Origin of the sequence: Streptomyces sp. NPDC020780, assembly GCF_044334475.1 — a bacterium.
In the GTDB taxonomy this organism is placed as follows: Bacteria; Actinomycetota; Actinomycetes; order Streptomycetales; family Streptomycetaceae; genus Streptomyces.
On the sequence record NZ_JBIRTB010000010.1, the window covers coordinates 56,681 to 114,351 of the forward strand.

Here is a 57,671-nt window from a genome sequence, read left to right on the forward strand (position 1 = left end):
GGTAGGTCACCTCGTCCGTGTGACGGGCGGCGACGCGCAGGGAGCGTGCCTCGTCCTCGACGGTGAGGCCGTAGCCGGACTTGGTCTCCAGGGTGGTGGTGCCCTGGCGGAGCGCCTCGGCGAGGTAGCGGGCGACGTTGGCGGAGAGCTCCTCGTCGGAGGCGGCGCGGGTGGCGGCCACGGTCGTGCGGATGCCGCCCGCGGAGTAGGGGCGGCCGGACATGCGCGCGTTGAACTCGTCGGTGCGGTCTCCCGCGAAGACCAGGTGGGAGTGCGAGTCGACGAAGCCGGGGATCAGGGCCCGGCCGCCCGCGTCGACGGTGTTGTCAGTGGCGGGTGCTTTGCTGGACTCACCGGTCCAGACGATGCGGTCGCCCTCGATGACGACGGCGGCGTCGCGGATCAGGCCCAGGGGGGTTCCGTTGCCGAGGGAGGGGTCGTTGGTGACCAGTACGGCGATGTCGGTGACCGCGGTCGTCGTCATCCGGGCGCTGCTTTCGTCGTGGGTGTGGGCCATGGGCCGAGGTGCGGGGCGAGTCCCCGGGCGGATCGCACGGCGCGCGGGGCGGGCGAGGCCTGGGGGGTCGGTCGGACGTGCGGGGCGGGTCGGACGTGCGGGGCGGGTCGGACGTGCGGGGTCGGTGAGGCTCGCGGGGTGGGTCGGACGCGCGCGGGGAAGGCTCGCACGGCGGGTCAGGATCGCACGGTGGGTGAGACCTCCGGGGCCGGTCAGGCCTGCAGGGCGGCGATGGCCGACGCGAGCGCTCCGGGCACGTCCTCGACCAGCGTGTGGTGACCGTCCCGGACGATGTGTCTGCCTCCTACGACGGTGTGCCGCACATCCGCCGCGGAGGCGGCGAATACGGCCGCTTCGGCTGCCAGTCGGGGCACCGGGCCCGCTGTCCTGACGGAGTCCAGTGCGACGGTCGTGAGGTCGGCCGGCGCCCCGGGTTCGAGCGTGCCCGCGTCCGGGCGTCCGAGAGCGGCGTGACCGTCGGCGGAGGCCGCCCTGAGCAGGGCGGCCGCGGTCCAGTGGCCCCGGGCGTGGGTGCGGAGCCGTTCGTTGAGCTCCATCGCCCGGGCCTCCTCGAAGAGGTCGATCACCGCGTGGCTGTCGCTGCCCAGCGACAGCGGGGAACCCGCCCGCTGGAGGGCGGCGGCGGGGCCGATGCCGTCGGCGAGGTCGCGTTCCGTGGTGGGGCACATGCAGGTGCCGGTCCGGGAGGAGCCCAGCAGCTCGATGTCCTCGGCCGTGAGGTGCGTGTTGTGGATGCCTGTGGTGTGCGGCCCGAGGACCCCGTGGTCCGCGAGGAGCCGGGTCGGGGTGCGCCCGTGCGCGGCGAGACAGGCGTCGTTCTCCGCGGTCTGTTCGGACAGGTGCACGTGGAGCGGGGCGTCACGCTCCTGCGCCCATCGCGTGACGGTGGCCAGCTCCCCGGCCGGGACGGCGCGCACGGAGTGGATGGCAGCGCCGATCAGCGCCTGCCCGTCGGCCTTGAGGAGGGAGGCGCGCTCGGCCCAGGCTTCGGCGGTGGTGTCGGAGAAGCGGAGCTGGTGCCGGTCGGGCTTCCGGCCGAAGCCTGCGGCGAGATAGGCGGTGTCGAGCAGCGTGATGCGGATGCCCGCTTCGGCCGCCGCCGCGATCAGCGCCTCCCCCATCGCGTTCGGATTGTCGTACGGGGTGCCGCCCGGCGCGTGGTGGAGGTAGTGGAATTCACCGACGCAGGTGATGCCGGCCAGCGCCATCTCGGCGTACGTCGCACGGGCCAGGTCGAAGTACGAGTCGGGGGTGAGCCGGGAGGCGGTCCGGTACATCAGGTCACGCCATGTCCAGAAGGTCCCCGAACCGACCTGGACGGTGGAGCGCAGAGCCCGGTGGAAGGCGTGCGAGTGGGTGTTGGCCAGCCCGGGAACGGTCAGGCCGCGCAGGACGGTCGCGCCGGGCGGCGGCGTCCGGGCGCCCGTCCGCACACCGGCGATGCGGCCTCCGGCCACGTCCAGGGCGACATCCGGTTCGACATGGGTGCCGAGCCAGGCGTGGGACATCCAGTAGGTGGCGGTGACCGGCGTGCCCGTCGGTCGGGTTGTCAGCTGCACGCGAGACCTTCCAGTACGTCGGCGAGTGCCATCACCCCGGCCACGCAGTCGTCCTCACGGGCGTGTTCGGCCGGCGAGTGCGAGATCCCGGTCGGGTTCCGTACGAACAGCATGGCGGTCGGCACGGAAGCGGACAAAATACCCGCATCGTGTCCTGCCCCCGTCCCCAGCACGGGCACGTCGCGCCCCGTGCCGTCCGGACCCCGCTTCCCCAGCACCCGGCGGATCTCGTCCCGCAGGGCGTGCTGGAACTCCACGACGGGCGTGAAGGACTCGCGTACGACGTCGAGGTCGATCCCGGCCCGCTCCGCGTGTTCCCGGGCGACCCGCTCGATCCCTCCGACGACGGCGTCGAGGGTGGCCTGGTCGGCGGCGCGCGAGTCGAGCCAGCCCCGTACGAGGGAGGGGATGGCGTTGACCCCGTTGGGCTCGACAGCGATCTTCCCGAAGGTCGCCAGACCCCCGGCGAGTTCCGCCTCGCGCCGGGCCGCGAGCACGGTCTCGGCGTACGTGAGCATCGGGTCGCGGCGGTCGGCGAGGCGGGTGGTCCCCGCGTGGTTGGCCTCCCCCCGGAAGTCGAACCTCCAGCGGCCGTGCGGCCAGATGGCCGAGGCGACGCCGATCGGGTGCCCGTCGAGGTCCAGGGCCCGCCCCTGCTCCACGTGGAGTTCGACGAAGGCGCCGATGCGGGCGAGCCGTTCGGGGTCGGGGCCGATGGCGTCCGGGTCGTGTCCGGCCGCCTCCATGGCCCGGGGCAGCGGGACGCCGTCCCCGTCCCGGAGCAGGTGTGCCTTCGCGGGAGTCAGCTGTCCGGCGGAGAGCCGGGAGCCGACGCAGGCGAGCCCGAAGCGGGCCCCTTCCTCGTCACCGAAGTTGGTGATGGCGAAGGGCTTCACGAACTCCACTCCCCTGCGGCGGAGTTCGTCGAAGGCGGCGAAGGAGGAGACCACACCGAGAGGTCCGTCGAAGGCTCCGCCGTCCGGTACGGAGTCCAGGTGCGAGCCGGTGACGACGGCGTCCCCGGCCAGCGGGTCGCCGGACCAGGCCCACTGGTTGCCGTTGCGGTCGGTCTCCAGGACGAGGCCCCGGGACTCCGCCTGGGCACGGAACCACGCACGGCAGTCCAGGTCGGCCCCGGTCCAGGCGTACCGCCGGTAGCCGCCGCTGTCGGCGTGGCGCCCGATGGGCGCGAGTGAGCGCCACATCGAGTCGAACGACTGCGGTTCGGAGCGCGGGCGGGAGGGCTCCGCCGTCTCGTACGGTCCGGGCCCGGCGCCGGGCGCCCCGTCGGCCGTCTCCGCCGCGGTCCCCCGGCAGGGCTCCGTGCCGTGCGGCCGGCCGCCGACGGTGCCGGTCACCGGCTGTCACCCTCCGCCATGGGAACCCGTACGCCCTTGTCCGAGGCGATGGACCCGGCGATGTCGTACCCCGCGTCGACATGCCGGATGACGCCCATGCCCGGGTCGTTCGTGAGGACCCGCCGGATCTTCTCGCCGGCCAGCTTCGTGCCGTCGGCGACGGTGACCTGCCCCGCGTGGATGGAGCGCCCCATCCCCACACCGCCGCCGTGGTGCAGGGACACCCAGGACGCCCCCGACGCCACGTTGACCATGGCGTTCAGCAGCGGCCAGTCCGCGATGGCGTCCGAGCCGTCGAGCATGGCCTCGGTCTCGCGGTACGGCGAGGCGACGGACCCGCAGTCCAGGTGGTCGCGCCCGATGGCCAGCGGTGCGGCGAGTTCACCGCTCGCCACCATGTCGTTGAACCGCTCACCTGCCCTGTCGCGCTCCCCGTACCCGAGCCAGCAGATCCGGGCGGGCAGCCCCTGGAAGTGGACCCGCTCACCGGCCATCCTGATCCAGCGGTGCAGCGACTCGTTCTCGGGGAAGAGTTCGAGCATCGCCCTGTCGGTCTTGTGGATGTCCGAGGCCTCACCCGACAGCGCGGCCCAGCGGAAGGGCCCCTTGCCCTCGCAGAAGAGCGGCCGGATGTAGGCGGGCACGAAGCCCGGGAAGTCGAACGCCCTTGCGTAACCGGCGAGCTGGGCCTCGCCCCGGATCGAGTTGCCGTAGTCGAAGACCTCCGCCCCGGCGTCCATGAAGCCGACCATGGCCTCGACGTGCGCGGCCATCGATTCGCGGGCGCGCCGCGTGAAGTCGGCGGGCTTCTCGGCCGCGTACGCCGCCATGTCGTCGAAGTCGACGCCGACCGGCAGGTAGGCGAGCGGGTCGTGGGCGCTGGTCTGGTCGGTGACGATGTCGACGGGCGCGCCCTCGGCGAGCATCCGGGGCAGCAGTTCCGCCGCGTTGCCCAGCAGGCCGATGGAGAGCGGCCGCCGCGCGTCCCGTGCCTCTACCGCCAGTTGGAGGGCGTGTTCCAGCGAGTCGGCCCGTACGTCCAGGAAGCGGTGCTCGATCCGCCGTTCGATGGCACGGGGGTCGCAGTCGACGCAGAGGGCGACCCCGTCGTTCATCGTCACGGCCAGCGGCTGGGCCCCGCCCATGCCGCCGAGGCCCGCGGTCAGCGTGATGGTGCCCGCCAGCGTTCCGCCGAACCGCTTGGCGGCGACGGCGGCGAACGTCTCGTACGTGCCCTGGAGGATGCCCTGCGTCCCGATGTAGATCCAGGAGCCGGCGGTCATCTGGCCGTACATGGTGAGCCCGAGGGCCTCCAGCCGGCGGAACTCCTCCCAGTTGGCCCAGTCGCCGACCAGGTTGGAGTTGGCGATCAGTACCCGGGGCGCCCACTCGTGCGTCTGCATGACCCCGACCGGCCGCCCGGACTGGACGAGCATCGTCTCGTCCTGCTTGAGCGTCCGCAGCGTACGGACCATCGCGTCGAACGACCGCCAGTCGCGGGCCGCCTTGCCGGTGCCGCCGTAGACGACGAGCTTGTCGGGGTGCTCGGCGACCTCGGGGTCGAGGTTGTTCTGCAGCATGCGGAGGGCGGCTTCCTGCTGCCATCCCAGGGCGCTCAGTTCCGTACCGCGCGGTGCCCGTACGGGGCGGGGTCCTGACATGGGGAATGCCTCCTCGCGACTGCGACCGTCATGACTGAAGACCGAGCACTGTGAAAGTTGTATTCACATCCTGGCGTCCTGAATACTCCTAGTCAACAGGTGGGGTGCCTTCGCCGACCGGGCGGGCCCGCGGCCGCACCCCGGGCGGAGGTCCGGCCCCGCACACCCCAGGGCCGGCTGCCGGGCTGTCGGGCCTCCGGGCTTCCGGGCGGTCGGCCGTCGAGCTGCTGGCCTGCCGGGGCGGCCGGCCGTCGAGCTGCCAGGCTTCCGGACTGCCGCGATCCCGGCCCGTCGCCGGACACCCACCTGCGCCCTTTACACGACCGCTCGCATGTACCAAAGGAAAATGCCAGAACTCCCACCCGCCGTGAGCACGTTGCGTAGCCTCTGCACTACAGCCGTACGCCACGTCGGGAGGGGAGTCCGCGGTGCCCGGAATCGACGAGTGCCTGCTCGAGGTCATGAGGCTGCCCGGTGCCCGGGGCGCCGCGGTGGTCGACTGGACGAGCGGTCTCGCCCTCGGCACCATCGGTGAATCGCCCAACGGCGACCATGAGGCGACGGCAGCGGAGACCGCCGAAGTGGCACGGATGGCGGCCGAACAGCCGGTCTTCGCAGGCGATCCGGCGGCGGGTCCGGAGACCCGCACCCCCGGGGCGATCCCGCCCCTTCCCCCCGGGTTACCCGGCCTCGCCGTGGAGGACGTCATCGTCACCACCGCACCCGGCTACCACATCCTCCGTTTCGTCGAGACGTCCTTCGACAGCAGCGTCTTCCTCCACCTCTGGCTGGACCGCGCCGAGGGCAACCTCGCCCTCGCGCGCATGCGGCTCGGTGACATCGCGGAGCGGCTGGTCCTGGCATGAGCCCGGCCGCCACCGCCCCGTCCGGCATACCCGGGCACTCCGTCCTCTCGCCCATGCTCCAGCGGCTCGCGGCTGAGCGCGCCACCGGCGCGCTCATGCGTGACCGAGGCACGCTCTACCTCGCCGACGGCCAGGTCGTCCACGCCGAGAGCCCCGCCACCCCGGGCATCGACGTCCTGCTCACCGCCGGCGGCGCCCTGCGCAGCGAAGGCTGGTGGGACGCCGTCGCCCAGGCCGGTGCCGGTCAGCGGGTCGGCCGCTACCTCGTGGACAGCGGCAGGGTGCCGGGCGGCGCGCTGGAGCTGTGCCACCTGGGAGCGCTGTACGACGCGGCGTTCTTCGCGCTGGCCCCGACACACACGCCGGCCCGGTTCCGTTACGGGGTCTCCCACTGGATCGGCCCCGTCCGCCCCGTCCCCGTGGACGCCGTGCAGCGCGAGACGCTCCGGCGCCGGGAGCTGCTGGACCGGATCTGGCCGGACCCGCTCACCGACAGCGCCCCGCTCGTCCGCGCGGCGCACCCGCTCGACGCGCCGGTCCCGCCGCGCCAGCGCCGCGTCCTCGACCTGGTCGACGGTGTGCGGACGGCCACGGACCTCGCACAGGAGCTGGGCCGTTCGGCCTTCCACATCCTGGTCGACCTGCGGCGGCTGGCAGCCGCCGGACTGGTCGAAACGGTCCGCCCGGCCGCGGCCGGGCCCGCCTCCGCGCCCGGCCGGATCGCGCTGCCCGAGGTCACGGCCGACCCCGACGTCGCCCTGTTGCGCCGGCTCAGAGACGCATTGGAGGCCCTGTGATACGCGCGCTCAGACAGCGTGCCGGGAGGAGACAGCTGATGGTGCCCGAGGCCGAAGCGCAGGAAGTCCTGGACGAGCTCCAGCGGTTACGGGCCCGGGTACCGCTCCTGGCGGGAGCCCTCGCCGCCAGTACGGACGGTCTGGTGGTGGCCCAGGACACCCCGGGCATCGAGGCGGAGGGCGTCGCCGCGCTGACCGCCGCCGCGCTCGGCGTAGCGATCCGGATGACCGACGCCACCGGCCGCGGCGGATTCCGCGAACTCCTGATCCGCGGCGGGAGCGGCTACATCGCGACGTACGCGGCGGGCTCCTCCGCCGTACTGACCCTGCTGGCCGAGGACCGCATCAACGTCGGCCGGCTGCACCTGGAGGGCCGCAGGTCCGGTGCGCGCATCGGCGAGGTGGTGGACGCCGCGCTCGAACGCGCCGACCGTCCGGCGCCTCCCGCAGGGACCCCGCAGTCCCGGACCCTCCCGCGCCGCACCACGCCGGACCCCTCGTGACACAGCACCGCACCACCCACCGGAAGACGGACCGGCCACCTGGGCCGGCCAGGGAAAGGAAAAGAGCACTCATGGCCAACACCGAAGCGTCACTGAAGGAAGCGATGACGTCGATCGAGGGCACCCTCGGCGTCGCACTCGTCGACTACACGAGCGGCATGGCTCTGGGCACCCTCGGCGGTGGCAAGGAGTTCAACCTGGAGGTCGCGGCGGCGGGCAACACCGACGTCGTACGCGCCAAGCTCCGCACCATGGAACACCTGGGCATCAAGGACGAGATCGAGGACATCCTCATCACGCTCGGCGCGCAGTACCACCTGATCCGGCTGCTCAAGACCCGCGGCAGCAACGGCCTGTTCCTCTACCTCGTACTGGACTCCGGCCGCGCCAACCTCGCGATGGCCCGTCACCAGCTGAGGAAGATCGAGGCGGAGCTGGAGGTCTGACCCGGCGGACGCCGGCTCCCTGCCGGGGACCGGAGGGTCAGGCGGCGGGCCGGACGCCGAGCAGGCCGCCGGCAGGAGGCCGGCCCGGGGGCTGCCCGGCCCTGGGCGCTCCCCCGCCGCCGGCCCCTCCCCGCCACGCTCACCGGCGACGCCGTGCCCCACCGGGCGCGGCGTCGCCCGCCATCGGTCCGGTCGTCCGGTACGCCTCCACCTGCCGGCCGGCGGGCCGGCCCCGCTCGACCCGGTCGGTCCGCACCCAGTACAGGACGTCGTCGCGGCGCTCCCGCTGCCCCAGCCGTACGGCCTTCACCCAGAGCCCGGCACCGGCCCCGGCGAGCAGGAGCCCCCCGGCGCCCGGCAGCACCCAGGCGCTGCACACGGCCAGCAGGAAGGCGGCCGGCAACCACCACCGGTTCCGCCGGCGCCAGGTACGCACGGTCACGGCGCGGTCCTGCAGGAAGTCACCGCGCCCCGCTCGCGTGGCCGCCCGGGCGAGCTCCGCGTACCGCCCCGTCCGCACGGTGCTCACCGCGGCCGCGGTGACCAGGAACAGCGCCGCGCCGGCCAGCAGCCCGACGCGCCGGCCGGTCAGCCCCGGGACGAACGCGCCGACCGCCGCCGCCAGCAGACCGGGCCACCACAGCGGCGCGGCCCCGGCCCTCACGATCACGGCCACCCTCGCCAACGACTGCGCTCCGCGCCCCACGTCCATACCCCTTCCGCAGCTCCCTGTGGACCTTCTGGGCGCGGAGATTAATGGGTCCGGATGAGTGGTGTCTGAGAATCGGCGGACGATCCGTCCGGCTGACCGGGACGGGCGCTCAGCCGGTTCCCTACTCGACGAACAGACCCCTCGCGACCGCTTTCGCGTCGAACTCCTCCAGCCGGGCCTGCGCCTCGGGCAGCCCGTCGCACATGGCTTCCAGCAGCACCCGCCCCAGCAGCATCGGCGCGCACGCGGTGTCGAAGGCGAGCCCGGTCCCCACAGCGGCCGGAATCAGCAGGTCGCTGTAAGCGGCCACGGGGGCGAACGCCGAGTCGGCCACGGTCACGACCGTCAGCCCCTGCTCGCGTGCGTAGGCCAGGGCGTCCACGACCTCGCGGGGATGGCGCGGCAGCGCGAAGCACAGCAGCACACTCGCTCCGGCGCGGCGGGCCGCGTCGATCCGGTCGTGGACCATGCTGCCGCCCTCGTCGAGCACCCGTACGTCCGGATGCACCTTGGCGGCGAAGTACCCGAAGCCCCGTGCCTGCGAGGACGCGGCCCGCAGCCCCAGCACGAGCAGGGGCCGCGATGCGGCGAGCAGCCGTCCCGCCCGTTCCACCGGCGCCGGGTCGGCCAGCAGGTCGGCCAGGTGCCGCAGGTTCTCGATCTCGGCCCGCACGGCCTGCTGGTACTCGTTGAGGCCCTCGCCCCCGCCCTCGTCCGCGCCCACGCCGTTCGCCGCCCCGTCCGGTGCGACCTCCCGCAGGTGCCTGCGGAGAGCCGGATACCCGTCGAAGCCGAGTGCCACGGCGAACCGGGTGACCGAGGGCTGGCTCACCCCGGCCAGCTCGGCGAGCTCCACGCTGGACAGGAACGGGGCGTCGGCGGCCCGCCGCACCATGGAGTGCGCGATCCGCCGCTGGGTGGGCGTGAGCCGGCGCCCTTCGAAGAGCCCCTGCAACCGCGCGGCCGGGCTGCTCCCGCTCATGCTGTCCCCTCCAGAGATCCGGCGCGCCGGACCGGCACCGCCGAATCCATTCAGCCAGCACGCAGGCTGAATGTCCATATACAGCCGGACCTGCTCGCAGTGCGGGACGGCTTCCGGCCACCCGGCAGACGGTCGATCCGCTGCTGGGCGGCCGGGAGCCGGGCGTCAGGAGCCGGCGTGGCCCGCATCCGCTGAATGCCACGCCCCCAGGCCGTCCTCGGCCCCTCTTCCACCGGAGCGCCGAGCCGCGCGGAGCGGCGTCAGGTCTCGTCGTGCCGGCGGCGGGCGAGGGCGTCGGCGGCCGAGCGGCGACGCTTGTCATGGACGTCCACGAGGGTTGTCGGCGCCCTTTCCGACGTGGAGGCGTTCGGCGACGGCGATCAGGGCGAGCGTCGCCGCGATCACTGCACCGGCCGTCATCACGGGCGTAACGAAGTCAGGGACGGCCGCCGCGTACGCACCACCCGACGTGAGGCGGCAGTCGAGGGCCGGTGGCAGGTAGGACACGCTGTACCCGCTCACTTGCCCGTACAGCGAAGGGTTCGCTTCCTGGCAGGCCAGTGCGGTGCCGCTCTCGTCGAGGAAGAGCGACACCAGACCCCAGGCGTAGGCGACTGCGGCGAGGGCTCCGGCAAGCGCGGCGCCGCCGCCTGCCACGGCCCCACGGCCGCCCCTGCCGATCGCCGGGAAGCCGTATCCGACGAGACCGAAGGCGGTCACAGCGGCGACGACGACGCCGAGCAGCAGGGGCAGGGCGGCGGGATACTGGGACGTCATGGTGACCACCTCACCCGACGGTGAGCTGTCGGACAAGGTTGTTGTACTCCGAGATGTGGTAGAGCCCCCTCCGCTTGGCGGCGTCGATCTCGACCTGGACGCCCCAGCCCTGGTAGCGGCGGATGATCTCGAAGATCTCGCCCTCGGTGCAGGCCAGGCTCATGGGACGCAGGGTGGTCTCGCCGGCCGGCGGGTTCTTGCCGCCCGGTTTGCCTGCGGCGCCCCACAGGTGGATCAGCGGCACGGTCCGCATGGTGAAGGCGTTGTCCTTGTTGACCACCTGGCCCCGTTGTTCGGTTGACGGCAGGCTGCCCCCAGGGCGAACACGGGGGTCAGCCCCCATGACCCGGGCGCCCCGGCTCCGTACCGTGACACGCATGGAAGCAGCCCGTGACCCCGAGCTCAGGCGAGAGCTCGACGCCACCCTCCAGGCCCGCGGCGAGCTGGGCCCCGAGTTCGAGAGCGCACTCGTCGACTCGTTCCTGGAGAAGGTCGAGCAGCGGCTCGACAGCAGGCTCGACCGGCAGGTGCGCAGGCACGTCGCCGAGCAGCGGACGAGCGCCGTGCGCGCCGCCGCGCGGCCCGAAGGAGCGGGAGGGAGCTTCGGAGAGCGATTCGGCTTCGTGGTCGTCTCACTGGTGCTGGCCGTCCCACTGTCGGCGATCGGCGCCGCCCACGCGGGGACGGGCGGACTCGTCGTGGCCTGGCTGGGCGTCGTCGGCGTCAACGCCGTACACGCCGCCCGCGCGTGGCCCCGGCTCCGCACCGGGCCCGGTGCGGCCGGCCGACAGGACTGAGAACGCCGCAAGGACGGGGCCCGGAGACCGGGGGACGTGAGACCGGGGCGAGAAGCCGGGAAACGGCAGACGGGAGACCCAGAGCCCCCAGGCAGGAAGCCGGGAACCAGGAACCGGAGGACGGGAGACCGGGAGCTCCGGGCGGCGAGTTGTCGTGGGGACCGCCGCACCCCCGGTCACCCGGGGGGCGGGACGACGGCGGTCCCCACGAGGGACGCGGTCCCGGGTCAGGGCCGGGTGTCGCGTCCGGGCGACGGTGGAGGTCCGGGAGCCGCTCCGTAGTCCGTGTCGCCGTACTCGGTGCCGGCGGGTTTCCCTGCCGGCACCGATCACTCTGCCGCAGCCGTGTTAAGCCGGTGCTGCGCGTACGTGTCGCGCTCGTACCGTTTTCGCGAAGCCCGGAAACCGGGGCGTCACTGCTTGGGGGTGGCGTCCTTGGCGAGGAAGGCCAGCAGGTCCTGCCTGCTCACTACCCCCTTGGGCTTGCCCTCGACGAGGACGATCGCCGCATCGGCCCCGTCCGTACCACTGAGCACGGCCATCAGGTCCTCGACCGGTTCGCCCGAGCCGACCTGCGGCAGCGGGGCCGACATGTGCTTCTCCAGAGCGTCGGAGAGCGAGGCGCGCTGGGTGAACAGGGCATCCAGGAGCTCCCGCTCGACGACGGAGCCGATGACCTCCGCGGCCATCACGTCCGGGTGCCCGGCGCCCGGCTTCACGATCGGCATCTGGGAGACGCCGTACTCGCGCAGTACCTCGATGGCCTCGCCGACCGTCTCCTCCGGGTGCATGTGGACGAGCGAGGGGAGCGGGCCCTCCTTGAAGTCGAGGACGGCGCCGACCCGTGCGGACGGGCCGGTGTCCTCCAGGAAGCCGTAGTCGGCCATCCACTCGTCGTTGAAGATCTTGCTCATGTATCCGCGGCCGCTGTCCGGCAGCAGGACGACCACCACGTCGTCGGGGCCGAGCCGCTTGGCCACCTCCAGCGCGGCGACCACCGCCATGCCGCAGGATCCGCCGACGAGCAGCCCCTCCTCCTTGGCGAGGCGGCGCGTCATCCGGAACGAGTCCTTGTCGGATACGGCGACGATCTCGTCGGTGACCGTACGGTCGTAGGCGCTCGGCCAGAAGTCCTCACCGACGCCCTCCACGAGGTACGGCCGGCCGGATCCTCCGGAGTAGACGGAGCCCTCCGGGTCGGCACCGATGACCTGCACGCGGTTCTCGCTGATCTCCTTGAGATAGCGGCCGGTACCCGTGATCGTGCCGCCGGTGCCGACACCCGCGACGAAGTGCGTGATCCGCCCGTCCGTCTGCTCCCAGAGCTCCGGGCCCGTGGTCTCGTAGTGGGAGCGCGGATTGTTCGGGTTGGAGTACTGGTCGGGCTTCCAGGCCCCCGGCGTCTCACGGACCAGGCGGTCCGAGACGTTGTAGTACGAGTCCGGGTGCTCGGGGTCGACGGCCGTCGGGCAGACGACGACCTCGGCGCCGTAGGCACGCAGCACGTTGATCTTGTCCGTGGACACCTTGTCCGGGCAGACGAAGATGCACTTGTAGCCCTTCTGCTGGGCGACGATGGCCAGGCCGACGCCCGTGTTGCCGCTGGTCGGCTCGACGATCGTGCCGCCGGGCTTCAGCTCGCCGCTCTGCTCGGCCGCCTCGATCATGCGCAGCGCGATGCGGTCCTTCACCGACCCGCCGGGATTGAAGTACTCGACCTTGGCCAGGACCGTCGCCTGAATGCCTGCCGACACATTGCGCAGCCTCACCAGCGGGGTGTTGCCGACAAGACTGATCATCGAATCGTGGAATTGCACCGTGTACTCCGGGATCTCCGAGATGGTCAGGCAAGACTATGCGCAGGCGCACGGGAACGGGGGGTGCGATTGGGCAATGCCCCCCGCGGGGCAGGTAGTGCTGTGTACGGCTGTACGGCATGGAGGAGGTGGACCGGACTGTGTCGAGAGCGAGGGTGGCACGGCGGATCGCGGCGGGCGCGGCCTACGGCGGCGGCAGCGTCGGGCTGATCGGCGCCGCGGCGGTGGGCCTGCTGCTGGCGGAGGTGCAGCTGGCGAAACGGCAGGTGGGCGGGGGTACGGCACCGGTTCCGCCGAGCGCGGACGGACGCTACGGGGTGGCGTTCGCCGGTCCCGCCGACCCGTTGCGCCTCGCGCTGCTCGGCGACTCGACGGCGGCCGGCCAAGGGGTGCGCAGGGCCGGCCAGACACCGGGGGCGCTGCTGGCGTCCGGGCTGGCCGCGGTGGCCGAGCGCCCGGTGGATCTGCGGAACGTGGCGTTGCCCGGGGCACGGTCCGACGATCTGGAACGCCAGGTGTCGCTGGTCCTGGCGGATCCGTCGGGGATGCCGGACGTCTGCGCGATCATGATCGGCGCGAACGACGTGACGCACCGCATGCCGGCCACGCAGTCGGTGCGCTGCCTGACCACGGCCGTACGCAGGCTGCGCACGGCCGGCGCCGAGGTGGTCGTCGGCACCTGTCCCGACCTGGGCACGATCGAGCCGGTATACCAGCCGCTGCGGTGGCTGGCCCGGCGGGTGAGCAGGCAGCTGGCGGCGGCGCAGACGATCGGCGCGGTGGAGCAGGGCGGGCGGACGGTGTCGCTGGGCGACCTGCTGGGGCCCGAGTTCGAGGCGAACCCGCGGGAGCTGTTCGGCCCCGACAACTACCACCCCTCGGCCGAGGGCTATGCGACGGCGGCGATGGCGATGCTGCCGACGCTGTGCGCGGCCCTGGGCCTGTGGCCCGAGTCCGACCATCTGGACGGCTCGCGGCGCGAGGACATCCTGCCGGTGGCCAAGGCGGCGTCCCAGGCGGCCCGCGAGGCCGGTACGGAGGTCACGGCAGCGCGGGCACCGTGGGCCCTGCTCAAGCACCGGCGGCGGCGGAGGCTGCCCGCACACACCGAGCCGGTGCCGCACGAGGAGGCCGGCGAGGACCCGCCGCCCGCCTCGCCGGGGTTCCGGAGCGACGTGGCGGCCCGTGTCAGGAACGGGACGGGACGGTTCAGGAGCGGGCCCGGCGGGAACAACCCGAGCGACTGAGCGGTTGCTTAGAAAAGAGGTCGGCGTCACATCGCCTGCCGGGTGACCTCAGCTGTACGTACGGGTAACTTCCAAGTCAGTCCATGTCCAGCCTTCCTGCCTTCCAGCCCTCATGGAGCCGCGTGATGCCCGAAGCCGTGATCGTCTCTGCCGCCCGTTCGCCCATCGGCCGGGCCTTCAAGGGGTCTCTCAAGGACCTGCGCGCGGACGACCTGACCGCGACCATCATCCGGACCGCGCTGGACAAGGTCCCGGAGCTGGATCCGGAGGACATCGACGACCTGATGCTCGGCTGCGGCCTTCCGGGCGGGGAGCAGGGCAACAACCTGGGCCGCATCATCGCCGTGCAGATGGGCATGGACCACCTCCCCGGATGTACGGTCACCCGCTACTGCTCGTCCTCGCTGCAGACCAGCCGCATGGCGCTGCACGCGATCAAGGCGGGCGAGGGGGACGTCTTCATCTCCGCCGGCGTCGAGATGGTGTCCCGCTTCGTGAAGGGCAACTCCGACAGCCTGCCGGACACGCACAACCCGCTCTTCGCCGAGGCCGAGGCGCGTACCGCGGCCCGCGCCGAGGAGTCCGGAGCGAGCTGGACCGACCCGCGCGCGGAGGGCCTGGTCCCGGACGCGTACATCGCGATGGGGCAGACCGCGGAGAACCTCGCCCGGATCAAGGGCGTCACGCGTCAGGACATGGACGAGTTCGGCGTACGGTCGCAGAACCTCGCCGAGGAAGCCCTCAAGAACGGCTTCTGGGAGCGCGAGATCACCCCGGTGACGACGCCGGACGGCACGGTCGTCTCCAAGGACGACGGTCCGCGCGCGGGCGTCTCCCTGGAGGGCGTTCAGGGCCTGAAGCCGGTGTTCCGCCCCGACGGGCTGGTCACCGCGGGCAACTGCTGCCCGCTCAACGACGGCGCCGCCGCCCTCGTGATCATGTCCGACACCAAGGCGCGCGAGCTGGGTCTGACTCCCCTGGCACGGATCGTCTCGACGGGCGTGTCCGGGCTCTCCCCCGAGATCATGGGATACGGGCCGGTCGAGGCCAGCAAGCAGGCGCTGAAGCGGGCCGGGCTGACCATCGACGACATCGACCTGGCCGAGATCAACGAGGCGTTCGCCGCCCAGGTCATCCCGTCCTACCGGGACCTCGGCCTGCCGCTCGACAAGGTCAACGTCAACGGCGGCGCGATCGCCGTCGGCCACCCCTTCGGCATGACGGGCGCCCGCATCACCGGCACGCTGATCAACAGCCTGCAGTTCCACGACAAGCAGTTCGGCCTCGAGACGATGTGCGTGGGCGGCGGCCAGGGCATGGCTATGGTCATCGAGCGGCTGAGCTGAGCCGCAGCGAAGGGTAGGGGTCGCCGCAGGCGGCACCTGCCCGCAGCGGAGGCGAAGCGAACGCGACCAAGGACACCACGCGGCTGAGCTGAGCCGCAGCGAAGGCGGCCTCCGGTGGTCCCGGGAGGCGGCCGACGGCGTCAGGTGGGCCTCCCCTGTCCCGCGTGAGGGCCCGTTTGAATCGGGCTGAGCTCCGAACGTGACCGAATCTCCCCCAGGATGTGATCTGCGTCCCGGGGGAGAATCGTTTTCCCTGGTCACACCCGCCCCAGGACGGAACACCGGGCCCAAAGACCTGTCCATTTCGTGACGTAATGCACTGACAGCAGGCGCAGGCACAGGACAAGCTGATGTAAGAAGTCGGGGGGTGTCGATTGAAACCGGGAGTATGTCAGTGAGCGCCATGTCATTTGCCCTGTTGCTGACCACCGCCGCTGCCACGGCCGTCGGCGCCGCCGCTCTGCACGCTGCTCACGGGCTGCGCAAGCAGGTCACGGCCCTGCGGACGGAGCTGGCGGAGGGCCGCGACCGCCATGTTTCCGTCCCCGAGCAGCAGAACCGGAGCACCGCCACCACGGCCGAGGAGATACGCACGGCGGTGGCCGAAGCACTTGCCGAGGAGCGGGAGCGCGAGCTCGCCGAGGCCCGCGCCTTCTGGGCCGCGCAGGAGGCGCGTGACGCCGCCGACGCCCCGTCCCTGCTCGGCGGAATCGCCGGTCTCGGTGAGGACGTCCCGTTCTTCATGCCCCGCCAGGCCGACTTCGCCGGTCTCGAGGCGATGGACCTCGAAGCCACCGAGGCCCTCGAAGAGCTGGTGGAACTGACCGACCTGCCCGAGGTCGCCGAATTCGCCGAGGACTCCCCGGAGCTGGCCGCAGCCCGTCGCCGCCACCCTTCACACCCGGACTTCATTCCCACGCAGACACCGGTCGTCACCGACCATGAGCGTACCGTGAACCGGCTGGAGCGGCTCGCGGACACCGGCACCCAGCTCACCGACGTGCGCCCGGGCCCGCTGGGCACGCTGGACGTGTACGTCTTCGCCGACGGCACCACCCTCTGCATGACCCCCGGCCACCGCGAGACCGCCGAGCGGCTCGCCGAGTCGCTGCGCGCGGGCGAGCAGCCCGTGCTGCTGGGCGGGTCCGGCGTCTCCGGCGCCTACGCGCTGACGTTCTCGTGCGGGGAGGAGAACGTCTACATCCTCGCGGACCGCGTCATCGCCTCGTTCTGACACCGCCCGGCGGCGCCCGGTCAGCCGGACCCGGAGGAGAAGGCCCGCTCCGCCGCCGCCTCGACACAGCGCACGGCCTCGTCCAGTTCCTGGGACGAGGCCGTTTCCAGTGCCACGGCCAGATCGCGGCCGGCGACGGCGAGCTGGTCGCCCACCGCGAATATCCCGGCGTCCGGCATGACACGCGGCTCCCGCTCCGGCGCCTCCACGCGCTGGGCGCGCGCGGACAGTTCCCTCGCCAGGGCCAGCGCCTCGGCGCCGGCCCCGCGCTGCAGCCTGCTCTGCGGAGCGCTGCGCAGGCGGTCGGCGAATCGGTCCACAGCGGTGATCAGAGGTGTCGTATCGAGCACGCCGCGACCCTACGCGCCCCACCGGACGGTTGCCGAACGGGCCCCCGCTCGCGCAGGGTGCCGGGAAGGACCAGAACCGCGTACCGCGACCGCGTCGCAGGCGCCGAGGTCTCATGGCTTCTCCGAGGAGACCCCGCAATCGGCTCTCCCGGATTCCCGGTCGCACCGGTGATGGTCTCGCTGACCCGCTCCGCCCCGCGGAGGAGGGCCCTCTCCCCCTTCGGGGAGTGGGCCGGCCGGCGGCGGAGCGGACGCGACCTCACCTACGGCCACGCCAGGCGATCGTCCCCGCATACCACTTGGGGCGGGCGGCCCGGAAGCCGCTCCGAGCGCCTCCCGGCCCCGGGGGCAACCGAACGGCGCGGCCCGCAGGCTCAGGAGCCTGCGGGCCGCGCCGTGTGTGGTGTGCCTGCGGGGTCAGTCGTCCCCGTTGAGGATGGAGAGCAGGCGCAGCATCTCCAGGTAGATCCAGACGAGGGTCAGGGTCAGGCCGAACGCGGCCAGCCAGGACTCCTCGCGCGGGGCGCCGTAGTTGATGCCGTCCTCGACCTGCTTGAAGTCGAGGGCCAGGAAGCAGGCGCCGAGGATGATCCCGATGACTCCGAAGAGGATGCCGAGGCCGCCGCTGCGGAAGCCCAGGCCGTCACCCCCGCCGAACACGCTGAACAGCAGGTTGACCATCATCAGGAGCACGAAGCCCATGGCGGCGGCCATCACGAAGCCGTAGAACCGGCGGGTGACGCGGATCCAGCGCATCTTGTACGCGATGAGGACACCGGCGAAGACGCACATGGTGCCCATCACCGCCTGCATCACGGTGCCGGGGCTGATGTAGGTGCTGACCGTGCTGGAGATCACCCCGAGGAAGACACCCTCGAAGGCCGCATAGGCGATGATCAGCGCCGGGGACGCCTTGCGCTTGAACGACTGGATGATCGCGAAGACGAAGGCCACCAGGGCGGCGCCGACGGCGATGCCGTAGGACTTGCCGAGATTGGCCTCGTCGACCGGCAGCAGGGCCCAGGAGAGCGCGGCGGTGAGCACCACGGTGCCCAACGTCATGGCCGTACGGGTGACGACGTCGTCGATCGTCATCACGTCGGTGCGCGCCGGCGCCTGCGGGGCGCCGTACCGGGTGTCCTGCTGGGCGTAGGGATTGGTGGCGTACGGGTTGGCGGCGGCGCCCTGCGCGTACGGGTTGGCACCCGCTGCGGGGGCCCCGGCCTGCGGCGCCGCGTTGAAGCCCGCGTAGCCGTTGTCGCGGCTGAACCCCCGTCGCGAGAAGACCGGGTTGCTGCTCCTCATCTCACTCCTCCATGGCCACCCAGCGTGGCCTTCCCACAAGAGTAATGGGTAGGCAAAACAATCCGTCCACTACCGGAGGAGGATCTTTCGGAGAAGTTGACCACTGAATCACCGGGCGGCCGCCCCGGTTCCGTTCGCGCCGGCGGCAGGCAACCCTGCCACGCACACCTCGACCGCACGGATCCGGTGTGCGCCGGGCTTCGACGGCAGCTCAACCCGCACCGCGAGTTGAGTGCCCGGAGCCGGACTCGAACCGGCACGCCCCCGAGGAGGCAGCGAGGTTTAAGCTCGCCGTGTCTGCATTCCACCACCCGGGCGTGGGCGCGCGGCTCCGCGTTGGCACAAGACCCTATCGGGGGGCGTCCCTCGGGCAGCGGAACATCTGCTCGATGTTGTCTTATTTTATTGACTGTTTGATGGACCGTCAGACAGGTGACAGGCGTCAGCGCGTGCCCGGGTGGGCCGGGGGGTACGAACCCCGGCGAACGGGAATGACGGAAAGTCGCCCCACCCGTCCGGGCCAAGCGCCATGGGCGCGCCACCGTTCGCCGGCTCTTCGCCACCTCACCGGTGGTGTCGTCACCGACGCGCCCCAGGACCGGCCGGGGTCCCCGTACCTCCGGGTCCTTCAGCACGGGCCCCGCGACACGGAACACGGCGCTCTCGCCGGGCAGCAGCGTAACGAGCATGCCGTCCACCCCGGCAGCCGGGTACAGCCGGTCGGGGAGGAGCGCCAGCTCGCGCAGGCGGTCGGCGCGGTCGATCGTCCCCCGGTGACCGCCGCCCGATGCGTCACCCCGAGTGACCGGCACGTGCGCGGGCGCGGCCGACCGCCCATGTCCACGACAACGACATCAGGGCGGTCGCCGGGCTCTGTCCCTCGCCCGGCAGAGGAGCCGGGGCCTGCCGCCGGACCGTCGCCCGTCGCCCGTCGCCTGGGACGACCCCTGGCTGTCCCGGGTGGTCCGGCCGTCACCGACAGCGCTGAGCCGCGACATCCCGGCGTACGGCACCCAGGCCCCCGCACCCGGCCACCGGGTTCGAGGGCGCGGCGGCCCGGCCGCCCCACGCCCCTGAGGGCGGACGCTCTCAGGGGCGGTGTCATACCCGAGAAGTACTCCGGGGCCCCGCCGGTGCGACTCAAGAGGGTTCCCGGAACGGGTACGGGGACTGACGACCGGGCGGAGAACGACGGTGAGGATGGAGGGGTCCCCGAGCAGGCCCCGCACCACCCGAACCAGGAGTACCCCTGTGACCACCACCGCCGTTCACCGCACCACCGCGGTCGCCGCCCGCGCCACGGAGCTGTCGAAGGTCTACGGACAGGGTGAGACCCAGGTGGTCGCCCTGGACCGGGTGACCGTGGACTTCCCCCAGGGCGAGTTCACCGCGATCATGGGGCCCTCGGGCTCCGGCAAGTCGACCCTGATGCACTGCGTGGCCGGCCTCGACAGCTTCAGCAGCGGCTCCGTACGCATCGGCGAGACCGAGCTCGGCACGCTGAAGGACAAGCAGCTCACCCAGCTGCGCCGGGACAAGATCGGCTTCATCTTCCAGGCCTTCAACCTCCTGCCGACCCTGTCCGCGCTGGAGAACATCACCCTGCCGATGGACATCGCCGGCCGTAAGCCGGACGCCGCGTGGCTGCAGAAGGTCATCGACATGGTCGGCCTGGCCGACCGCCTCCATCACCGGCCCACCGAGCTCTCCGGTGGTCAGCAGCAGCGCGTCGCCGTGGCCCGCGCCCTGGCGTCCCGGCCCGAGATCATCTTCGGCGACGAGCCGACCGGGAACCTGGACTCACGCTCGGGCGCCGAGGTGCTCGGCTTCCTGCGCAACTCGGTGCGCGAACTCGGCCAGACCGTGGTGATGGTGACCCACGACCCGGTCGCCGCCTCGTACGCGGACCGCGTGCTCTTCCTCGCCGACGGGGCGGTCGTCGACCAGATGCTCCACCCCACCGCCGACGGTGTCCTCGACCGGATGAAGGCGTTCGACGCGAAGGGCCGCACCAGCTGACGGCTGCTGCCCGCCCCCGCCGCCCCCTACCGAACTCCCCCCGGGAATCCACGACATGTTCCGTACCGCTGTGCGCAACGTCCTCGCGCACAAGGCCAGACTGCTGATGACCGTGCTCGCCGTGATGCTCGGCGTCGCCTTCGTCTCCGGCACGCTGGTCTTCACCGACACCCTCGGCAACGCCTTCCGCAACCAGTCCGCCAAGAACTACGACAAGGTGGCCGTCGCCGTCACCACCTGGGCCGAGCGCGGCGACGAGAAGACCCCGGCCGTCGACGAGGCCACCCTCGCGAAGATCCGGGCCCTGGACGGCGTGGCCGAGGCCACCGGGCGGGTCTCCGGGTTCGCCGGTGTCGCCGACCCGGACGGCAAACTGATCGGCAACGGCTGGTCCAACACCGGAGCCAACTTCTCCCCCGGCGCTGACGGCAAGGACGCGCAGTACACGTTCACCGAGGGCAGCGGGCCGGCGGAGGCCGGCCAGGTCGCCCTCGACAAGGAGACCGCGCGCAAGGGCGAGTACCGCGTGGGCGGCCCGGTGCGGGTCGCCACGAACGGCCCGGTCAAGGAATACACCCTCTCCGGTGTCTTCACGACCGAGGACGGCGCCGTGAACGCGGGGGGCAGCCTGGTCCTCTTCGACACCGCGACAGCCCAGCAGCTCTACCTGCGGCCGGGACAGTTCAAGGACGTCACCGTGACCGCCGCGGCCGGCGCCTCCGACCAGCGGCTGCTGGACGCCGTGAAGCCCCTCCTCCCGGAGAGCGCCGAGGCCAAGACGGGTGCGGCCGTCGCGGACGAGGAGGCCAGGCAGACCGAGAACGGCCTCAAGAACCTCAACCAGCTGCTGCTGGCCTTCGCTGCCATCGCGCTCTTCGTCGGCGTCTTCCTGATCGCCAACACGTTCACCATGCTCATCGCCCAGCGCACCAAGGAACTCGCCCTGATGCGCGCCGTCGGCGCCTCCCGCCGGCAGGTCAAGTGGGCCGTCCTCTCCGAAGCCGGTGTGGTCGGCCTGATCGCCTCGGTGATCGGCCTGCTGCTCGGTGTCGGGCTCGCGACGGGCCTGCGCTCCGCCATGGGCGCGTTCGGAGGGAAGATCCCGGCCGGGCCCCTGGTCGTCTCCCCCACCGCCGTGGTCTCGGCGTTCGCCGTCGGCGTCCTGATCACCGTGTTCGCCGCCTGGCTGCCGGCCCGCCGCGCCGCCAAGATCCCGCCGGTCGCGGCGATGAGCAGCGTGCACGCGGTGGCCAGCACCAAGTCCCTGGTCCTGCGGAACTCGGTCGGCGGGGTACTCACCCTGCTCGGGTCCGCGGCGGTCGTCCTCGGCTCCTCCCAGGGCGCGGACGGCAAGGTGGTCATCGGTGTCGGGGCGTTCTTCGCCCTGACCGGTGTCATCGTGCTCATCCCCCTGCTCTCCCGCCCGGTGATCGCCCTGGTGCGTCCGCTGCTGCGCAAGTTCTTCGGCGTCTCCGGCAAACTCGCCGCACAGAACGCTGTCCGCAATCCGCGGCGCACCGGCGCCACCGCGTCGGCGCTGGCGATCGGCCTCACGCTGGTCACCGGGATCTCGGTGCTGGGCGTCACGCTCGGCCAGGCCGTGGACAAGGTGACGACGGACAACATCCGGGCCGACTACATGGTCTCGATGGCCAGCGGGGGCTCGCTCGACGAGTCAGCCCTCACCGCCCTGCGCAAGGCCGACGGCGTCACCGCGGCCTCTCCCCAGCGGGCCACCTGGCTCACCGTCGGTGAGGCGGGGCTCTCGGCCACCGGCGTCACCCCCGGCGACATCGAGAAGGTCTTCGCCCTGAAGACGGTCTCCGGCTCGCTCTCGTCGCTGAAGGACGGCGAGATCGCCGTCGACCGCAAGACCGCCACCTCGCACGGCTGGAAGACCGGTGACAGCGTTCCGGTGACCTTCCTGGACGACAAGAAGGAGACCCTGAAGGTCGGGGCTCTCTACGAGGGCAACGAGTTCCTCTCTCCGGTCCTGGTCCCCGAGCAGGTCATCGCACCCCACGAGGGCCTCGCCGACATCTTCCAGGTGTGGCTGACCATGGACGGCGGCGAAAACGCGGCCAACGAGCAGGCGCTGGTCGACGCGCTCGGCGACAACCCGGCGATGAGCATCATGGACCGCCAGGGCATCCGGGACACGTTCGGCGGGTTCGTGAACACCGCGATGAACATCATGTACGGGCTGCTGGCGATGGCCCTGGTCATCGCGGTCCTCGGGGTCGTCAACACCCTGGCCATGTCGGTGTTCGAGCGGCAGCAGGAGATCGGCATGCTGCGGGCGATCGGGCTGGACCGGCGCAGGGTCAAGCGCATGATCCGGCTGGAGGCCGTGGTCATCTCGCTCTTCGGAGCGGTGGTCGGCGTCGCCCTCGGCATGTTCCTCGGCTGGGCGATCGGAAAGGCCCTGTCCTCCTCCATCCCGGGGTACGCCCTCGTCATCCCGTGGGACCGGATAGCGCTCTTCCTGGTGCTGGCGGGGCTCGTGGGTGTGCTGGCGTCCCTGTGGCCGGCCCGCAGCGGAGCGAAGCTGAACATGCTGACCGCCATCAAGACCGAGTAGGGCCCGCCCCACGATTCCGGGCGGATCGGCGCGCGGCGTCGGGCACGACGGCACCGCGGGCCGGAGGGACGTCCGCGTACGGGATGTACGGGGACGTCCCGACCCTGCGGCGAGGTGCCGTAGCTGTCGTCGCGCGCCCGCCGGGAACCGCGGGACACCCCGTGGACGACAGACGTGAAGGCCGGCATCCGCACTGCGGGTGCCGGCCCTTCCGCGTCGGGGGATCAGCCGGCCGCCGAGGCCGTCCAGTCGCGGGCGCGCAGGGGCATACCCGCCGGGCCGCCCTCCTGCGGGCGCACCGCGAGGATCTGGTTGACACCGATCTTGTTGCGTTCGAAGGAGAGCGCGGAGGCGGCCATGTAGAGCCGCCAGACCCTGGCGCGTCCGGGCGAGGTGGCGCGGACCGCCTCCTTCCAGTTCTCCTCCAGGTTGGCCACCCACCGGCGCAGGGTCAGGGCGTAGTGCTCGCGGATCGCTTCGACGTCGCGCGCCTCGAAACCGGCCTCCTCCAGAGTGGCCACGGTGCGGCCCACGGGGGCGAGCTCCCCGTCCGGGAAGACGTAGGCGTCGATGAACTCGTCGACGTGGTAGGCCGATTCGTCCTTCTCGGGGCGGCGGGCGATCTGGTGGTTCAGCAGCCGGCCGCCGGGCTTCAGCAGGGCGTAGAGATCATCGGCGTACTCGCGGAAGCGGACGGAGCCGACGTGCTCCGCCATGCCGATGGAGGAGATGGCGTCGTACGGGCCGTCCCTGACGTCCCGGTAGTCCTGGACGCGGATCTCGATCCGCTCGGTGAGGCCCTCCTCGGCGATGCGCTTGCGGGCGAAGGCCGCCTGCTCGGCGGAGAGGGTGACCCCGGTGACCCGGGCGCCGTACTCGCGGGCGGCGTGGATCGCCATGGAGCCCCAGCCGCAGCCGACGTCGAGGAGGCGGTCGTCCTCCTTCAGCGCGAGCTTGCGGCAGACGAGGTCGAGCTTGTCGCGCTGGGCGTCCTCGAGCGTGCCGCCGTCCTGCCAGTAGGCGCAGGAGTAGACCATGGACGGGCCGAGGACCAGTGCGTAGAAGTCGTTGCCCACGTCGTAGTGGTGGCTGATGGCCTCCTTGTCGCGGCGCTTGGTGTGCAGTGCTCCCGAGCGGCGGCGGACCTCCTCGGCGGGCGGGTGCGGCGGCGGCCAGGGCCCGGCCAGCCGTACGAGGCCGCCGGCGAAGGCGCGGACCTTCGGGTCCCGTACCGGGTGGACGGAGTCCTTGGCGTCGGCGCCGCGCTCCCACAGGAGCGCCGCCAGATGGCCCAGGGCCTCGTAGAGGTCGCCGTCGACGTCGATCTCACCGGCCACCCAGGCGCGGGCCAGGCCGAGTTCGCCCGGCTTCCAGAGCAGCCTGCGCAGGGCGCGGCGATGGCGCAGGACGAGGGCCGGGGCGCCCGGCGGCCCTGCTTCGCTGCCGTCCCAGGCCCGGATCCGGACCGGCAGGGGTTCTCCCAGCAACTCCTCGGCGAGAGCGGTCAGCCGCGACGCGGCGTCTGCCATGGCGCACACCTCCGTGGTGGTGTTTCCCAACGTGCCTAAATTCGCATATACGCACCCGAACCGGGCCGCGACACCTCGGGGCGACGGCGAGGTACACCTGACCCAACGCCACTCGGACCAGGGGCCTTCCCGCAGCGGTGCAACAGAACGGCAAAATACCTGCATAGGCCATACAGTTGGCCCCGCCGGCGGAAACGCCGAAGGGACCGCCCGCACCACGGATGGCGGACGGTCCCTTCGGTGACGTGCGGGTGGCTAGGAGGCCTTCGCCTTCTCGCCCTCGGCCTTGGCGGCGACCGGCGCGGGGCTCGGCTTGGCGGCCTCGTAGAACTCCTCGCGCGGAGTCTCCATGGCGCCGAGCGAGACGACCTCGCGCTTGAGGAACATGGCCAGCGTCCAGTCGGCGAAGATCCGGATCTTGCGGTTCCAGGTCGGCATCGCCATGCCGTGGTAGCCACGGTGCATGTACCAGGCGAGACGGCCCTTGAGCTTGATCTTCACCTTGCCCATGACGATCATCGCGACGCCCTTGTGCAGGCCGAGACCGGCGACCGCACCCTTGTTGGCGTGGCTGTACTCCTTCTGCGGGAAGCCCCGCATGCCGGAGATGACGTTGTCACCGAGGACCTTGGCCTGCCGCAGCGCGTGCTGGGCGTTCGGCGGGCACCAGGCGTTGGGGTTGCCGGCCCGGCGGCCGACCATGTCCGGCACCTGGGCGTTGTCGCCCGCGGCCCAGATGTAGTCGGTGCCCTGCACCTGGAGCTTCTCGGAGGTGTCCACGTGACCGCGGGGGCCCAGCGGCAGGCCGAAGCGGGCCAGGGCCGGGTTCGGCTTCACGCCGGCCGTCCACACGATCGTGCTGGAGTCGACCTCGAGGCCGTTCTTCAGCACCACGTGACCGTCGACGCAGGAGTCCATCGAGGTGGAGAGGTAGATCTCCACACCGCGGCTCTCCAGGTGCTCCTTGCCGTACGCGCCCAGCTTCGGGCCGACCTCGGGAAGGATCTTGTCGGCGGCGTCGACCAGGATGAAGCGCATGTCCTCGCGCTTCACGCTCGAGTAGTACTTGGCGGCGTCGCGCGCCATGTCCTCGACCTCGCCGATGGTCTCCGCGCCGGCGAAGCCGCCGCCCACGAAGACGAAGGTCAGCGCCTTGCGGCGGACCTCCTCATCGGTCGTCGAGTCGGCCTTGTCCAGCTGCTCGAGGACGTGGTTGCGCAGCCCGATGGACTCCTCGATGCCCTTCATGCCGATGCCCTGCTCGGCGAGGCCGGGGATCGGGAAGGTGCGGGAGACCGCGCCCATCGCGATGACCAGGTAGTCGAAGGGCAGCTCGTAGGCCTCGCCGACGAGCGGCGCTACCGTGGCGACCTTGCGGTCCTGATCGATGGTCGTGACGCGACCGGTGAGCACCTCCGCCTTGGGCAGGACGCGTCGCAGTGGGACGACGACATGCCGAGGCGAGATGCTGCCGGCAGCAGCTTCGGGGAGGAAGGGCTGGTACGTCATGTACGAGCGTGGGTCGACGACCGTGACGGTCGCCTCCCCGTACCGCATCTTCTTCAGAATGCGACGAGCTGCGTACAGGCCTACGTACCCACCGCCTACAACGAGGATCCTGGGACGCTCCGTGGTGCTCATGCCATCGAGTATCCACCCCCCTCGGGGGGCAGGCTCGTGAGCCCCTTCACAAGGTCTGCGCCACCCTCTGCTACACTTCGCCGCCCACGTGACCCAGGTCATGACGCCGACGGGGAACCACCGCGTGCGCGCGGACGTTGTTCACCACCTGTGAGCTGGCCCTTGAGCCCCCGGGCGCGGCGAACCGGCCGCCCGTGACACTCCGGCGCCACACGCCCGAAACACCCGCGCACCCCCCTCCCGCGACCCCGGGAGCGACCCGGGCGGCCCCCTGACGGAAGAACTTCACCCACGGGGGCCGAATTCCTTGTGAAGAAGTTCACGAACTTCGTCGCGGCGCCCCGCGAAAGGCCCCTCCGGACCGGCCCGAAGAGGCCCCGAAAGGCTCAAAGGGGCAGGTTGCAACGCGTTTGAGCGCGCCCCTCGCAGCGCCGTGCGGCACGCGGTGATCAGGCGGCGGACCAGGCGATGCCGTCGAGGATGTCGTGCTCGCTGACGACCACCTCATGGGCTCCGGTCCGTTCCATGACCGCGAGCAGGACGAGCGCCCCGGCGGCGATCACATCGACCCGCCCGGGATGCATCGCGGGGATCGCCGCCCGCTCCTCGTGCGTCGAGGCGAGCAGCCGCGCGGTGATCTCCCGTACCTGGGTCAGCGAGACCCTGGAGTGGTGGATCGCCTCGGCGTCGTACTCCCGCAGGCCGAGCGCGATCGCGGCGACCGTGGTGACCGTGCCGGCCAGCCCGACGAGGGTCGCCGCCCCGGCGAGCGGCACCGTCTCCTGCGCCAGGTCCAGCGCGGCCTCGATGTCCGTGCGGATCGCGGTGATCCGGTCGGGCGTGGGCGGGTCGACGACCGCGCCGTCCCGCACCAGATGACGTTCCGTCATGCGCACGCAGCCGATGTCCACGGAACGGGCTGCCCGGACCTCGTCGTCGCCGACGACGAACTCCGTGGAGCCGCCGCCGATGTCCACGACGAGGTACGGCTTCTCCAGGTGGTCGCTGCCCGCGAGTTCCCTGGTGGCCCCGTCGAAGGAGAGCTGCGCCTCCTGCTCCCCGGTGGCGACCTCGGGCTCGACACCCAGGATGTCCACGACGCCCTGGACGAAGGTCTCGCTGTTCTCGGCGTCCCGGGAGGCGGAGGTGGCGACGAACCGGACCTTCTCCGCGCCGGCCTCCCTGATCACCTCCGCGTACTCGCGGCAGGCGGCGAAGGTCCGTTCCAGCGCCTCGGGGTCCAGCCGTCCGGTGCGGTCGACGCCCTGGCCGAGCCGTACGACCTTCATCCGGCGGTCGAGTTCGGTCAACGCCCCGGTGGCGGGCTCCAGATCGGCGACGAGCAGGCGGATGGAGTTGGTACCGCAGTCGACGGCGGCGACGCGGGTCACCGGCCCGCCCCCTCGCCGGGCTCGCCCGCGTCCTCGCCCTCGCCCGCGTCCCCGCCCGAGCCGGGAACCGCGCACGGCGTCACGCAGGGGCCCTTCGCCCACCACTCGGGCAGCATCGCGATCGCCTCGTCGCCCAGCGGGTTCACCCCGGGCCCCGCCGCCAGCGAGTGGCCGACCAGGACGTGCAGGCACTTCACGCGGTCCGGCATGCCGCCCGCGCTCGGGAAGCCCTCCAGGACCTCGATGGCGTCGCGGCGCGCGATGTAGTCCTCGTGCGCCGCGCGGTACGCGGCCGCCAGCTCCGGGTCCGTCGTGAGCCGCTCGGTCATCTCCTTCATGACCCCGTTGGCCTCCAGCGTGCCGATCGCGGACGCGGCACGCGGGCAGGTCAGGTAGTACGTCGTCGGGAACGGCGTGCCGTCCTCCAGACGGGGCTGCGTCTCCACCACGTCCGGGTTGCCGCACGGGCACCGGTGCGCGATGGCGCGCAGTCCGCGCGGCGGCCGGCCGAGCTGCTGCTCGAACGCGGCGATGTCCGCGGCGGTGGGCGGAGTGGATTCGGTCTGCGGAGGGGGCGTGTCCATGCCTGCCTTGAATGTCATCGGTGGGTCTGTATGTATCGGTGTGGGTACGGGTGCGGGACGGACGGGTGCGGGCGCCCGGCCCCGTACGCGGACGGGGTCACTCGCGGTCCGCGCTGTCGACGCCGTCCCAGAGGTTGGTGTGCCAGGGGCGGCCCGTCGCGCCCTGCTCCCCGCGACGGACCTCGGCCGCGTCCGGGTCGATCACCGTGTAACCGGTCTCCCCGGGCATGACGTAGTGGAGGTGCTCACGCGCCAGGCGGCGGATGTACGCGTCGTCCTTGAGCCGCGCCTTCTCGTCCCGCAGTTCCTCGGTCCGCTCGTGTGCCTCCCTCGACAGCCTCTCCTGCTCGGCGATCTGGTCGCGCTGGGAGATGTACTGCCGCATCGGGTACGCGAGCGCGACCACCAGGGAACACACGATCAGCGCCAGGAACGCCGCCCGGCCCGTGAGCCGGGAGCGGCGGGCCTGACGGCGGTTCTGGGACCGGTAGACGCGGGCCGCCGTCTGCTCGCCGAGCAACCGCAGCCTGGTCGTGGTGGAGAACCGGTCGCGGTCCTTCCCGGCCATCTCTCACGCCTCCCCGTTACGCACGTCCGTCCCCGCACACGGTACGGGACCGGGTGCGGGGACGGACGGAGGCTGGTGCGCCGAGGTCCTGCCGAGGTCTGTCAGGCCTCGAAGCGGAACCGCGGGAAGGCCGAACGACCCGCGTACACCGCCGCGTCGTCGAGGATCTCCTCGATGCGCAGCAGCTGGTTGTACTTGGCGACGCGGTCCGAGCGGGCCGGGGCGCCGGTCTTGATCTGACCGCAGTTCACCGCGACGGCGAGGTCGGCGATGGTGACGTCCTCGGTCTCGCCGGAGCGGTGGGACATCATGCACTTGAAGCCGTTGCGCTGCGCGAGTTCGACGGCGTCCAGGGTCTCGGTCAGCGAACCGATCTGGTTGACCTTCACGAGCAGGGCGTTGGCCGAGCCCTCCTCGATGCCACGGGCGAGGCGCTCGGGGTTGGTGACGAAGAGGTCGTCACCGACGATCTGCACCTTGGAGCCGAGCTTCTCGGTGATGACCTTCCAGCCGTCCCAGTCGTCCTCGTACAGCGGGTCCTCGATGGAGACCAGCGGGTACGCGGAGACGAGCTCCTCGTAGTACTCGGTCATCTCGGCGGCGGTACGGGACTTGCCCTCGAACTCGTAGACGCCGTCCTTGTAGAACTCGGAGGCGGCGACGTCCAGCGCGAGCGCGATGTCGCGGCCGGGGACGTAACCGGCCTCCTTGACGGCCTCGAGGATGAGGTCGAGGGCGGCGCGGTTGGACTCGAGGTTCGGCGCGAAGCCGCCCTCGTCGCCGAGACCGGTGGACAGGCCCTTGGTCTTGAGGACCTTCTTCAGCGTGTGGTAGATCTCCGCGCCCCAGCGCAGGGCCTCGGAGAAGGACTCGGCGCCGATGGGCGCGATCATGAACTCCTGGATGTCCACGTTGGAGTCGGCGTGCGAGCCGCCGTTCAGGATGTTCATCATCGGAACGGGCAGCAGGTGCGCGTTCGGGCCGCCGAGGTAGCGGAACAGCGGGAGGTCGGAGGCCTCGGACGCCGCGTGGGCCACGGCGAGCGAGACGCCGAGGATGGCGTTGGCGCCGAGCGAGCCCTTGTTCTCGGTGGCGTCGAGGTCGAACATCGCCTGGTCGATGAGGCGCTGCTCGGTGGCGTCGTACCCGACGAGCTCCGGGCCGATCTGCTCGATCACGGCCAGGACGGCCTTCTCGACCCCCTTGCCGTGGTAGCGGTTGGGGTCGCCGTCGCGAAGCTCGATGGCCTCGAACGCACCGGTGGAGGCGCCGGACGGAACGGCAGCACGACCCGTGCTGCCGTCGTCGAGGCCGACCTCGACCTCGACCGTGGGGTTGCCCCGGGAGTCGAGGATTTCCCTGGCTACGACGACGTCGATGGACGGCACGAGGCATCTCCTTCTGGGATATGACACTGGTTGTGCAGGGTCACTGTGGCCTTGCGACACGAGCCTAACCGGCCCGGCCCGCTCCGTCGGCCGACCGCCCGTCCCCTGGGACGAAAAAGGACCCAAGAGCCTGCATTCCGGGCAAAGGTCCAAGAAATACCGGCCAGTAGCTACAAAGGTTGAACGGTCAGCCGCGAACCCGGCAGCCCTACGAGGCCCCGGACACGCCTCCGGCCCGGCGCGCACGGGGGGGTGTGAGCGCGCCGGGCCGGACAGCACGCAGGGTGCCGCCGGGCACCCCGCGTCCCTGGGAAGGAGGAGGGCCCGGGACTACTTCAGGTGGAGCTGCTGCCCCGGGAAGATGAGGTCGGCGCTCTCGACGATGTCGTCGTTCAGCGTGAACAGCTTGTGCCAGCCGCCCTTGACGTGCTTCGCCTCGGCGATCTTGCTGAGGGTGTCGCCCGCCTTCACCTTGTACTCCCCGTCACCCTTCTTGACCTTGCCGCCCGTCGGGGTGGTGACGGTCTTCGCCGCCTCCGGGGCCTTGCGGGTCTCGCTGCGCGTGGTGGGCTGCTCGGCCTTGCGCTCCGGCGCGGCCTGCGGGGCCGTGTCGCCGTTCTTCGCGGAACCGGTGTCGACACCCGGGTCCACACCGTCGTTCGTCAGGCCGCCGGCACCGGCGCAGGCCCAGGCACCCGGGCCCTGCATGGCGAGAAGCTTCTCGGCGGTGGCTATCTGCTGCGCCTTGGAGGCCAGGTCGGCCCGGGCGGCGTACTGCGTGCCGCCGGCGGCGGCCCAGCTGGACGCCGAGAACTGCAGGCCGCCGTAGTAACCGTTGCCGGTGTTGATCGACCAGTTACCGCCGGACTCGCACTGCGCGACGGCGTCCCACGTGGCGACGGAAGCGGCTGAGGCGCCCGTCGCACCCATCAGGGGGACGGCGACGGCGGCACCGGCCACGCCGACCAGGGTGGCGACACGGACGGCCTTGGACGGGCGGCGGTGCTTGCCCTTGCTGGAAAGCAGCATGGTTCTCCTCACCGACGCCTACGAGGTGAGCTGTCGGGTTCGGGCTGTGAGTCGCCCGGTCGCCCGCTCTCGCGGCCGACTTCACCCCGAGCCGGTCCTCGCCCGTCTCTCGACGGCCGGGCCCGGCACTTACCTGGGTCCCCCGCTCCTGCCTACGGCGCTTTACGCGTCTGTCCCCTTCGTCCGACGGCAGGATTCGGCGTGACGGTCGAAGGTGCCCGCGGTGCGAGCGGTTCCGACCGTAAACACAGGCAAGCCCGACATTCAAAGATGGACATAACGACCAATCAGCCCGTACCACCCCGGGGAGATGGATGATTTCCGCAGGTCGGAGCGGATATGGGCGGACCGGGCGGGCGCGAACCGCCAGTTGAAGCAAAGAGACCCATGTCTCACTTACGCATAAGTGGACATAGGCCTCTGAACTGCCCCCGCTTTCGGGGTGTTTTCCCGTTTTCGATCAGTTGCCGGCAGCGGCTTCCGCGCCGCTCCCCGTACCCGTACCGGCGTCCGCAGGCGCGGAGTCGGAGGCGCCCTGGAGGCTCAGGTCGAGGTTCTGGCCCGGGAGGATCAGGTCGGGGTCGGAACCCAGCTCGTCCTTGTTGGCCTCGTACAGCGCCGTCCAGCCGCCGGGCAGTTCCTGCGCGTCGGCGATCGCCCAGAGGTTGTCGCCCTCGCGGACGGTGTACGAGGCGTCCGTGCCCGCCTCCGCGCCCGTGCGCGCCCCTGCGTCGCCGCGCGAGGCGTGCCGGCCGGACTCGCGGGCGCTCCCGGCGTCCGCCTCGGCGCTCGCCTCCGGGGCAGGCGTACCGCGGTGCTTGCCGCCCTTGGCGCTCTCGCCCCGCGCGGGCCCGGAGCCCTGGGAAGCCTCGGATGCCGCGGGCGAGGGGGTGGCGGAAGGCGAGGACGGGTCGGCCGAGTCGGCGTCGGCCCTGCCGCTCTTGCCCTGCTCGTCCTGCTTGCCGGTCGTGCCGCTCGGCCGGTCCTTCTCGTCCGCGGCGGTGCCGCCCTTCGCGTCCGCCTCGCCGGTACGGTCCGACGCCTCCGGCGAGGGGGCGCCCGAGGGGCTCGCGGAGTCCGACGGCTCGGCGGCCGGATCGCCGCCCGGGTCGACACCCGGCAGGGTGCCGTCCACGGCGAGCCCGGAGATCAGCGCACAACTGGGCCAGGCCTGCGGCCCCTTGGCGTCCAAAACCTTCTCGGCGACCGCGATCTGCTGCGAGCGGCTGGCGAGGTCGGCCCGCGCCGCGTACGCCGTACCACCGAAGGCCGACCAGGTGTCCTGCGAGAACTGGAGACCGCCGTACTGGCCGTTGCCCAGGTCGGCACTCCATGTGCCACCGCTCTCGCACTCGGCGACCCGGTCCCAGGTCGACGCCTCGGCGGCGTGGGCGCCGCCCGCACCGAGCAGCGGGATGGCGATGGCCGATCCCGTCACGCCCGCGGCGACGACGATGGCGGGTGCCTGACGAGGGCGACGGTGTCTGCCGTTCGCGGAGCCCATGGGATTGCCTTCCGTGTGACCGACGTGTGGCTGGTGAGTCGAACGGTGAACCTAGCCGGACTCGAACGTGTGTCACAAGTCGATGCAGCGGAGATCACGCGAACATCACAGACTTGACGGAGGGTCACTCCCGACGGACCGGTGTCCGGGATCGAACTCCACGGGAAGAGTGCGCAGTCCGCGCATGATGAGCCCTCCACGCCACCGTACGTCGGCCGCTTCCGGAGCGAGCCGCAGGTCAGGAAGGCGCCGCAGCAGGGTGGCCAGCGCCGTCCGCCCCTCCAGACGGGCCAGGGGAGCTCCCAGGCAGTAGTGGATGCCGTGCCCGTATCCGAGGTGCTGATTGTCACTCCGCGCGAGGTCCAGGGTGTCCGCATCCCGGAATCGCTCCGGGTCGCGGTCCGCGGCGGCCAGGACCACGAGCACGGGGTCCCCGACCGCGATGGCCTGACCTCCGAGGGTGACGGGCTCGGTGGCATAGCGCCAGGTCGCCATCTCGACAGGCCCGTCGTACCGCAGCAGTTCCTCGATGCCGGTGGCCAGCAGGCCCTCCTCGCCCTCGGCGAGGGAGCGCTGCAGTCGCCCGCGCTGCTCCGGGTTACGCAGCAGCGCGTAGGTACCGTTGCCGATCAGGTTGACGGTCGTCTCGAAACCGGCGAAGAGAAGGATGAACGCCATCGCCGCGGCCTCGTTCTCGGTGAGGTGCTCACCGTGGTCGCTCGCCCGGATCAGACCCGAGATCAGGTCGTCGCCGGGATTCTCCCTCTTGCGGTGGATGAGTTCGGCGAGGTAGCCGCGCATCTTCTTGACCGACCTGGCCACACCGCCGCGCGGGCCGCCGCCGTGGCGGATCATCATGCCCGCCCAGTCGCGGAAGTCGTCCTGGTCCTCCGGGGGGACGCCCAGCAGGTCGCAGATCGCGTAGATGGGGAGCGGGAAGGCGAAGTCGTGGATGAGGTCCGCCGAGCCCTCCTCGACGAAGGAGTCGATCAGCCGGTCCGTCAGCTCCTGCACGCGGGGCGCGAACTCGGCGACCCGGCGGGGGGTGAACGCCTTGGAGACGAGCCGGCGCAGCCGGGTGTGGTCCGGCGGGTCGATGTTGAGCAGGTGCGTCATCAGCTCCGCCTTGCGCTCGCCCGGGATGCCGGTCCTCCCCTTGGCCTGCGCCGACCCGGCGTGGTGCATGGGGTTCTTGGAGAGGCGGGCGTCGGCGAGGGCCTGCCTGGCATCGTCGTACCGGGTCACCAGCCAGGCCTCGACACCGCTGGGCAGCGCGGTGCGGTGAACGGGGCTGTGCTCGCGGAGCCAGGCGTAGGCGGGGTACGGGTCGGTCGCGAACTCCCAGGTGAAGAGTTCGGGGGCGCCGCCGGGGGCGGGGTGGTCGACGGGGCAGCCGGCGGGAGGCCCGGCCGGGGCGCCACCGGGGGTGCCCTCGAGGGGGCTCTCGGGGGGCGCGGCGGCGGCCGGGTTTCCTCCGGAGACGGCGGCCGGAGGACACCCGGAACCGGCGGCCGGGGGATCCGCGGGACGGTCGGCCGAGGGGTCCGCGCGGTTGTCGGCGGGGCTGTCGTTCACTCCTCGACGGTATCCGGCGCCGCCCCGTGGCCCTCCGCCGCCCGGATCGCGTCCCGGTACGCACGCGCCGCGGCCCGCAGCGCGGCCTCCGGGTCGGTGCCGTCCTGCTCGGCGCGTACGGCGAGGGTGAGGAGCCGGTAGCCGACGCCGTCGCCCTCGGGGAGCGCCACGTCCAGCCCGGCGGTGCGGACCCGGCCGGCCAGCTTCGCGGCGAGCGCCAGGCCGGGCTGGCCGAGCGGCACCCCGTCGGTGACCGAATCGCGCTGCTTCTCGATCGCCTTGGTCCGAAGCCAGTGGGCGCGCACGTCGTCCGGGGTCTCGGCGGTCTCCTCACCGAAGACGTGCGGGTGGCGGTGGATCAGCTTCTCCACGATCGTGCCGGCGACATCGTCGATCGCGAACGGTTCGTCCGGGTCCTCCTGGGCGATCCGGGCGTGGAAGACCACCTGGAGCAGTACGTCCCCGAGCTCCTCGCGCAGCTCGTCCCGGTCGCCGTCCTCGATGGCCTCGACCAGTTCGTACGCCTCCTCGATGGCGTACTTCGCGAGGCCCTCGTGCGTCTTCTGCGAGCTCCACGGGCATGCGAGCCTGATGCGGTCCATGACCTGCACCAGGTCGAGGAGCCGGGCGCCCGGCAGGTCGTAGGAGCCGGGCAGGAGCTCCAGGTCCGGCATGTGCACCCTGCCCGATCCGCCGAGCCGGGCCAGTCCGTCGGTGAGCGGCTGGTTGCCCTCACCGCCCACCAGCACCACGACCGTCCGCCCGCCCGCACAGGCGTCCACGAGCTCCTCGGCCGAGGGTGCCGCGTGCTCGACGGCGACCCCCGCCTCCCTCAGATACGGCAGCTGCGGATGGTCGGCCTCGGCGCACAGCACGCGGTCGGCGGCGTGCAGCGTCTGCCAGGCAGGCCAGGACAGCAGTCCCGGCGCGACCCGGTGGCTGGCGGTGAGCAGGACGATACGGCCCGGGGCTTCGGCGTTCACCCTTCGAACCTACCCCGGACGGAACCCGGTGCGGCGTCCCGGGTTCGGGCGCCGGAGCGCCCGAACCGGCTCTATGCCGCTACGGCCGACACCACGGGGATCAGCCGTGCCACCGCGTCCAGTTCCTTGCCGCCGCCGATCCGCGGGAAGTAGACGCGCAGAGCGCTCTCCCCCGCCTCGTCGACGAGGACGAAGGAGTGCTTCAGGAGGCCCCGCTCGACCTCGGTCCGCTTCACGTCGTCGAGCTGGAACGTCCCCACGAACCGGTCGGGTTTCGCGAAGGTCTGGTTCGCCTGGAACAGGAACAGACGCTCTCCGGTCACCGCGAGGTACATCGGCTGCGGCGCCATGGCCATCGTCATCGCACCACCGCTCAGAATCGCCGCGGCAACCCCCATCGCCAGGTTCTTCTTGAACGAGACCTCGCTCAGATTCACCAGCGCGGTCGCCTCGACCCGCTCCCCGGGACCCAGCATCTTCGCAACGGCGACCAGTAGCGCCCGACGGCGTCTCGCGTTCACAACACATCCCTGAGGTGGGCCGAAAGTACGGTGCGGCGAGCAGAGCGGAGAACTGCGCCCGAAACCGCACCCCACCAGGGCTGTGACCTCTCGGGACTGTGCACGGCTCAGCGCGCATGACCGGCCTACCTTGCCACACGGAACACCCGCCGCCGTACCACCGCGTTCCCGGCGTCAGGCGCTCGTCTCGGGCTGCTGGTCCGGGAACGTGGTGACCTGGTTGAGCCACGGGACCTTGACCGTGCTGAGCTGGACCTTCGCGTCGTCCCAGGTGCCGAAGCGCGGATTGACGTCGATGTGCAGGGCCTTCGACGCCTTGGTGAGCGCCTGCCCGACCGTCCGCACCCCCGCCGGACTCTGCAGGTCGGCGCCGAGCGCCTGCGCCAGCTTCGGGAGCTGCACCTCCTGGCGGAGGCTGTCGTCGATCTGCCCGGGAGCGACCCACCGCTGCTCGAGCATCATCGTCCGCAGGCCCTCGTCCCCGCCGGACTGCGCTGCCGCTGCCGTGCGGGTCTGCTGGATCTCCTTGCGGCTCACGCTCACTCCGGCGTCCTGCGCGGCACGGTCCAGGACCCGGCCGAAGATCAGGCTGGACAGTTTGACCCGGGTGAGCTGCCCGGAGGACTTCTCGAGCTCCGCGGACCGGGCCGAGGCCTGCTGTGCCCCGCGCACGTCCGCCGTCTGCGCCTGAACGGTGGACACCGCGATACGGTCACCGCCGACCACGGCCGCGGCGCCGGGGTGGGCCTCGCCGCCGCAGGCGGTCAGGAGCGGCGCCGCGACGAGCGTGGCGGCGGACAGGGCGAGCGCGGTGCGACGACGGCGGTGCAAAGGAGCCTCCCGGGGAGAGTTTGTGCATCAGTGCACAAAGCCTTGCGGTGATCGATGTTAGGCAGCGGACGTGATTCGGGCCACCACTTCGACCAACGATTTCCGGACCCGTCGGTGTGGGGGCCGAGGACGCGTCCCCGGTCCGTGTCGCCCTTCCCGGCCGGCCTCTCCTTCACAACGACCCGCGCAGTCCCTGGTGGTGGGTCAGTTGGCGGCGCAGTTCGGCCGGGAGCGGGTGGTGGGGGCCGTAGGCGCGCTCGGTGTCGTACAGGAGTGCCTCCAACTGGGCGCGGCCCGCCGTGTGGTCGCCGACCGCGAGCAGGAGATGGCCGATGCGGTGCCGGATGTCGTAGGCCCGGCCGTGGTCGGCGATGACGGCGCCGGAGGTGGTCTCGTAGTACGGAAGGAGGGCGCGGTACTCCGCGAGCGCGGCGGCCGGCTCCCCCAGCTGCTCCAGGCACTGGGCGGCGTCGTAGCGGAACTGCAGGGTCTGGGCGTCGGCCGCGCCCGCTTCGGCCGTACGGTCGTCGGCGAGCCGGCGCAGCTCCGGCAGGGCGCGGCGGTACTGCCCGTCGTCCATCAGCGTGGCCGCGTACTGCTTGCGCAGGACGCGGACGACCGGGGAACGCTCGCCGTGCTCCGCGGCGGCGGCCGGGAGGATGCCGCCCAGGATGTCCACGGCCTGCGTGATGCGGCCCTCGCCCAGCAGCCGCTTCACCTCGTCGACCGCCTTCACCACATCGGGCCGGGTGGGCGGCGCGGAGCTGCCGGCGGCCACGGGCGGCTGCTGGGCGCGGACCGGACCGGTGGACGGGACGGCCACCCGGTCGGGCCAAGGCGCCTGCGGCCGGAGGAACGGGCGCGTGGGGTCGAGGGGGCCGGCCGGTGCGCCCCGGGTGGGCAACAGGGGGCGCAGCGCCTCGTACACCTCCTGGGCGGAGGCCGGGCGGTGCTGCGGGTCCTTGGCGAGGAGCCGCAGGACGAGCGCCTCCAGCGGCTCGGGGACCTCGGGCCTGAGGTGGCGGACCGGGAGCGGCGGCTCGTAGAGATGGCGGTGCAGCACGCCGAGGGCCGTGGAGCCGGCGTACGGCACGTCGCCGCTGAGCAGTTCGTGCAGGAGCACGCCGAGTGCGTACAGGTCGGTGTACGGGCCGACGGCGCCGCCCATCGCCTGTTCGGGGGCCATGTAGGCGGGCGAGCCGATCGGCGACCCTGTGTGGGTCAGGCGGGTGGTGTCGGAGTCCAGGACGGAGGCGACGCCCAGGTCCAGCACGGTGACGGTGCCGTCGGGCTTGACCATCGCGTTGCGCGGCTTGAGGTCCCGGTGGACGATCGGCACCGCGTGCACGGCGGAGAGCACGGCGCACAGCTGTGCGGCGACCGCGACGGCCCAGGGCCACGGGTAGGGGTCGTGTTCGGCCAGGTGGTCGGCGAGGTCGGCGCCCTCCACGTACTGCATGACGAGGTAGAGGTCGTCGCCGTCGCTCCCCGCGTCGTGGACGGTGACCAGTCCGGGATGGTCGACCTGGGCGGTGACCCGGCACTCGCGGACGAACCGGCGGCGCAGTTCGTCCGCGGCGGCGCTGTCCGAGGGGCCGGTGACCCGGTCGGGGCGCAGGAGCTTCACCGCGACCCGGCGGTCCAGGCGCTGGTCGTACGCCGTCCACACCTGGCCCATGCCGCCCTGGCCGAGGAGGGTCGCCAGCTCGTAGCGTCCTGCGATGACGCGGCCGTTCACCGGCTGTCGCCCTCCTTGCGGAGGTAGTCACTCAGCTCGTCGAGCTCCGCACGCACCTGGTCGATGCGCTGGGGCGTCGCGGGCCGGGGCGTCGGGGACGGCGGCGCGGTGGGTGGGGGCGGCGGCGCGGGCGTCCGGGCGGGGACGGGCGGGGACGGCGGGTAGCCGTAGCCGGGGGTGGGCGCCGGGATGCCCGCGGCCGGGGCCCGTGGGGGCACGTACCCGGTGTACGGGGCGTGGCCTCCGGACCCGCCGGGCCGGCCGAAGTGCCGGATGTCGGTGTAGAGGTAATAGGTGACCGTGCCGGCCACGGTGCAGACCAGCCAGCCGAGGAACGTGAGCGCCTGCGCGTCCGTCAGCTCCTCCTGGTTGTCCGGCGTGGTGACGATGTGGACGAACATGGCCGTGTTGCACACGACCACCAGCGCCAGCAGGGCCCAGTCCCGTCCCTTACGGGTGACGAGCGCCAGCCGCAGGAGCGCCGCCCAGGACAGGAACCCGAAGCTCAGCAGGGCCAGTGCCACGAAGACCACCCGCAGCGCGATCAGTGCTGCCGGGGACGGCCGGCGTGCGGGCTGCTGCGGCGGATAGCCGTAGCCGTGCATGTGCTGCTCCTGGGAAGGCGTGGTCGAACAGGTGCAGTGAGCGTATACACCGGTACGGCAAGCCGTTCCCCGTTGTGCGCGATCGTTGTGGTTCAGGTCATTTGGGGGAGACCGTGCCGTCCGTGAGCCCGTCGTACATCCCCTGGACCAGCTGCCCGCCGAGGCGGCCCGCCGTCCGCAGTGCGTCCTCGAAGGCGGCGAGCGCCCGGAACTTCTCGCCGTACCGCTGCTGTTCGGCGAGGGGCAGCCGCGGCACCTGGAGCCGGCGGGCGTCCAGCCGTGTCGCGGTGGAGGCGTAGCTGCTGGCCTGCCGGTTGTTGGCGGTGGCGCGGAGGAACCCGGCGAGGAACCAGGGGTCGAGAGCGGCCGGATCGGGGCGCAGGACCTGGAGGTTGCGGCCGAGAGCCGCCCCGGCGGTGGCGTCGTCGACGACCCGGGTGGCCGAGCCTCCGCCCAGTACGGGCACGACGACGTCGCCGGCTTCCAGGAGGAACGGCTCGTCGTCCGGCTGGGCGGCCGTCGAGGTTGCGGGTGTGCCACTCGGGGCGGTACCGGCAAGGACATCGTGTTCGGTCAGGACGGGGGCCGCGGGGCCGCCGGATCCGGATCCGGTGCGCAGCTGCAGGGCGCCCGCGCGGGCCAGTTCGCCGACCGTGGTGAGGGGCCGGCGGGCCGGTTCGGTGGGCGCGGGGGCCGGCGGGGTGAGCCGGGCGGTCAGCCTCAGGGTCTCGTCGAGCCGTTCCCGTACGCGGGTCAGCTCGGCCGCACCTCCGCCGGTGGCGGGGGGCGGCAGGTGACGGGCGGGGGCCAGGTCCACGTCGTCGTCGAGGAGTTCGATGACGGGGACGGCGCGGCTGGTCCCGGGGCGTCCCTCCACGGGTTCACGCCGGCCGGGCGCGTCGAATGCGGTCCATGCGCCGAGCACCGCGTCGCGCACCGCTTGCCAGTCCGGCCGGTCACGGCCGGACGGGGCGGTGGTCCCTGGTGGTTCGGCGGGTCCGGCGCTGTCGACGACGAGCAGTTCGGGCGCCGGATGAGGTTCGGCGCCCGGCTTGCGCAGGACCCAGATGTGCAACGGGATGCCGTACGGGGGTGCGGCACCGGCCGGGAGGGCGATGACGGCCCGGAGCGCTCCCCGGCGCAACAGGTCGGCGCGGATACGGCGTCCGGAGCGGCGGGAGGCGGCGGCCGGCGGCATCAGCAGGACCGCGGTACCGCCCGCGCCGAGATGGGCCAGGGCGTGTTGCACCCAGGCGAGTTCGGACTCCGTGCGGGCCGGGAAGCCGTACTCCCAGCGTGGGTCGTAGGCGAGTTCGTCGTGACCCCAGTTGCGCTCGTTGAACGGCGGGTGGCAGAGCACCGTGTCCGCGGTGAGCTGGGGGAACGCGTCGGTGCGCAGGGTGTCGCCGCTGCGTACGGCGAGGCGGGGACCGTCCGTCCGGGTGCCCTCGGAGTGCAGGGCGAGGCGGAGGGCGGTGAGGGCGGCCAGGTCGGGGTCGGCCTCTTGGGCGTACAGCGCCGCGGGCCCTCCGACGGCGCGTAGCAGGGCCCCGGTCCCGGCGGCGGGGTCGAGGACCGTCCGGGAGGGCCGTTCGCCGCCGTTCCGGTCGTTCGCGGGCTCCGCGAGGGCGGCCATCAGTGCGGCGAGGCCCGGGGGGGTGAGCGTGTACTGGCGCGGGTTGGCATCGAGTTGGCGGCCGAACAGGAACTCGAAGGCCTGCCGGACGCCGCTTCCCGCGGCCAGGTCGGCGGCGGCGCGCAGGAGCGGGACGGACGGCAGGAGCGCGACCGCGGTGGGGGTCCGGACGACACCTCCGGGTCCGAAGTACGCGGTGAGCACGTCGTCCAGGGCGCCCGGCAGGACCCCTGCCATCCGGGCGTCCGATACCGCGGTGATCTCCAGCCAGGCGGTCGGCCTGTCCCTGAGGAGGAGGAGGCCGCACCCGGTGTGGATCAGTGCGGCGACGGCGCCCTCCGGATGTCCGGCCAGTTGTTGCCAGACCCGCTCGCGCAGGGGGACCTCGGCGAGTTTTCCCTGGTCGCGCAGCCACTGTTCGATCTCGGGGAGGGAGAAGGAGGGACTGGTGTCGGTGCCGCCGACCGGACGGGGGAAATCGGCGTGACGCCGGCGCCAGTTGCTGACGGCGGCCCGCCCCACCCCTGCCAGCCGGGCGATTCCCGCGGCGGTCACCTCTGTCGGGTTCTCCGGCACTGACTGTCTCCCCAGTACATCCGTCGTGAGTCGATCCGTCGTGCCGGTGAGCATACCGACTGACGGAGGCCGCTCCGGTTCACAGCCAAGCATGCCACTTTCCGCGTGAACTGTGTTGACTCGATTCACAGGCTCTGGTCTTATTGACTCGTCGCCGCAACAGGTGGCGTACAGAACCGCTCACACTCCCCGTTCTTCGCCGAAGGGCACAGCCATGTCCCAGTTCTCGCAGCCGCCGCAGCCCCAGCAGCCCTACGCCCCCGCCCAGGTGCCGGGCGAACGCCCCGCCCGCAACGGCCTCGGCATCGCCGCCCTCGTCCTCGGCATCATCGGCGCCGTCTCCGGGCTGATCCCGCTGCTCTTCTGGCTGGCCGGCGTCCTCGGCGTCATCGCCCTCGTCCTGGGTCTGGCCGGACGCGGCCGGGCGAAGCGCGGCGAGGCGACCAACAAGGGCGTGGCCACCTTCGGCGCCGTCCTGGGCCTGGTCTCGCTGGTCCTCGCGGTGGTCGGCGTGGTCATCACGTTCAAGGCCGTGGACGACGCGGTGGACGAGATCAACAAGTCCGTGTCGGGCAGTTCGGCCTCGGCGAAGCCGGGCGACGCGGACGGCACGGCGAAGGACGGCGCGAAGGGCGGGGACGCCCCCAAGGACGAAGCCCTGGAGGAGGGTGACTCGGCCGTGTACGACGACGGCCTGGAGGTCACCGTCAACGCCCCCGCCCCCTACACGCCGGACGAGTTCGCGGCCGGGCACACCAAGGGCAACACCGCCTACCTGGTCTCGGTGGTCATCGAGAACAAGGGCAAGGAGAAGTTCGACGCGACGCTCGTCACGCTGGAGGCGCGTGCTGGCAAGGGCGGCGTGGACGCGGAGCAGATCTTCGACGGCAAGGTCGGGGAAGGTTTCACCGGCACTGTCCTGCCGGGCAGGAAGATCACCGCCGAGTACGCCTTCGACGCTCCGGCCGACGCCGGGAACCTGACCGTGGAGGTCGGCCCGGGCTTCGACTGGGACGCCAGCCAGTGGGAGCTGAAGCTCTGACAGGCCGAAGGACGAGGACCGCTTCCGGATCGGCCCGGGAGCCCGCCGTGGCACCCGGCCCGCCCACCAGGGCGGCCTGGAGGCCACGGCCCCGTCCGTTCGTCCCCACGACGCCATGTGCTGTTCCCCCACCTGACCCGTGGGGTCTTCGGCCGGGGCAGGCCGGATCGGGCCGGGGGCGGAACGGTGCCGGAACCTGCGGGACCGCCCTCAGGTGCGGGCGAGAAGCACGCCCGTCGGCAGAAGGGTCAGAAGCACGCCGCCGGCCCGGTACAAGCGCGGGGCCAGGGCGGCCCTGCGCCGCAGCGGCTCGTTGACCAGCCACCGGACGATCCCGAACGCCGCCACCACCGGCACGACGATGACCAGCCAGAGCAGCATGCCGTCGTTCTCCGTCGGTTCCCGGACGGTCCAGCCGGCGTCCGCGAGCGGGCCGTTCGACAGGAAATACCACACCAGCCACAGGGGAACGACGCCCGGCACCCCGAGCAGCACGTTCACGACCACGGCCGTCAGCCGCCACGTCCACACGCGCCCCGTGTTCACGCGGCCGCCGCAGCACACTCCCCGGCCACGCACCGCCGACCGGGCGGCGGACACTCCGGCATCGCTCAACGGGCGGGTGAGTCGGTCGGGTTGCCGCCCGTAGGGAGCTTCTGACGGGGGCAGCCGGACAGCACCTCCGTCATCGCGTCCCGTTCGGCGGCGGTCACCCACAGCCCGTACTTCCTCTTGACCGCGACCTGCCCCGCCACGTACGCGCAGCGGTAGCCCTTGTTGGGCGGCAGCCACGTCGCGGTGTCCCCGTCGCCCTTGCGGCGGTTGGTGGACGAGTCGGCGGCCACCAGATTGAGCGGGTCGTTTATGTCGGCACCCGTAACTGTCTCATCGATCTCCCCGTTATGTGCGCGTACTGCTTGTCTCACACGGGGAGGGTGGCTTGCACGTGATGGAGTCAGAAGAAGCGGACGCCTGTTCCGGGGCACCAGTACTACTGCACCGGACGGCGCTCGGGGCGCCACCCATCGACCCACTTCCCTTCGACGGGGACGCGGTCCTTCGGCGAGCCGGCGCCGACGAGGGCAGACCCTTCATCCTCGGACCGGACGGCGGCTACGACCACCACCTGAACCGCTTCCTGCGCGACCTGGAGCACTGGGGCGTGCGATCGGAGAACAGCCGCACCGCCTACAGCACCGACGTCATGCTCTACTGCCGCTTCCTCCACGAGTCCCGGGGCGGCAAATCCATCTGGGAGACGGACGGTGCCGACCTCCGCGCCTACAAGGCCGTACGACTGCACGGCGATGGACCGGGCAGCATCTCGGTGGCGACCTGGAACCGTTCCATCGCCGCACTCGACAAGTGGGTGCAGTGGTCGCTGTACGAGGAGTTGTTGTCGGCCGCGCCGTTCCGGTACGTCGACAAGACCGTGGTGTCGCCGCAGGGACCGAAGCGCGTACGGGTCAACGCGGACGCCGAGCCCGAGGTACCCAGGCAGCCGATTCGGTTCCTATCGCACGAGGACTTCATGCTCTGGCGGGATGTCGGACTGCGCGGGCTGTTGCCGGACGGCTCCCCGGATGTCAGGTGGCGCGGGCGCAACAGCGAACGCAACGCTCTCTTCGCCGATCTCCTGGTCTGTACCGGCATGCGGCTGGGCGAGGCTGCGAGCCTGCTGACGACGGAACTGCCTCCGGTGACCGGCAGGCGCCTGATCGGCGACATCACCGTCTCGGCGGCCGTGGCCAAGCGCGGCAAGGCACGCACGGTGTACGTCCGCCCCCGGGTGGCCCGCGACCTGCACCACTACGTCGGCATGGAGCGTGACGAGCTGGTGCAGCGGCGGCGCGTCCGAGGCGTGTACGAAGCGGCTGCGGAGCGGCTACCAGTCCGCCAGGCGAGCCGACACGCGCTGGTGATCGAGAACGGAACGAGCTGGTCGTACTCGCGCATCGGTGCGGCGGACCGGGCACGACTCGTCCAGGTCGACGGCCGAGGAAGCACGGTCGGCCCTCTGTGTCTGTGGCTCGGTGAGAACGGTATGCCGCTACGGAGGAGTACCTGGCAGTCGGTCTTCCAGCGGGCAAACGGTCGGTGCGCGGCGTTCGGGCTCGACTTCAACGTCCACCCGCACACCCTGCGGCACACGTTCGCGGTGCACATGCTCGGCCTCCTGCTGCGACAGACTGTCCGGGCCCTCGGCATGCGCGAGGACCGCCGGTTCACCCACGCGGAAGTGAAACGCCTGCTCATCGGCAACCCTCTGCGCAAGCTCCAGCTCCTCCTCGGCCACCGCCACGAGGCGACTGTCTACACGTACCTCGACGTGCTGGACGAGGCCCAGGAAATCGTGCTCGCGGCGCTCGGCGACTGGGACGGACAGGCCGCCGCCTTCGAGCGGATCCACTCGGACGCGGAGGAGGATCGGTGAGCCCGCGCCGCGTTCGCTTCCCTGGCTCTGTCGAGTCCCCTGCCGCGGCCGAGCCGGTGCCGACGATCGGGCCCGTGATCTTCACTGTGGATCTCAACGGGAGTCCCGAAAGCATCGACCTGTCAGGGCTCCCGTGCCCACGTCTCACCCGAGCCCTGGCCGCCGCTCTCGCTGAAGTCGTCAGCGCTCCCGGCACCCTGCGTGACCGCAGTGGCGTCCGCTACGTCGTCAAACGCATCCGGGAGTTCGTCGAGTTCACAGCCGCTGCCCTCCCGAACTCCGCCGCCGACCTGCGTCTGAGCGACCTGGAGCCCGATCTCCTGGACGCGTTCGAGACACGGCTGATCGCTCAGTACGGAGAGACGAGCAAGGAGCCGTACCTCACCATGACGTACCTCGTGCGGCTGCTGAAGCTGGTGCATGAGGCGCACCCCGACGCCTTCGGGGCCGCCTTTCACGCCCGTCTGGGCTTCACGTCGACGTCGGCCCATCGGGCGTCGGAGCCGCTCGACGCGTATCCGTTCCCGGTGCTCGACGCGTTGGAGGCCGCCGCCCGGGACGACGTCGCCCGTATCCGCAACCGGATCCTGGAGGGCGAGAAGCTGGCGGCCGCGGGCCGTGACCCGCGCCAGCACGGATGGGACCGGCTGGAGAACATCCTCTGGTACATCGCCAACCAAGGCCCGCTGACCCCCGATGACGCCTCGTACAAGATCCTGCGCTCCTGGGGTGGAAGAGAGGAACTCAACGGTCGTCTCCACCTCACCGCAAGAGACCTGGTGCCTTTCCTGCTTCTGCTCGCCTGCCAGACGGGCATGGAACCCGAGTGCCTCCGACAGCTCCGCTCCGACTGTCTGGCGAGTCCGGCACGCGGCTACGTCAGCATTGCCTACGTCAAGAAGCGCGCCCCGGGTTCCACGCACAAGACAGTCAGGGTCACCGATGGCGGCTCGCTGCGCTTCCCCGGCGGCGTGATCCGGCTGGCCCTGCGTCTGACGAAACGCGCCCGTGAGCTGTTCGACAGCGACGCACTGTGGTGCGACATCGGTCGTCACGGGCAGGTCCGGGCATCCTTCGACGGTCCGCAGGGTTCGGCCGTGAGCCGGCAGTGGATGTCCGGGCATGGGCTCGACCGCCTCACCGACCGCGACGGCGGGCCGGTCGCCCTGGACCTGCGGCGGGTACGCAAGACCGTCAAGTCCCGTCAGTATCTGCGGGCTGGCGGGGTCCTTGAGGACTTCGCCTCCGGCCATACCCGGCCGGTCGCCGCGAAGCACTACGCGGACATCGGCGCGCACGAGGAGACCCACGAGCAGGCAGTGGAGGCGGGACTTGAACAGGCGCTCGGCGCGGCGCTTTCACCACCTGTAGTGCTGTCGGACGACGGCGCACGGCTTGACGACGGCCAGGCCGCACTGACCGCGCTGGAGATCGAGTCAGCCCTCTCCAGCGAGCAGGACGTATGGCTCGCCTCCTGCCGCAACTTCTTCGCCTCGCCGTTCGCGCGCAAGGCCGGGGCGGCCTGCCCTGTCCCGGTCTGGGGTTGCCTGGAGTGCCCGAACGCGGTGTTCACCAGCCGCCACCTGCCGAGTCTGCTGTCCTTCCTGGACTTTCTGGAGCGACAACGTGAGGAGTATTCCGCCGCCGAGTGGACCGCGCGGTTCGGTCTTGCGTGGGACCGTGTCGTCCACGGTGTTCGAGCCCGCTTCAGCACGCCCCAGATCGCCACGGCGCAGGCCATCGCCGAGGCCGACGGCGATCGCCTGCTGCTGCCCCCGTCGTTCCTGGAGGTCATCGCATGACTGCCGCCCCCAAGCCGCAGGCTGATGATCACGACCTGTCCTCGGCCGCGGAGTACGTGCTCCCGGAGCGGCTCACGCGGGGGCTGCCGAGCCGGGGTCCGCTTCTGTACGAGGACGTCTGGGATCTGCGGTGCGTGCTGCCCCGCACCTGGCGGACGTGGCGGCTCGACTTCACGCAGATCGGCGATCCGGTGACACGGCGCACGGCGAAGGAGTACGTCGCCTCCCGCCTCCATCGGGGCTCCCTGGGCCTCGGCCCCCATGAAGGCCACGGCAGCAGCCGCAGAGCTACGCGTCTTCATCGCCGTGATGAAGGGTCTGCGAGAGGTGGGCGCCCCTCGGTTGTCCACCGTTGGCCGCACGCACCTGGACGCCGTGCTGACGAGGTGGAAGCCCAGCCCGGACAACGCCGTCCGCAACGTCACGCTGCTCAAGCACCTGGCGGCCCACGGGCCGTTCCTGTCCCAAGACCGGCTGAACGTCCTGCCCTGGAACGGCCGCAGCGCCTACGCCGTCGTCGGCGCGCGGCGGATCAAGGGAGAGAACGCCACCCCACGCATCCCCGAGGAGGTCCTCGCTCCGCTGCTGCGAGCAGCGGTCTTCTACGTGGAGAAGGCCAGCGGCGACATCCTCACCGCCTGCGGGGAGATCGCCGCGCTCGAAGCAGCACGCAAGGGCCAGAACCGCGGCCACGGCCAGGCACGCGAACGGGTTCTGGCCTTCATCGCCGCACGCCGCGCGGCCGGTCGGGGTATCCCCGCGCTCCCTCGCGAGACCGCGCACACCGTGCCCGACGCCATCACCGTCGACGGCGTGCCGCAGAGCCCCAACCACAGCCTCATCTCCCTTCTGACCGGCTGCGGCAACGCCGCACATCTGCGACCGCTGATGTGTCAGGCCGGCGAGGAAATCGGCTACGAGGAAGGCGGCCTGGACACTCCGATGTCCGAGTGGCCGACCACCTACATGCCTTGGCGCCCACGACTCAGCCCCTTCACTCTGGCGAACGAGCTGTCCTTCCTGCGAACGGCGTGCTGGATCACCATCGCCTATCTGTCGGGGATGCGGGACGTGGAAGTTCGTGAGCTGGACCGCGACTGCGCCACTATCGAGACCGGTGCCGACGGTCGGCCCCGATACAAACTCCGCGGGCGGGTCTACAAGGGGAAGGACCGCAAGCTCAGCGGGGATGAAGCCGAGTGGATAGTCCTCGACGTCGTGCACCGGGCCGTCGCCGTTCTCAGGGAGATCAACGACGACCCCGGCCATCTTTTCGGCTACGACGGCGGTGGCCGCAACGGGTACGTGCTCCTCAGCAACATGCCCCGGCGCATCAGAGCCTTCCGCGACCACCTCAACGAGCTCTTCAGCGCGGCGGATGAGCTCTACATCCCGCTGCCGACGACGGACGAGCGCTCCCCGGCGGTGGAGGACGAGGTCGAGGAAGACGCGCCGGCGCCCACGACGCTTCCCTGGGCCTTCGACACCAGGCAGTTCCGACGCACCCTCGCCTGGCACATCGCACACCAGCCCTTCGGCGTGGTCGCGGGTGCCCGCCAGTACAAGCACGCCGCGATCACCATGTTCGAGGGATACGCGGGAACCTCCGCCTCCGGCTTCGCCGACGAGGTCGCCATCGAGGAGGCCGTCGCCAAACTCGACTACGTCGAGGACCTCTACCATGACTGGAACGAGGGCGGCCACTCCGCGGGTGGCGCCGCCCACCGCATCGAGGCCGAGTTCGACCGCATCCGCGCCGAACTCGGCGACCTGCCAGGTGTGGTGGCCAGCCCCTCCCGGCTGAGAACGCTGCTGCACCACCTGACGAAGACCCTGCACCCAGGCGTGCTGAACGACTGCTTCTACCAGGCGGAGACGGCTGTGTGTCGCAAGCGAGCCAAGCCGCTGGGACGCCCCGTCCCCATGCTCGACATGTGCATGCCCTGTCCCAACTCACGCCGTTCAGCCGTCCACGTGCCCCGCCTGGAGCGGGCGCATGACATGGCCGAGTCCGAACTGGGCGAGGCCACCGGCCTCCGACGGCTTCAGCAACTGGCCATCACCGAGCACCTGGCCACGCTCACCCGCCTGATCGCCGAAATCAACCACGAGGGCGCCCGACGATGACCGATTCCACGAACGACACCCTCCTGACCGTCCGCACGGCCTTCGCTCGCCTGACGCGGGAGAACCCCGGGCTGACCGAAATCGACCACAAGATCATGCACGCCTTCGAGCAGCTCATGCTCGGCCGCCCCGAGATCACCGACGGCCGCACGTCGGCAGTGAACATCTGCGCCGAAGCCGGCGTCTCCCGAGCCTCGTACTACCGCTCTCCCGTCGCCGCGGTGATCAAGGGGATTCTCGATTCTCTCGAGGCCAGACGGCCGGAGTCCGACGAGCTCAGGCAGGAGATCACACGCCTGAAACAGTCCGAGCGGGAACTCCGGAAGGAGAAGGCGGGTGAGATCAGGGAACTGCGTGCCACCGTCGCGGCGTACGCGAACCAGATCCAGGCCCTGGCCCTCAGGAACGTGGAGCTGGAGGCAGACACGCGGCGGCTTCAAGCTCAGCTCGACGGAGGCCGGACAGACGTGGTCAAACAACTGAGGCGATCGCAGGAACCGGCCATGTGAAAGCCTCAGTCGCGAGCGACACGCAGGACCGTGCTCAGTCGGTGTCCGTCGCGGCCAGCACCGCCAGCCGCCGGCCTTCTGGAGAGGCCGAGGCAAGGCCGATATCCCAGGCCACGCGCTCGAACCACTTGGTCTCGGCGTCGAAGGCGTACCAGGCACACTCCCGTACACGTGCCCCGACCGTCTCAGCAGGAGCACCCTCCGCGGCCCCGGCCAGGCCGGCCAGGGACTGCCACGCGGCCAGTCGGCCGTATGCGCCACGAGCACCGGAGTTGTAGGCCCCTCCCGAGGAGGCGGCTGCGAAGATCACTCGCCATACCTGGCCCGGCGGACAGGCCACGATCGAGAAGGCGGTCTTCCTCCCCGCACCCTTCAGGCACTGCAGCCCCAGTGCCAGCAACGCGCTCGGTACCGATTCGGCGTCCAGAGGAGCTGCCAGACCGAAGATTCGTGCCTCGATCCGGCCGTTCGATTCCTCTGCCCAGTTCGCCACGGCCGCGCTGATGCCCTCGGCAGCGGCTGGGGTCGTCGTCTCCTCGACTGGCGGCACGTGCGCCCCGCGTTCGACCACCACGCGACCGTTCTCCGACGGGCCGTACGGCATCGAGTGGCTGCTGCCCCGGGTGCTGTAGCTCGGCAGATCCGGCTGTCCCTCTATGTCCGACAGCGCCAACGGGAGCCAACCCAGAGGATGGTGTTTCCAGTGCGGCGATGTCGCCCACCCTGCGATCCCCGGCGTCTCCGTGACTGCGACGCCCCTGAGTACGAGCTCATGGACCAGGCAGGCACGCAGTTCCTCGGAGGCGTTGTCGGTGAACGTCTCGGTGAGTTCCTCTGCCGGGTGGCTGGAGGCCAGCAAGGATGCCGTGTAGTGGTCCAGCTTCCTGTGGGCGGCTTCCGCCGAGGAGACCAGCCGCAGCGCCTGCCTCACGTTCCCGGGGCCGGGATTGGTGGCCAGCAGCCGGAGCAGGTGGTCGAAGACGCTCCCGTACTGCCAGATCGGTCTGGGCTCGGAGCCGTACGCCCCGGCGAGCGCGATGCCGAGGTCCGCGACGAAGGCGGCGTCCCCTTGCGCCAGGCGCCGGTCGGCCACCTTCCAGACGTCGGTGACACTCTTCAAGCCCGGCAGTTCCGTCACGATCTTCTGTATGCGATCAGCCACGGCAACGGAGCTTAGGCGTCCCACAGCGCGGAAGCGACGGCTTTTCCCCAGGTCATCGGGCTCCTCTCAGTCCCCACACTGCTTGAGCATCATGTCCTTGTCCGGGGCCGTCACTGGGAGCTCATACTTCTCCGCGACCTGAGCGAACCTCACCGCGTACGAGCAGCGGACCGCCTTGTTCGGCGGCAGCCAGGATGCCGGCCCCGAGTCCCGCTTGGCGGAGTTCGTGGAGCCCGAGACCGGCAAGAGGTTCAGCACGTCGTTGGCCAGCTGCCGCCGCTTCTCCTTGCTCCAGCGCGCGGCGCCCATCTGCCAGGCGTACGACAGCGGCACCACGTGGTCTATCTGCACCTCGGTGGCCTTGGCCTTCTTCCAGGCGATGTCCTTGCCGGTGTACGGGTCGTACAGGTCCATCGACACGACAATGCAGTCGGAACCGGTACGGAACTCAATGTTCTGACCGTGGAGTTTCAGCAGATCGTTTCGTGTGTCACAGCCGTTTCGCGACAGCGGCACCCCGTCCGCCGTGTCCATCCACGCGTAGCCGAACTCGTCCCGGTCGTAACCCGTCTTCGGCCCTCTCCCCTTGGTGGTCACCTTGGAGATCAGCGCCCGCGCTGTCGCCTCGTCCTTCTCTGCCGAGATCGGGGCCAGCCCTGGTTTGGTTCCGTCAGGATCGACCAAGGGACTCGTCCCGTACCTGGCGGACATGCCGCCGCCTGATGAACCGCTCTCGCCGGAGAGCTCCCCCGTACAGCCTGCCAGGACCGCCCCGACAACCAGTACAACGCCGGCATGCAGCACGCCGCTCGTGAGACACCGCCTGGACACTCGGCCACCCCGCCCCTGAGACACATCACCGTGAGACATCTATGCCGCCAACATAAGGTCGTTCGCGAAAGCCCGGCGTTTGCCGTCGCTCCACTGCTGGGCGCCCTTCTGCCACGCGTCGGACAGGGCGACGAGGTGGTCTATGTCCACCTTGCTGCGCCCGCGTGCGAACGTGATGCGCGTCCCCGTGTACGGGTCGGGGTCCAGGACGCCGCTGAGCACCTTGCAGCCGTCGGCCGCACGGGAGACGTCGTCGAGCTGGTCGGCGAGTATGTCGTCGCGGGTCCCGCACCCGTTGTGGTCGGTGTCCGCCCAGGCGGACCCGAACTCGTCCCGGTCGTAACCGGTCTTCGGCGCCCGGCCCTTCACCGTCAGGGTGGTGACGGCCTGGGCCGCCGAGCCTGCCGGTGTCGGCGAGGACTCCAGGGGATTGCCCACCCCCTCACACGCGGTCAGGCCGAACGCGCTCGTCAGCGCCAGTGTCAGTACGGGGAGCAGGCGGGGGCGGGGACTTGCGGCGGGAGGCGTCACAGTGGACCAGGTTAGGCCCCGGGGAAATCGGCCGGGAAGAGGGAGCATCCGCCGGGCCGGGAGCCGGCCGGGAAGAGGGAGCATCCGCCGGGCGGGGAAGACGGGCATCAGCCGAACCGGCCGCGACGGCGGGCGGCCGGCAGCGCCGGACCGTCACCCCGTGCGGCGGTGGCCGGCCTGGCGGCTCCCGGCCGCCCGGGGCGTGAGCCCTCAGGGCGGCCGGGCCGCCGCCGCCCCGCCCTACGAGCCCAGGATCGTCGTGAGGAACTCCCCGGTCCAGGAAAGCAGTTCGCGTCCCACCACCGGCTTGCCGCCGATCCGCCCGGCCGTCGGACGCGGGACGAGGATCTGGTGGGCGGACTGCTTCACGACCGCCTTCGGGTGCAGCCGCTTCAGCCGCAGCTCCTGCGACTCGCGCAACTCCACCGGAGCGAAACGGATGTTCGGCCCCTGGAGCACGACCTCACCCACGCCGCAGGCCCGCGCCAGCATCCGCAGTCCCGCCACCAGCAGGAGGTTCTCCACCGGCTCGGGCAGCTTGCCGTAACGGTCGGTGAGCTCCTCCCGCACGGCTCTGATGTCATCCTCCGAGTTGGCGGAGGCGATCGCACGGTACGCCTGGAGGCGCAGCCGCTCGCCCGGGGCGTAGTCGTGCGGAACGTGGGCGTCCACCGGAAGCTCGATCTTGACCTCCAGCGGCGGCTCCTCCTCGACACCGCCGTCCACCGCCGCCCGGTAGTCGGCCACCGCCTCACCGACCATCCGGATGTACAGGTCGAAGCCGACCCCGGCGATGTGGCCGGACTGCTCGCCGCCCAGCAGGTTTCCCGCCCCGCGGATCTCCAGGTCCTTCATCGCCACGTACATGCCCGCGCCCATCTCCGTGTGCTGGGCGATCGTCGCCAGGCGCTCGTGCGCGGTCTCCGTGAGGGGCTTCTCCGGCGGGTACAGGAAGTAGGAGTACCCGCGGTCCCGGCCACGGCCGACCCGGCCGCGCAACTGGTGCAGCTGGGAGAGGCCGAAGTTGTCGCCGCGCTCCACGATGAGCGTGTTGGCGTTGGAGATGTCGATGCCGGACTCGACGATCGTGGTGGAGACCAGCACGTCGAACCTCTTCTCCCAGAAGTCGACGACGACCTGCTCCAGCTGGCTCTCCCCCATCTGCCCGTGCGCGGTGGCGATCCGTGCCTCGGGCACGATCTCGCGCAGCCGCGCCGCCGCCCGGTCGATGGACTCCACCCGGTTGTGGATGTAGAACACCTGGCCCTCACGCAGGAGTTCACGCCGGACGGCCGCGCCGATCTGCTTCTCCTCGTACGGGCCGACGAAGGTGAGGACGGGGTGGCGCTCCTCCGGGGGTGTCGTGATCGTCGACATCTCGCGGATGCCGGTCACGGCCATCTCGAGCGTGCGGGGGATCGGCGTCGCGGACATGGTGAGGACGTCCACGTTGGCGCGGAGCTTCTTGAGCTGTTCCTTGTGCTCGACGCCGAAGCGCTGCTCCTCGTCGACGATGACGAGGCCCAGGTCCTTGAACTTCGTCTCCGACGAGAACAGCCGGTGCGTGCCGATCACCAGGTCGACGGAGCCGTCGCGCAGCCCCTCCAGCGTCGCCTTGGACTCCGTGTCCGACTGGAAGCGGCTCAGCGCCCGTACGTTGACGGGGAACTGGGCGTACCGCTCGGTGAACGTGCCGTAGTGCTGCTGGACGAGGAGCGTCGTCGGGACGAGGACGGCGACCTGCTTGCCGTCCTGGACGGCCTTGAAGGCCGCGCGCACCGCGATCTCCGTCTTGCCGTAACCGACGTCGCCGCAGATCAGCCGGTCCATCGGGACGGACTTCTCCATGTCCTCCTTGACCTCGGCGATCGTGGAGAGCTGGTCGGGCGTCTCCGCGTACGGGAACGCGTCCTCCAGCTCACGCTGCCACGGGGTGTCCGGGCCGAAGGCGTGGCCCGGGGCCGCCATCCGCGCCGAGTACAGCTTGATCAGGTCGGCCGCGATCTCCTTGACGGCCTTCTTGGCGCGCTGCTTCGTCTTCGTCCAGTCGGCGCCGCCCAGCCGGTGCAGCGTGGGTGCCTCGCCGCCGACGTACTTGGTGACCTGCTCCAGCTGGTCGGTGGGGATGTAGAGGCGGTCGCCGGGCTGGCCGCGCTTGGCGGGGGCGTACTCGACGAGGAGGTACTCGCGGGTCGCGCCCTGGACGGTGCGCTGCACCATCTCGATGTACCGGCCCACGCCGTGCTGCTCGTGAACGATGTAGTCGCCCGCCTGGAGGGTCAGCGGGTCGATGGACTTGCGGCGGCGGGCCGGCATGCGGCCCAGGTCCTTGGTGGCCGTGCGCTGGCCGGTCAGGTCCGTCTCGGTCAGCACGGCGAGCTTGAGGCCCGGGTCGACGAAGCCGTGCTCCACGGCCCCGCACGAGACGTGGACGAGCGAGGGCGTGAGCTCCGCCACGTGCTGGTCCAGCCGAGCCGGGATGCCCTCGCCGCCGAGCACCTCGACGGTGCGCGAGGCGGGCCCCTGCCCCTCGGTGACGTACACCGTGCGCCATCCGTCGGCCAGCCAGCCCTTCGTGTCGGCGAGCGCCCGGGCGGTGTCGCCCCGGTACGCCTGCGAGGCACGCATCCCGAGCTTCACGGTGTCCTCGTCGAGCTCGTCGTCCGCGGCGAACGGGGAGACCGACCACCACATCATGCCCAGCTCACGGGCCCGGTCCCGGACGTCCGCGATGCCCCACAGGGAGGCCGCTCCCACGTCGATCGGGGCCTCGCCGCCGCCCGCGGTGGCCGCCCAGGACGCCTGGAGGAACTCCTGGCTGGTGGCGACGAGGTCGGCCGCCCGGGTCCGGACCCGCTCCGGGTCGCAGACCAGCGTCATCGACCCCGCCGGCAGGACGTCGAGCAGCAGTTCCATCTCGTCCACGAGGACCGGGGCCAGGGACTCCATGCCCTCGACGGCGATCCCCTCGGCGATCCTGCCGAGCAGTTCGCCCAGCTCGGGGTGGGCCTCGGCCAGGGCGGCGGCCCTCGACCGCACCTCGTCGGTGAGGAGCAGCTCACGGCAGGGCGGTGCCCACAGTCCGTGGGCGGCCACCTCCAGGGACCGCTGGTCGGCGATCTTGAAGTAGCGGATCTCCTCGACGTCGTCGCCCCAGAACTCCACCCGGAGGGGGTGCTCCTCGGTCGGCGGGAAGACGTCCAGGATGCCGCCGCGCACGGCGAACTCGCCGCGCTTCTCGACCAGCTCCACCCGCGCGTACGCGGCTGCCGCGAGGGCATCCACGACCTCGCCCAGATCGGCGGTCTGCCCGCTGCTCAGCGCCACGGGTTCCAGGTCGCCGAGCCCCTTGACCTGCGGCTGGAGCACCGATCGGATCGGCGCGACCACCACGGAGACCGGGCCGGTCTCGGGGTCGTCCTGCCGGGGGTGCGCGAGCCGGCGCAGCACGGCGAGCCGCCGGCCCACGGTGTCCGAGCGGGGTGAGAGCCGCTCGTGGGGCAGCGTCTCCCAGGAGGGGAACTCCGCGACGGTGTCGGGGGGCAGCAGGGTCCGCAGCGCCGCCGCCAGGTCCTCGGCCTCGCGGCCGGTGGCGGTGACGGCGAGCACGGTCCGCCCGGCCTCGCGGGCCAGGGCGGCCACCGCGAAGGGGCGGGCGGCGGGCGGGCCGACCAGGTCGACGTGGGCCCGGTGACCGTCCGAGGCGGCCTTCACCGCTCCGGAGAGCGCCGGGTCGGTGACGACCACATCCAGCAGACCGTGCAGGCTCATGAAGGGATTCCGTCCGGTGTGGCGAGGTGTGAGCAACGCGAAGGACCCGACACGTGGGACGGGCCGGGGGCTCCAGCGTACGACGCCGGTGTGTCACCCGCGCGAGGGAACGCCATGGCGCGCGCCGACGCGGCGGACTAGCCTTAGTCCATTACTTAGCCCGATCGTCATCCTGTGAGGCGTCCATGGAAGCAGCCCGGCAGTACAACGTGCACGAGGCCAAGACCCACTTCTCGCGGATACTGCAGCAGGTCGAGACCGGTGAGGAGGTCGTGATCAGCAGAGCCGGCGAGCCCATCGCCAAGGTCGTGCCGCTGCACGCGAAGGTTCGGCGGACCGGCCGGGGATCACTCCGAGGGCAGATCCACATCCCCGACGACTTCGACGAGTTGCCCGACGACATCGCCGAAGCGTTCGGGATGCGCTGATGCGTCTTCTGGTCGACACCCATATCGCCCTGTGGTGGCTCGAGGACTCCCCGGAGCTCGTCGACGAGGTCAAGCACCTGATCGATACGGAGCCCACGGTGTACCTGAGCGCCGCCACACCGTGGGAAATCGCCATCAAGCAGTCTGCCGGGAAACTGGGCGGGCCTGCGGACCTGGCAGAGCGGGTCCGCGACTGTCAGCTGACGCCTCTCCCCATCACAGCCGAACACGGCGTACGCGCCGGACAGCTCCCCCCGCTCCACCGGGACCCCTTCGACCGCATCATCGTCGCCCAGGCGCAGACGGAGGACCTGACCGTCGTCACGCGGGACAAGTGGATCCCCCAGTACGAGGTGCGGGTCCTGTCCGCCTGACGGCGACCGGGCCGGGACGCGGTGCGGCCCCGGGGCGTCTGGAGGAACGCCCCGGGGCCGGATCAGTCCGTCATGCTGCGGCGCGCGCCGTCACCCGTCGGTGGCGATGGCGTTCAGGACGTTCATCCGGCCGGCCCGGAAGGCCGGTACCAGCGCGGCGAACAGTCCGACGAAGGCCGAGGCGACGAACACCGTGAGGATCGTCGGCCACGGGATCTCCAGGACGCCGAGCCCCTCCAGGGCGAGCAGCTTCTGGGCCGAGGTCCCCCAGCCCATGCCCAGTCCGAGGCCGAGCAGGGCGCCGAACAGGGCGATGACGACGGACTCCAGCCGGATCATGCGGCGCAGCTGGCGGCGGGAGAGGCCTATCGCCCGCATCAGGCCGATCTCGCGGGTCCGCTCGACGACCGACAGGGCGAGGGTGTTCACGACGCCCAGCACCGCGACGATGATCGCCAGGGCGAGCAGCCCGTACACGATGTTCAGCAGCTGGCCGACCTGGTCCTTCAGGTCCTGCTTGAAGTCGGCCTGGTTCTGCACCTTGTACTGGGGGTACTCGGCCAGCGCGCCCTTGAGGGCGGCGTACGCCTCCTTCTCCTTGCCGTCCTGCGCCGAGGCGAACATGATCGTGTCCGTCGGCATGCGCTCGTCGGAGACATACGCCTGCGCGGTCGTGGTGTTGAGGTACATGGCCCCCTGGTCGACGTTCGTGTCGTCCGAGGTGATCGCGGCGACCCTCAACGCGGCCGTCCTGCCGGCCTTGAAGGCGACGGTGAGCTCGTCGCCGACCTCGATCCCATGCAGGGTGGCGTAGTCCGAGCCGACCGACATGGAGTCCTTGCCGTACGCCTTCGCCAGGTCACCGGAGACCGTCTCGCGGCGCAGGTCCTGGGGGTACGTCGGGTCGGCGGCGGTGACGTGCTCGTCCACCGTCGAACCGTCGGGATTGGTGAGCTTCGCGGCGAGGACCTTGTAGTGCGTGACGTGCTCGACGCCCGGCACCTTCTCCATGGCCTCGGCGGCCTGCGGCACGATGAGCTGGCCGGTGGACGACTGGACGATGAAGTCGGTGCCGACCGACCTGTCCAGCTCCTCGGTGGCGGAGGCGACCATGGAGGAGCCGACGACCGAGAGGCAGGCCACCAGGGCCAGGCCGATCATCAGTGCGGCGCCGGTCGCTCCGGTACGCCGGGGATTGCGCAGGGCGTTGCGCTCGGCCAGCCGGCCGACCGGGCCGAAGAACCGCAGCAGGACCGCGCTGAGCGCCCGCACCACCACACCGGCCAGCAGCGGGCCGATGACGACGAAACCGATCAGGGTGAGGACCACGCCCAGGGCCAGGAGGAGCGAGCCGTCGGCCGCCTCGTCCGCCTGCGTCGTCGCCCACAGGGCCGCGGCGCCGCCGGCGGTGAGGACCAGTCCGAGCCCGGCACGCACCCGGCCCGACGTCGCGTCCGCCGGGGTTCCGGCGTCCCGCAGGGCGGCCATCGGCGAGACCTTGCCGGCCCGGCGGGCCGGGACGTAGGCGGCGAGGACGGTCACGACCACGCCGAGCGCCAGCCCGACCACGGGGGTCGTCCACGCGATGGTGAGGTCCTCGACGGACAGTTCCATGCCCAGGGAGCCCATGAGCTTCATCAGCCCGACGGCGAGGCCGATGCCCGCG

At 71.4% G+C, this 57,671-nt stretch carries 48 protein-coding genes, 1 tRNA gene, 2 pseudogenes and 1 riboswitch (2 of these 52 running past the window's edge); of the genes and pseudogenes, 17 read left to right on the plus strand and 34 right to left on the minus strand.

The genetic code is table 11. The annotated features are described in order from the left end of the window. The 4 genes from hutI to hutU all read right to left on the minus strand — a co-directional run. Positions 1–484 carry the beginning of an imidazolonepropionase gene (gene hutI / locus ACH4VO_RS20485; RefSeq protein ID WP_360987407.1) on the minus strand. The gene continues 698 nt to the left of window position 1, outside the view, so 484 of the gene's 1,182 nt are visible here — the first part of the coding sequence; its start codon is at positions 482–484; its stop codon lies beyond the left edge, outside the window. Between the two features lie 245 nt (positions 485–729). Continuing rightward, positions 730–2,097: a formimidoylglutamate deiminase gene (locus ACH4VO_RS20490; protein WP_360987324.1), complete on the minus strand. Its 1,368-nt coding sequence runs from the start codon at positions 2,095–2,097 to the stop codon at positions 730–732. Beyond that, a complete protein-coding gene (locus tag ACH4VO_RS20495) occupies positions 2,088–3,302 on the minus strand; it encodes an allantoate amidohydrolase (protein WP_360987405.1) in 1,215 nt (404 codons plus the stop codon). The genes ACH4VO_RS20490 and ACH4VO_RS20495 overlap by 10 nt, the downstream gene beginning before the upstream one ends. A gap of 149 nt (positions 3,303–3,451) precedes the next feature. Further along, complete coding sequence (hutU, locus tag ACH4VO_RS20500; protein WP_360987322.1) at positions 3,452–5,116, minus strand: urocanate hydratase; 1,665 nt, start codon at positions 5,114–5,116, stop codon at positions 3,452–3,454. Between the two features lie 428 nt (positions 5,117–5,544). Between hutU and ACH4VO_RS20505 the strand changes: the two genes are divergently transcribed. The 4 genes from ACH4VO_RS20505 to ACH4VO_RS20520 all read left to right on the plus strand — a co-directional run bounded on the left by ACH4VO_RS20505 (position 5,545) and on the right by ACH4VO_RS20520 (position 7,728). After that, the gene (locus ACH4VO_RS20505) at positions 5,545–5,982 is read left to right on the plus strand and encodes a hypothetical protein (protein ID WP_360987320.1); all 438 of its coding nucleotides are present in this window, start codon (positions 5,545–5,547) and stop codon (positions 5,980–5,982) included. Next, positions 5,979–6,779, plus strand: a complete 801-nt coding sequence (locus tag ACH4VO_RS20510; protein WP_360987318.1) for a helix-turn-helix domain-containing protein — start codon at positions 5,979–5,981, stop codon at positions 6,777–6,779. Before ACH4VO_RS20505 ends, ACH4VO_RS20510 begins: the two co-directional genes overlap by 4 nt. Positions 6,780–6,817: 38 nt before the next feature. Further along, positions 6,818–7,282 (plus strand): roadblock/LC7 domain-containing protein, encoded by a 465-nt coding sequence (locus ACH4VO_RS20515; RefSeq protein WP_360987316.1) that lies wholly within the window; start codon positions 6,818–6,820, stop codon positions 7,280–7,282. 71 nt (positions 7,283–7,353) lie between these two features. Next, positions 7,354–7,728 carry a hypothetical protein gene (locus ACH4VO_RS20520; protein ID WP_069174361.1) on the plus strand — a complete coding sequence of 125 codons (375 nt, stop codon included), beginning with the start codon at positions 7,354–7,356 and terminating at the stop codon, positions 7,726–7,728. Between the two features lie 139 nt (positions 7,729–7,867). Here the strand turns inward: ACH4VO_RS20520 and ACH4VO_RS20525 are convergent, their stop codons facing one another. From ACH4VO_RS20525 to ACH4VO_RS20540, 4 genes are all read right to left on the minus strand, one after another. Then, on the minus strand, positions 7,868–8,404 hold the full coding sequence (locus ACH4VO_RS20525; RefSeq protein ID WP_360987403.1) for a hypothetical protein: 537 nt from the start codon (positions 8,402–8,404) through the stop codon (positions 7,868–7,870). A gap of 157 nt (positions 8,405–8,561) precedes the next feature. Continuing rightward, on the minus strand, positions 8,562–9,422 hold the full coding sequence (locus ACH4VO_RS20530; RefSeq protein WP_360987314.1) for a MurR/RpiR family transcriptional regulator: 861 nt from the start codon (positions 9,420–9,422) through the stop codon (positions 8,562–8,564). A gap of 318 nt (positions 9,423–9,740) precedes the next feature. Beyond that, a complete protein-coding gene (locus tag ACH4VO_RS20535) occupies positions 9,741–10,199 on the minus strand; it encodes a hypothetical protein (RefSeq protein WP_360987311.1) in 459 nt (152 codons plus the stop codon). Between the two features lie 10 nt (positions 10,200–10,209). Continuing rightward, entirely contained in the window at positions 10,210–10,479 is a 270-nt protein-coding gene (locus ACH4VO_RS20540; RefSeq protein ID WP_360987309.1) for a hypothetical protein, read from the minus strand. Between the two features lie 97 nt (positions 10,480–10,576). Between ACH4VO_RS20540 and ACH4VO_RS20545 the strand changes: the two genes are divergently transcribed. Further along, the gene (locus ACH4VO_RS20545) at positions 10,577–10,996 is read left to right on the plus strand and encodes a hypothetical protein (RefSeq protein ID WP_360987307.1); all 420 of its coding nucleotides are present in this window, start codon (positions 10,577–10,579) and stop codon (positions 10,994–10,996) included. 413 nt (positions 10,997–11,409) lie between these two features. Here the strand turns inward: ACH4VO_RS20545 and ACH4VO_RS20550 are convergent, their stop codons facing one another. Continuing rightward, positions 11,410–12,813: a cystathionine beta-synthase gene (locus ACH4VO_RS20550; protein ID WP_360987305.1), complete on the minus strand. Its 1,404-nt coding sequence runs from the start codon at positions 12,811–12,813 to the stop codon at positions 11,410–11,412. A gap of 155 nt (positions 12,814–12,968) precedes the next feature. Between ACH4VO_RS20550 and ACH4VO_RS20555 the strand changes: the two genes are divergently transcribed. The 3 genes from ACH4VO_RS20555 to ACH4VO_RS20565 all read left to right on the plus strand — a co-directional run bounded on the left by ACH4VO_RS20555 (position 12,969) and on the right by ACH4VO_RS20565 (position 16,640). Further along, on the plus strand, positions 12,969–14,060 hold the full coding sequence (locus ACH4VO_RS20555; protein ID WP_360987401.1) for an SGNH/GDSL hydrolase family protein: 1,092 nt from the start codon (positions 12,969–12,971) through the stop codon (positions 14,058–14,060). A gap of 125 nt (positions 14,061–14,185) precedes the next feature. After that, on the plus strand, positions 14,186–15,406 hold the full coding sequence (locus ACH4VO_RS20560; protein ID WP_360987303.1) for an acetyl-CoA C-acetyltransferase: 1,221 nt from the start codon (positions 14,186–14,188) through the stop codon (positions 15,404–15,406). A gap of 403 nt (positions 15,407–15,809) precedes the next feature. Continuing rightward, a complete protein-coding gene (locus ACH4VO_RS20565) occupies positions 15,810–16,640 on the plus strand; it encodes a hypothetical protein (RefSeq protein WP_360987301.1) in 831 nt (276 codons plus the stop codon). A 20-nt stretch (positions 16,641–16,660) separates the two neighbouring features. Here the strand turns inward: ACH4VO_RS20565 and ACH4VO_RS20570 are convergent, their stop codons facing one another. The 3 genes from ACH4VO_RS20570 to ACH4VO_RS20580 all read right to left on the minus strand — a co-directional run bounded on the left by ACH4VO_RS20570 (position 16,661) and on the right by ACH4VO_RS20580 (position 18,612). Next, a complete protein-coding gene (locus ACH4VO_RS20570) occupies positions 16,661–16,990 on the minus strand; it encodes a hypothetical protein (protein ID WP_360987299.1) in 330 nt (109 codons plus the stop codon). 417 nt (positions 16,991–17,407) lie between these two features. Then, positions 17,408–18,295: a Bax inhibitor-1/YccA family protein gene (locus ACH4VO_RS20575; RefSeq protein ID WP_360987297.1), complete on the minus strand. Its 888-nt coding sequence runs from the start codon at positions 18,293–18,295 to the stop codon at positions 17,408–17,410. A 233-nt stretch (positions 18,296–18,528) separates the two neighbouring features. Further along, a tRNA-Leu gene (locus tag ACH4VO_RS20580) sits at positions 18,529–18,612 on the minus strand. A gap of 934 nt (positions 18,613–19,546) precedes the next feature. Between ACH4VO_RS20580 and ACH4VO_RS20585 the strand changes: the two genes are divergently transcribed. Then, the gene (locus tag ACH4VO_RS20585; RefSeq protein WP_360987295.1) at positions 19,547–20,314 is read left to right on the plus strand and encodes an ABC transporter ATP-binding protein; all 768 of its coding nucleotides are present in this window, start codon (positions 19,547–19,549) and stop codon (positions 20,312–20,314) included. A gap of 55 nt (positions 20,315–20,369) precedes the next feature. Then, positions 20,370–22,895: an FtsX-like permease family protein gene (locus tag ACH4VO_RS20590; RefSeq protein ID WP_360987293.1), complete on the plus strand. Its 2,526-nt coding sequence runs from the start codon at positions 20,370–20,372 to the stop codon at positions 22,893–22,895. Between the two features lie 224 nt (positions 22,896–23,119). Here the strand turns inward: ACH4VO_RS20590 and ACH4VO_RS20595 are convergent, their stop codons facing one another. From ACH4VO_RS20595 to ACH4VO_RS20665, 15 genes are all read right to left on the minus strand, one after another. Then, a complete protein-coding gene (locus ACH4VO_RS20595) occupies positions 23,120–24,424 on the minus strand; it encodes a cyclopropane-fatty-acyl-phospholipid synthase family protein (RefSeq protein ID WP_360987291.1) in 1,305 nt (434 codons plus the stop codon). A gap of 255 nt (positions 24,425–24,679) precedes the next feature. Next, entirely contained in the window at positions 24,680–26,065 is a 1,386-nt protein-coding gene (locus ACH4VO_RS20600; RefSeq protein ID WP_360987289.1) for an NAD(P)/FAD-dependent oxidoreductase, read from the minus strand. Positions 26,066–26,514: 449 nt separating this feature from the next. Further along, positions 26,515–27,456, minus strand: coding sequence for a Ppx/GppA phosphatase family protein (locus tag ACH4VO_RS20605; RefSeq protein ID WP_360987286.1), 942 nt, complete (start codon positions 27,454–27,456; stop codon positions 26,515–26,517). Further along, positions 27,453–28,040 (minus strand): DUF501 domain-containing protein, encoded by a 588-nt coding sequence (locus ACH4VO_RS20610; RefSeq protein WP_360987399.1) that lies wholly within the window; start codon positions 28,038–28,040, stop codon positions 27,453–27,455. The genes ACH4VO_RS20605 and ACH4VO_RS20610 overlap by 4 nt, the downstream gene beginning before the upstream one ends. 97 nt (positions 28,041–28,137) lie before the next feature. Further along, positions 28,138–28,608: a septum formation initiator family protein gene (locus ACH4VO_RS20615; RefSeq protein ID WP_360987284.1), complete on the minus strand. Its 471-nt coding sequence runs from the start codon at positions 28,606–28,608 to the stop codon at positions 28,138–28,140. Positions 28,609–28,709: 101 nt separating this feature from the next. Then, a complete protein-coding gene (gene eno / locus ACH4VO_RS20620) occupies positions 28,710–29,996 on the minus strand; it encodes a phosphopyruvate hydratase (protein WP_360987282.1) in 1,287 nt (428 codons plus the stop codon). A 330-nt stretch (positions 29,997–30,326) separates the two neighbouring features. Further along, on the minus strand, positions 30,327–31,025 hold the full coding sequence (locus tag ACH4VO_RS20625) for a transglycosylase family protein (RefSeq protein WP_360987280.1): 699 nt from the start codon (positions 31,023–31,025) through the stop codon (positions 30,327–30,329). Beyond that, a riboswitch (cyclic di-AMP (ydaO/yuaA leader) is annotated at positions 31,026–31,195 on the minus strand. A gap of 290 nt (positions 31,196–31,485) precedes the next feature. Beyond that, positions 31,486–32,529, minus strand: coding sequence for a transglycosylase family protein (locus ACH4VO_RS20630; RefSeq protein ID WP_360987278.1), 1,044 nt, complete (start codon positions 32,527–32,529; stop codon positions 31,486–31,488). A gap of 105 nt (positions 32,530–32,634) precedes the next feature. Further along, positions 32,635–34,104: a cytochrome P450 gene (locus tag ACH4VO_RS20635; RefSeq protein ID WP_360987276.1), complete on the minus strand. Its 1,470-nt coding sequence runs from the start codon at positions 34,102–34,104 to the stop codon at positions 32,635–32,637. After that, positions 34,101–35,087 (minus strand): nucleoside triphosphate pyrophosphohydrolase, encoded by a 987-nt coding sequence (locus tag ACH4VO_RS20640; protein ID WP_360987274.1) that lies wholly within the window; start codon positions 35,085–35,087, stop codon positions 34,101–34,103. Before ACH4VO_RS20640 ends, ACH4VO_RS20635 begins: the two co-directional genes overlap by 4 nt. Before the next feature lie 71 nt (positions 35,088–35,158). Continuing rightward, entirely contained in the window at positions 35,159–35,608 is a 450-nt protein-coding gene (locus tag ACH4VO_RS20645; RefSeq protein ID WP_360987272.1) for a hypothetical protein, read from the minus strand. A gap of 174 nt (positions 35,609–35,782) precedes the next feature. Beyond that, positions 35,783–36,439 carry a SurA N-terminal domain-containing protein gene (locus ACH4VO_RS20650; RefSeq protein WP_360987270.1) on the minus strand — a complete coding sequence of 219 codons (657 nt, stop codon included), beginning with the start codon at positions 36,437–36,439 and terminating at the stop codon, positions 35,783–35,785. A 172-nt stretch (positions 36,440–36,611) separates the two neighbouring features. After that, on the minus strand, positions 36,612–38,177 hold the full coding sequence (locus tag ACH4VO_RS20655; RefSeq protein WP_360987268.1) for a protein kinase: 1,566 nt from the start codon (positions 38,175–38,177) through the stop codon (positions 36,612–36,614). Beyond that, entirely contained in the window at positions 38,174–38,782 is a 609-nt protein-coding gene (locus ACH4VO_RS20660) for a hypothetical protein (RefSeq protein ID WP_360987266.1), read from the minus strand. The genes ACH4VO_RS20655 and ACH4VO_RS20660 overlap by 4 nt, the downstream gene beginning before the upstream one ends. Positions 38,783–38,879: 97 nt before the next feature. Further along, entirely contained in the window at positions 38,880–40,994 is a 2,115-nt protein-coding gene (locus tag ACH4VO_RS20665; protein ID WP_360987265.1) for an N-6 DNA methylase, read from the minus strand. A gap of 214 nt (positions 40,995–41,208) precedes the next feature. On the opposite strand from ACH4VO_RS20665, the gene ACH4VO_RS20670 reads away from it, so the two are divergent. After that, a complete protein-coding gene (locus ACH4VO_RS20670; protein ID WP_360987263.1) occupies positions 41,209–42,036 on the plus strand; it encodes a DUF4190 domain-containing protein in 828 nt (275 codons plus the stop codon). A gap of 210 nt (positions 42,037–42,246) precedes the next feature. Here the strand turns inward: ACH4VO_RS20670 and ACH4VO_RS20675 are convergent, their stop codons facing one another. Beyond that, positions 42,247–42,582, minus strand: a complete 336-nt coding sequence (locus ACH4VO_RS20675; RefSeq protein WP_360987261.1) for a hypothetical protein — start codon at positions 42,580–42,582, stop codon at positions 42,247–42,249. 65 nt (positions 42,583–42,647) lie between these two features. Continuing rightward, positions 42,648–42,899, minus strand: a pseudogene (locus ACH4VO_RS20680) (HNH endonuclease family protein); the annotation flags it as partial. Between the two features lie 86 nt (positions 42,900–42,985). On the opposite strand from ACH4VO_RS20680, the gene ACH4VO_RS20685 reads away from it, so the two are divergent. From ACH4VO_RS20685 to ACH4VO_RS20700, 4 genes are all read left to right on the plus strand, one after another. Continuing rightward, on the plus strand, positions 42,986–44,470 hold the full coding sequence (locus ACH4VO_RS20685; RefSeq protein WP_360987259.1) for a tyrosine-type recombinase/integrase: 1,485 nt from the start codon (positions 42,986–42,988) through the stop codon (positions 44,468–44,470). 74 nt (positions 44,471–44,544) lie between these two features. Further along, entirely contained in the window at positions 44,545–46,272 is a 1,728-nt protein-coding gene (locus ACH4VO_RS20690; protein WP_360987257.1) for a hypothetical protein, read from the plus strand. Between the two features lie 261 nt (positions 46,273–46,533). After that, positions 46,534–48,399 (plus strand): hypothetical protein, encoded by a 1,866-nt coding sequence (locus tag ACH4VO_RS20695; RefSeq protein WP_360987255.1) that lies wholly within the window; start codon positions 46,534–46,536, stop codon positions 48,397–48,399. Beyond that, positions 48,396–48,908 (plus strand): hypothetical protein, encoded by a 513-nt coding sequence (locus ACH4VO_RS20700; protein WP_360987253.1) that lies wholly within the window; start codon positions 48,396–48,398, stop codon positions 48,906–48,908. The genes ACH4VO_RS20695 and ACH4VO_RS20700 overlap by 4 nt, the downstream gene beginning before the upstream one ends. Positions 48,909–48,942: 34 nt before the next feature. Here ACH4VO_RS20700 and ACH4VO_RS20705 read toward each other — a convergent pair whose 3' ends face one another. The 4 genes and pseudogenes from ACH4VO_RS20705 to mfd form a co-directional block, all read right to left on the minus strand. Continuing rightward, the gene (locus ACH4VO_RS20705) at positions 48,943–50,070 is read right to left on the minus strand and encodes a DUF6183 family protein (protein ID WP_360987251.1); all 1,128 of its coding nucleotides are present in this window, start codon (positions 50,068–50,070) and stop codon (positions 48,943–48,945) included. Positions 50,071–50,136: 66 nt separating this feature from the next. Then, positions 50,137–50,781: an HNH endonuclease family protein gene (locus tag ACH4VO_RS20710; RefSeq protein WP_360987249.1), complete on the minus strand. Its 645-nt coding sequence runs from the start codon at positions 50,779–50,781 to the stop codon at positions 50,137–50,139. A 177-nt stretch (positions 50,782–50,958) separates the two neighbouring features. Beyond that, positions 50,959–51,432 (minus strand): annotated as a pseudogene (locus ACH4VO_RS20715) (HNH endonuclease family protein); the annotation flags it as partial. Positions 51,433–51,672: 240 nt separating this feature from the next. Next, positions 51,673–55,203 (minus strand): transcription-repair coupling factor, encoded by a 3,531-nt coding sequence (gene mfd, locus ACH4VO_RS20720; protein WP_360987247.1) that lies wholly within the window; start codon positions 55,201–55,203, stop codon positions 51,673–51,675. Positions 55,204–55,388: 185 nt separating this feature from the next. On the opposite strand from mfd, the gene ACH4VO_RS20725 reads away from it, so the two are divergent. Both ACH4VO_RS20725 and ACH4VO_RS20730 read left to right on the plus strand, forming a co-directional pair. Beyond that, the gene (locus tag ACH4VO_RS20725; RefSeq protein ID WP_360987245.1) at positions 55,389–55,631 is read left to right on the plus strand and encodes a type II toxin-antitoxin system prevent-host-death family antitoxin; all 243 of its coding nucleotides are present in this window, start codon (positions 55,389–55,391) and stop codon (positions 55,629–55,631) included. Then, complete coding sequence (locus ACH4VO_RS20730; protein ID WP_360987243.1) at positions 55,631–56,005, plus strand: type II toxin-antitoxin system VapC family toxin; 375 nt, start codon at positions 55,631–55,633, stop codon at positions 56,003–56,005. Before ACH4VO_RS20725 ends, ACH4VO_RS20730 begins: the two co-directional genes overlap by 1 nt. A gap of 90 nt (positions 56,006–56,095) precedes the next feature. On the opposite strand, the gene ACH4VO_RS20735 is transcribed toward ACH4VO_RS20730, so the two are convergent. Further along, positions 56,096–57,671 carry the 3' portion of an FtsX-like permease family protein gene (locus ACH4VO_RS20735; RefSeq protein WP_360987241.1) on the minus strand. Its footprint extends 1,007 nt past the window's final position, so the window shows 1,576 of its 2,583 coding nt (coding positions 1,008–2,583); its start codon lies off the right edge, out of view — the gene reads right to left on this strand; its stop codon occupies positions 56,096–56,098.

Coding starts and splice junctions, on each gene's coding strand:
- ACH4VO_RS20565 (WP_360987301.1), top strand. CDS start 15,810: ATGTCATTTGCCCTGTTGCTGACCACCGCCGCTGCCACGGCCGTCGGC.
- ACH4VO_RS20515 (WP_360987316.1), top strand. CDS start 6,818: ATGGTGCCCGAGGCCGAAGCGCAGGAAGTCCTGGACGAGCTCCAGCGG.
- mfd (WP_360987247.1), bottom strand. CDS start 55,203: ATGAGCCTGCACGGTCTGCTGGATGTGGTCGTCACCGACCCGGCGCTC.
- ACH4VO_RS20495 (WP_360987405.1), bottom strand. CDS start 3,302: ATGTGGCGCTCACTCGCGCCCATCGGGCGCCACGCCGACAGCGGCGGC.
- ACH4VO_RS20710 (WP_360987249.1), bottom strand. CDS start 50,781: ATGTCCGCCAGGTACGGGACGAGTCCCTTGGTCGATCCTGACGGAACC.
- ACH4VO_RS20520 (WP_069174361.1), top strand. CDS start 7,354: ATGGCCAACACCGAAGCGTCACTGAAGGAAGCGATGACGTCGATCGAG.
- ACH4VO_RS20695 (WP_360987255.1), top strand. CDS start 46,534: ATGAAGGCCACGGCAGCAGCCGCAGAGCTACGCGTCTTCATCGCCGTG.
- ACH4VO_RS20535 (WP_360987311.1), bottom strand. CDS start 10,199: ATGACGTCCCAGTATCCCGCCGCCCTGCCCCTGCTGCTCGGCGTCGTC.
- ACH4VO_RS20660 (WP_360987266.1), bottom strand. CDS start 38,782: ATGCACGGCTACGGCTATCCGCCGCAGCAGCCCGCACGCCGGCCGTCC.
- hutU (WP_360987322.1), bottom strand. CDS start 5,116: ATGTCAGGACCCCGCCCCGTACGGGCACCGCGCGGTACGGAACTGAGC.
- ACH4VO_RS20630 (WP_360987278.1), bottom strand. CDS start 32,529: ATGGGCTCCGCGAACGGCAGACACCGTCGCCCTCGTCAGGCACCCGCC.
- ACH4VO_RS20730 (WP_360987243.1), top strand. CDS start 55,631: ATGCGTCTTCTGGTCGACACCCATATCGCCCTGTGGTGGCTCGAGGAC.
- ACH4VO_RS20575 (WP_360987297.1), bottom strand. CDS start 18,295: ATGAGGAGCAGCAACCCGGTCTTCTCGCGACGGGGGTTCAGCCGCGAC.
- ACH4VO_RS20530 (WP_360987314.1), bottom strand. CDS start 9,422: ATGAGCGGGAGCAGCCCGGCCGCGCGGTTGCAGGGGCTCTTCGAAGGG.
- ACH4VO_RS20595 (WP_360987291.1), bottom strand. CDS start 24,424: ATGGCAGACGCCGCGTCGCGGCTGACCGCTCTCGCCGAGGAGTTGCTG.
- ACH4VO_RS20560 (WP_360987303.1), top strand. CDS start 14,186: ATGCCCGAAGCCGTGATCGTCTCTGCCGCCCGTTCGCCCATCGGCCGG.
- ACH4VO_RS20625 (WP_360987280.1), bottom strand. CDS start 31,025: ATGCTGCTTTCCAGCAAGGGCAAGCACCGCCGCCCGTCCAAGGCCGTC.
- ACH4VO_RS20670 (WP_360987263.1), top strand. CDS start 41,209: ATGTCCCAGTTCTCGCAGCCGCCGCAGCCCCAGCAGCCCTACGCCCCC.
- ACH4VO_RS20725 (WP_360987245.1), top strand. CDS start 55,389: ATGGAAGCAGCCCGGCAGTACAACGTGCACGAGGCCAAGACCCACTTC.
- ACH4VO_RS20590 (WP_360987293.1), top strand. CDS start 20,370: ATGTTCCGTACCGCTGTGCGCAACGTCCTCGCGCACAAGGCCAGACTG.
- ACH4VO_RS20600 (WP_360987289.1), bottom strand. CDS start 26,065: ATGAGCACCACGGAGCGTCCCAGGATCCTCGTTGTAGGCGGTGGGTAC.
- ACH4VO_RS20685 (WP_360987259.1), top strand. CDS start 42,986: ATGGAGTCAGAAGAAGCGGACGCCTGTTCCGGGGCACCAGTACTACTG.
- ACH4VO_RS20615 (WP_360987284.1), bottom strand. CDS start 28,608: ATGGCCGGGAAGGACCGCGACCGGTTCTCCACCACGACCAGGCTGCGG.
- ACH4VO_RS20700 (WP_360987253.1), top strand. CDS start 48,396: ATGACCGATTCCACGAACGACACCCTCCTGACCGTCCGCACGGCCTTC.
- ACH4VO_RS20510 (WP_360987318.1), top strand. CDS start 5,979: ATGAGCCCGGCCGCCACCGCCCCGTCCGGCATACCCGGGCACTCCGTC.
- ACH4VO_RS20545 (WP_360987307.1), top strand. CDS start 10,577: ATGGAAGCAGCCCGTGACCCCGAGCTCAGGCGAGAGCTCGACGCCACC.
- ACH4VO_RS20610 (WP_360987399.1), bottom strand. CDS start 28,040: ATGGACACGCCCCCTCCGCAGACCGAATCCACTCCGCCCACCGCCGCG.